The organism is Campylobacter sp. BCW_6460 (assembly GCF_001762705.1).
Classification (GTDB): domain Bacteria; phylum Campylobacterota; class Campylobacteria; order Campylobacterales; family Campylobacteraceae; genus Campylobacter_D; species Campylobacter_D jejuni.
The window spans coordinates 57,738-105,430 of the sequence record NZ_MJXI01000041.1; the positions used below are offsets into that span (position 1 = coordinate 57,738).

The 47,693-nt window shown below is 30.6% G+C and carries 50 protein-coding genes and 1 pseudogene (1 of these 51 only partly in view); 25 read left to right on the forward strand and 26 right to left on the reverse strand.

Annotation, left to right across the window (positions count from 1 at the left end):
* On the reverse strand, positions 1-1,648 hold the 5' portion of the coding sequence (locus tag AJ881_RS08860) for a TonB-dependent receptor (protein WP_070285360.1). Its footprint begins 485 nt before the window's first position; only the first 1,648 of its 2,133 coding nucleotides appear in the window; the start codon lies at positions 1,646-1,648; its stop codon lies beyond the left edge, outside the window.
* A gap of 193 nt (positions 1,649-1,841) precedes the next feature.
* Here AJ881_RS08860 and AJ881_RS08865 point away from each other — a divergent pair, with 193 nt between their 5' ends.
* Entirely contained in the window at positions 1,842-2,597 is a 756-nt protein-coding gene (locus tag AJ881_RS08865) for a HugZ family heme oxygenase (RefSeq protein WP_070283260.1), read from the forward strand.
* 13 nt (positions 2,598-2,610) lie between these two features.
* Here AJ881_RS08865 and prfA read toward each other — a convergent pair whose 3' ends face one another.
* The 6 genes from prfA to AJ881_RS08895 all read right to left on the reverse strand — a co-directional run bounded on the left by prfA (position 2,611) and on the right by AJ881_RS08895 (position 7,681).
* A complete protein-coding gene (gene prfA / locus AJ881_RS08870) occupies positions 2,611-3,678 on the reverse strand; it encodes a peptide chain release factor 1 (RefSeq protein ID WP_002858952.1) in 1,068 nt (355 codons plus the stop codon).
* A gap of 18 nt (positions 3,679-3,696) precedes the next feature.
* Complete coding sequence (gene rpsT, locus AJ881_RS08875) at positions 3,697-3,960, reverse strand: 30S ribosomal protein S20 (protein ID WP_002856547.1); 264 nt, start codon at positions 3,958-3,960, stop codon at positions 3,697-3,699.
* A gap of 78 nt (positions 3,961-4,038) precedes the next feature.
* Entirely contained in the window at positions 4,039-4,539 is a 501-nt protein-coding gene (locus AJ881_RS08880; RefSeq protein ID WP_002858951.1) for a phosphatidylglycerophosphatase A, read from the reverse strand.
* Positions 4,540-4,543: 4 nt separating this feature from the next.
* Positions 4,544-5,704, reverse strand: coding sequence for a sulfate adenylyltransferase (locus tag AJ881_RS08885; RefSeq protein WP_052858807.1), 1,161 nt, complete (start codon positions 5,702-5,704; stop codon positions 4,544-4,546).
* Complete coding sequence (locus AJ881_RS08890; RefSeq protein WP_002866587.1) at positions 5,682-6,569, reverse strand: response regulator; 888 nt, start codon at positions 6,567-6,569, stop codon at positions 5,682-5,684. Before AJ881_RS08890 ends, AJ881_RS08885 begins: the two co-directional genes overlap by 23 nt.
* Positions 6,566-7,681, reverse strand: coding sequence for a bifunctional 2-C-methyl-D-erythritol 4-phosphate cytidylyltransferase/2-C-methyl-D-erythritol 2,4-cyclodiphosphate synthase (locus AJ881_RS08895; protein ID WP_044794390.1), 1,116 nt, complete (start codon positions 7,679-7,681; stop codon positions 6,566-6,568). Before AJ881_RS08895 ends, AJ881_RS08890 begins: the two co-directional genes overlap by 4 nt.
* 122 nt (positions 7,682-7,803) lie before the next feature.
* Here AJ881_RS08895 and AJ881_RS08900 point away from each other — a divergent pair, with 122 nt between their 5' ends.
* A complete protein-coding gene (locus tag AJ881_RS08900; RefSeq protein WP_070283259.1) occupies positions 7,804-8,910 on the forward strand; it encodes an Mrp/NBP35 family ATP-binding protein in 1,107 nt (368 codons plus the stop codon).
* A gap of 25 nt (positions 8,911-8,935) precedes the next feature.
* Positions 8,936-10,096, forward strand: coding sequence for a tetrahydrodipicolinate N-succinyltransferase N-terminal domain-containing protein (locus AJ881_RS08905; protein WP_070209923.1), 1,161 nt, complete (start codon positions 8,936-8,938; stop codon positions 10,094-10,096).
* A 23-nt stretch (positions 10,097-10,119) separates the two neighbouring features.
* Here AJ881_RS08905 and hisIE read toward each other — a convergent pair whose 3' ends face one another.
* From hisIE to AJ881_RS08980, 15 genes are all read right to left on the reverse strand, one after another.
* Positions 10,120-10,743: a bifunctional phosphoribosyl-AMP cyclohydrolase/phosphoribosyl-ATP diphosphatase HisIE gene (gene hisIE / locus AJ881_RS08910; RefSeq protein ID WP_060816468.1), complete on the reverse strand. Its 624-nt coding sequence runs from the start codon at positions 10,741-10,743 to the stop codon at positions 10,120-10,122.
* A gap of 1 nt (position 10,744) precedes the next feature.
* The gene (hisF, locus tag AJ881_RS08915; protein WP_070283258.1) at positions 10,745-11,512 is read right to left on the reverse strand and encodes an imidazole glycerol phosphate synthase subunit HisF; all 768 of its coding nucleotides are present in this window, start codon (positions 11,510-11,512) and stop codon (positions 10,745-10,747) included.
* Complete coding sequence (gene hisA / locus AJ881_RS08920; RefSeq protein WP_070209926.1) at positions 11,494-12,228, reverse strand: 1-(5-phosphoribosyl)-5-[(5-phosphoribosylamino)methylideneamino]imidazole-4-carboxamide isomerase; 735 nt, start codon at positions 12,226-12,228, stop codon at positions 11,494-11,496. Before hisA ends, hisF begins: the two co-directional genes overlap by 19 nt.
* Positions 12,225-12,812, reverse strand: coding sequence for an imidazole glycerol phosphate synthase subunit HisH (hisH, locus tag AJ881_RS08925; protein ID WP_002862245.1), 588 nt, complete (start codon positions 12,810-12,812; stop codon positions 12,225-12,227). Before hisH ends, hisA begins: the two co-directional genes overlap by 4 nt.
* On the reverse strand, positions 12,809-13,867 hold the full coding sequence (gene hisB, locus AJ881_RS08930; RefSeq protein WP_070283257.1) for a bifunctional histidinol-phosphatase/imidazoleglycerol-phosphate dehydratase HisB: 1,059 nt from the start codon (positions 13,865-13,867) through the stop codon (positions 12,809-12,811). Before hisB ends, hisH begins: the two co-directional genes overlap by 4 nt.
* Entirely contained in the window at positions 13,864-15,150 is a 1,287-nt protein-coding gene (gene hisD, locus AJ881_RS08935; protein WP_070283256.1) for a histidinol dehydrogenase, read from the reverse strand. The genes hisB and hisD overlap by 4 nt, the downstream gene beginning before the upstream one ends.
* A 7-nt stretch (positions 15,151-15,157) precedes the next feature.
* The gene (hisG, locus tag AJ881_RS08940; RefSeq protein WP_053872692.1) at positions 15,158-16,057 is read right to left on the reverse strand and encodes an ATP phosphoribosyltransferase; all 900 of its coding nucleotides are present in this window, start codon (positions 16,055-16,057) and stop codon (positions 15,158-15,160) included.
* Between the two features lie 172 nt (positions 16,058-16,229).
* Positions 16,230-16,583, reverse strand: coding sequence for a 50S ribosomal protein L17 (gene rplQ / locus AJ881_RS08945; RefSeq protein ID WP_002851332.1), 354 nt, complete (start codon positions 16,581-16,583; stop codon positions 16,230-16,232).
* Positions 16,584-16,586: 3 nt separating this feature from the next.
* Positions 16,587-17,600 carry a DNA-directed RNA polymerase subunit alpha gene (locus tag AJ881_RS08950; protein ID WP_002932419.1) on the reverse strand — a complete coding sequence of 338 codons (1,014 nt, stop codon included), beginning with the start codon at positions 17,598-17,600 and terminating at the stop codon, positions 16,587-16,589.
* A gap of 12 nt (positions 17,601-17,612) precedes the next feature.
* On the reverse strand, positions 17,613-18,239 hold the full coding sequence (rpsD, locus tag AJ881_RS08955; protein WP_002856574.1) for a 30S ribosomal protein S4: 627 nt from the start codon (positions 18,237-18,239) through the stop codon (positions 17,613-17,615).
* 27 nt (positions 18,240-18,266) lie between these two features.
* Positions 18,267-18,659, reverse strand: coding sequence for a 30S ribosomal protein S11 (gene rpsK / locus AJ881_RS08960; RefSeq protein WP_002779544.1), 393 nt, complete (start codon positions 18,657-18,659; stop codon positions 18,267-18,269).
* A 9-nt stretch (positions 18,660-18,668) separates the two neighbouring features.
* Entirely contained in the window at positions 18,669-19,034 is a 366-nt protein-coding gene (gene rpsM / locus AJ881_RS08965; RefSeq protein ID WP_002800121.1) for a 30S ribosomal protein S13, read from the reverse strand.
* A gap of 2 nt (positions 19,035-19,036) precedes the next feature.
* Positions 19,037-19,150: a 50S ribosomal protein L36 gene (rpmJ, locus tag AJ881_RS08970; RefSeq protein ID WP_002781429.1), complete on the reverse strand. Its 114-nt coding sequence runs from the start codon at positions 19,148-19,150 to the stop codon at positions 19,037-19,039.
* Between the two features lie 171 nt (positions 19,151-19,321).
* Positions 19,322-19,540: a translation initiation factor IF-1 gene (infA, locus tag AJ881_RS08975; protein ID WP_002781436.1), complete on the reverse strand. Its 219-nt coding sequence runs from the start codon at positions 19,538-19,540 to the stop codon at positions 19,322-19,324.
* 87 nt (positions 19,541-19,627) lie between these two features.
* Complete coding sequence (locus AJ881_RS08980) at positions 19,628-20,425, reverse strand: MBL fold metallo-hydrolase (protein WP_002868825.1); 798 nt, start codon at positions 20,423-20,425, stop codon at positions 19,628-19,630.
* Positions 20,426-20,512: 87 nt separating this feature from the next.
* Here AJ881_RS08980 and AJ881_RS08985 point away from each other — a divergent pair, with 87 nt between their 5' ends.
* Both AJ881_RS08985 and AJ881_RS08990 read left to right on the forward strand, forming a co-directional pair.
* A complete protein-coding gene (locus AJ881_RS08985) occupies positions 20,513-21,808 on the forward strand; it encodes an MFS transporter (RefSeq protein WP_002856303.1) in 1,296 nt (431 codons plus the stop codon).
* Between the two features lie 49 nt (positions 21,809-21,857).
* On the forward strand, positions 21,858-23,489 hold the full coding sequence (locus tag AJ881_RS08990) for a multidrug ABC transporter permease/ATP-binding protein (protein WP_002855865.1): 1,632 nt from the start codon (positions 21,858-21,860) through the stop codon (positions 23,487-23,489).
* 19 nt (positions 23,490-23,508) lie between these two features.
* Here AJ881_RS08990 and cgb read toward each other — a convergent pair whose 3' ends face one another.
* The 3 genes and pseudogenes from cgb to AJ881_RS09760 form a co-directional block, all read right to left on the reverse strand.
* Positions 23,509-23,931 (reverse strand): single-domain globin Cgb, encoded by a 423-nt coding sequence (gene cgb / locus AJ881_RS08995; RefSeq protein ID WP_002862237.1) that lies wholly within the window; start codon positions 23,929-23,931, stop codon positions 23,509-23,511.
* 91 nt (positions 23,932-24,022) lie between these two features.
* On the reverse strand, positions 24,023-25,102 hold the full coding sequence (locus AJ881_RS09755) for a methyl-accepting chemotaxis protein (protein WP_407919850.1): 1,080 nt from the start codon (positions 25,100-25,102) through the stop codon (positions 24,023-24,025).
* A gap of 96 nt (positions 25,103-25,198) precedes the next feature.
* Positions 25,199-26,080 (reverse strand): annotated as a pseudogene (locus tag AJ881_RS09760) (Cache 3/Cache 2 fusion domain-containing protein); the annotation flags it as partial.
* Positions 26,081-26,258: 178 nt separating this feature from the next.
* On the opposite strand from AJ881_RS09760, the gene AJ881_RS09005 reads away from it, so the two are divergent.
* The 20 genes from AJ881_RS09005 (at position 26,259) to AJ881_RS09100 (ending at position 46,785) form a co-directional block, all read left to right on the forward strand.
* A complete protein-coding gene (locus AJ881_RS09005; protein WP_070283253.1) occupies positions 26,259-27,794 on the forward strand; it encodes an ABC transporter substrate-binding protein in 1,536 nt (511 codons plus the stop codon).
* Complete coding sequence (locus AJ881_RS09010; RefSeq protein ID WP_070283252.1) at positions 27,794-28,738, forward strand: ABC transporter permease; 945 nt, start codon at positions 27,794-27,796, stop codon at positions 28,736-28,738. Before AJ881_RS09005 ends, AJ881_RS09010 begins: the two co-directional genes overlap by 1 nt.
* Entirely contained in the window at positions 28,725-29,519 is a 795-nt protein-coding gene (locus AJ881_RS09015; RefSeq protein ID WP_074487149.1) for an ABC transporter permease, read from the forward strand. Before AJ881_RS09010 ends, AJ881_RS09015 begins: the two co-directional genes overlap by 14 nt.
* Positions 29,516-30,226: an ATP-binding cassette domain-containing protein gene (locus AJ881_RS09020; RefSeq protein WP_070283251.1), complete on the forward strand. Its 711-nt coding sequence runs from the start codon at positions 29,516-29,518 to the stop codon at positions 30,224-30,226. The genes AJ881_RS09015 and AJ881_RS09020 overlap by 4 nt, the downstream gene beginning before the upstream one ends.
* Positions 30,219-30,884 (forward strand): ATP-binding cassette domain-containing protein, encoded by a 666-nt coding sequence (locus AJ881_RS09025; RefSeq protein WP_070283250.1) that lies wholly within the window; start codon positions 30,219-30,221, stop codon positions 30,882-30,884. The genes AJ881_RS09020 and AJ881_RS09025 overlap by 8 nt, the downstream gene beginning before the upstream one ends.
* A gap of 113 nt (positions 30,885-30,997) precedes the next feature.
* Positions 30,998-31,387, forward strand: coding sequence for an NAD(P)H-quinone oxidoreductase subunit 3 (locus AJ881_RS09030; protein WP_002824972.1), 390 nt, complete (start codon positions 30,998-31,000; stop codon positions 31,385-31,387).
* On the forward strand, positions 31,369-31,872 hold the full coding sequence (locus tag AJ881_RS09035; protein ID WP_002777888.1) for a NuoB/complex I 20 kDa subunit family protein: 504 nt from the start codon (positions 31,369-31,371) through the stop codon (positions 31,870-31,872). Before AJ881_RS09030 ends, AJ881_RS09035 begins: the two co-directional genes overlap by 19 nt.
* On the forward strand, positions 31,869-32,663 hold the full coding sequence (locus tag AJ881_RS09040; RefSeq protein WP_079264246.1) for an NADH-quinone oxidoreductase subunit C: 795 nt from the start codon (positions 31,869-31,871) through the stop codon (positions 32,661-32,663). Before AJ881_RS09035 ends, AJ881_RS09040 begins: the two co-directional genes overlap by 4 nt.
* A gap of 1 nt (position 32,664) precedes the next feature.
* Positions 32,665-33,891: an NADH dehydrogenase (quinone) subunit D gene (gene nuoD, locus AJ881_RS09045; RefSeq protein ID WP_002862216.1), complete on the forward strand. Its 1,227-nt coding sequence runs from the start codon at positions 32,665-32,667 to the stop codon at positions 33,889-33,891.
* Positions 33,888-34,115: an NADH-ubiquinone oxidoreductase subunit E family protein gene (locus AJ881_RS09050; RefSeq protein ID WP_052949807.1), complete on the forward strand. Its 228-nt coding sequence runs from the start codon at positions 33,888-33,890 to the stop codon at positions 34,113-34,115. Before nuoD ends, AJ881_RS09050 begins: the two co-directional genes overlap by 4 nt.
* On the forward strand, positions 34,112-34,804 hold the full coding sequence (locus AJ881_RS09055) for an NADH dehydrogenase (protein WP_070283249.1): 693 nt from the start codon (positions 34,112-34,114) through the stop codon (positions 34,802-34,804). The genes AJ881_RS09050 and AJ881_RS09055 overlap by 4 nt, the downstream gene beginning before the upstream one ends.
* Entirely contained in the window at positions 34,801-37,263 is a 2,463-nt protein-coding gene (locus tag AJ881_RS09060; RefSeq protein WP_070283248.1) for an NADH-quinone oxidoreductase subunit G, read from the forward strand. The genes AJ881_RS09055 and AJ881_RS09060 overlap by 4 nt, the downstream gene beginning before the upstream one ends.
* Positions 37,256-38,254: an NADH-quinone oxidoreductase subunit NuoH gene (gene nuoH, locus AJ881_RS09065; RefSeq protein WP_070283247.1), complete on the forward strand. Its 999-nt coding sequence runs from the start codon at positions 37,256-37,258 to the stop codon at positions 38,252-38,254. Before AJ881_RS09060 ends, nuoH begins: the two co-directional genes overlap by 8 nt.
* 9 nt (positions 38,255-38,263) lie before the next feature.
* Positions 38,264-38,929, forward strand: a complete 666-nt coding sequence (nuoI, locus tag AJ881_RS09070; protein WP_070242979.1) for an NADH-quinone oxidoreductase subunit NuoI — start codon at positions 38,264-38,266, stop codon at positions 38,927-38,929.
* Positions 38,926-39,444 carry an NADH-quinone oxidoreductase subunit J gene (locus AJ881_RS09075; RefSeq protein WP_002856161.1) on the forward strand — a complete coding sequence of 173 codons (519 nt, stop codon included), beginning with the start codon at positions 38,926-38,928 and terminating at the stop codon, positions 39,442-39,444. The genes nuoI and AJ881_RS09075 overlap by 4 nt, the downstream gene beginning before the upstream one ends.
* Positions 39,441-39,737, forward strand: coding sequence for an NADH-quinone oxidoreductase subunit NuoK (nuoK, locus tag AJ881_RS09080; protein WP_002851490.1), 297 nt, complete (start codon positions 39,441-39,443; stop codon positions 39,735-39,737). The genes AJ881_RS09075 and nuoK overlap by 4 nt, the downstream gene beginning before the upstream one ends.
* A 1-nt stretch (position 39,738) precedes the next feature.
* Positions 39,739-41,529 (forward strand): NADH-quinone oxidoreductase subunit L, encoded by a 1,791-nt coding sequence (nuoL, locus tag AJ881_RS09085; protein WP_070252391.1) that lies wholly within the window; start codon positions 39,739-39,741, stop codon positions 41,527-41,529.
* A gap of 1 nt (position 41,530) precedes the next feature.
* Positions 41,531-43,018, forward strand: a complete 1,488-nt coding sequence (locus AJ881_RS09090) for an NADH-quinone oxidoreductase subunit M (protein ID WP_070283246.1) — start codon at positions 41,531-41,533, stop codon at positions 43,016-43,018.
* Positions 43,008-44,396 (forward strand): NADH-quinone oxidoreductase subunit N, encoded by a 1,389-nt coding sequence (locus tag AJ881_RS09095; RefSeq protein WP_070283245.1) that lies wholly within the window; start codon positions 43,008-43,010, stop codon positions 44,394-44,396. The genes AJ881_RS09090 and AJ881_RS09095 overlap by 11 nt, the downstream gene beginning before the upstream one ends.
* Before the next feature lie 22 nt (positions 44,397-44,418).
* Positions 44,419-46,785 (forward strand): tetratricopeptide repeat protein, encoded by a 2,367-nt coding sequence (locus AJ881_RS09100; protein WP_070283244.1) that lies wholly within the window; start codon positions 44,419-44,421, stop codon positions 46,783-46,785.
* Positions 46,786-46,827: 42 nt separating this feature from the next.
* On the opposite strand, the gene AJ881_RS09105 is transcribed toward AJ881_RS09100, so the two are convergent.
* The coding region (locus AJ881_RS09105; RefSeq protein WP_261660185.1) for a methyl-accepting chemotaxis protein at positions 46,828-47,693 on the reverse strand (866 nt) is incomplete at its 5' end.

Genomic DNA, 47,693 nt, shown 5'->3' on the forward strand with positions numbered 1-47,693 from the left:
ATCCACTAGTAGAATGAGGGTTTCCAAGATAAGAAATTTCATCTTTGCTTAGGGTGTAAAATAAAGTTAGATTAAAGCCGTAAAAATCCCACCAAAAATCATCAATTCCTAGTTCAAAGGTGTCAAAGATCTCAGCTTTTAGGTTCGACGAATAATAGGGTGGTATTCCACTACTAGTGTTGTTGTTGCGATTGACAAACTGAGCAGGTGTAGGAGAAACAAAACCTCTTTCGTATTTAAGATAAAGATTGCCTGTGTCAGAGTATTTAAAGTTAGGAGTGATTTCAAAAGCAAAATTATTGGTGTTTTTATTGGTATCAAAAAGGGTTGTTGAGTCTATAATATTAGATGATGGGGGTCGGGGTATGTTCATACTCATTTCATTTCTATAAGATCTATCGGTATTATAAGTGCTAAATTCATATCTAGCTCCACCGGATAAAGTAAAAAATTCATTAAAATTATGAGAATCAAGAGCGAAAATAGAATGGCTTTGTTTAGTCATATCCATTAAAGTTGTCATCCTGTGATAATTTATGACACCTGGAACGCTATAATACACCAAACTCTTTCTTTTTGCATCATGGTTTGTAAATTCATAACCAAAAATAAAATAAGAATTATTTGCATAATTTAGTTTGTTTTTTAAACTTATCCCTGTAAGTGTGTCTTCAAAACCACTTCCATTTTGATAAGCTGTAGTTCCCATCATAGAAATTTCATCTTTTAGATAATTGATCTTTTGATTTTGCCAAAAAGCTTCTAGGTTAAATTCCCATATATCATCAAAATAGTAATGATAATCCAAAGAAATTTCAGGGCGATTGATTTGTGTGATATTGTCACTATTGCCTTTTTGGGTTGGATCGCTTTGAGCTTGTGCTTTTGTTAGATAGCCACTGCTGGTATTTTTGCTTTTAAAATAATTATAACCCAAAGTTAAATCGCTATTATCATTGATATCAATATAGGTTTTTGTGTTGATAAAATAACCTTTTTCATTATAACCTTCTTGATATCCATCAAGGTTAAAACTTTGTATATCAAAGCTAAAAGCTAAATTTTCATTTATTTGTTTGGCGCCATTGATACCTAAATTTCCACCTAGTCCACCATGATCATAAGCACTGCTTTTTAAATTTATAGCAAAAGCATCTGATTTTTGTTTTTTTGTAATGATATTAATCACGCCCCCTCTAGTACCACTTCCATAAAGCACAGAACCACCCCCAGGTATGATTTCTATGCGTTCTACATTATCTAAATTGATACTATCTAGTGGGGTCACACCATGGGAATTATCAAGAACATTAATAGCACGCCCATCGATCATAACTTTTACAGCTATATTGGATTTATCTCCTTGTCCACGCATATCTATATTGCGTCCAAGTCCAAAATTTACAAAACTAATGCCTGAAATTCTTTCTAAGGCTTGTTCTAAGGAAACATAACCTTTATTTTGCAGATCTTTACCTTCTATGCTGATTACATTGCGTAAATTTGAGTCCGCATCTTGCTCAAAACCTGTTGCACTAACAACAACTTTTTGTAGATTGATGGCTTCATTTGATTCTTGCGCATTTAAATTAGTTATTAGCAATAATGCAAATAAAGATAATTTAAAAGCTTTTTTATTTGGGTGCAAATTTTACTCCTTAAATAAAATAAATAATGATAATTTATATCATAATAATTTAGAACGAAATTTATCCTTTATTAACTTAATTTAGTATAAATTTTTGTTAAAATAGATAATTTTTATATTTTAAGTTATTTTTAATTTGATAATTGATACCATTTTTTTTAATATTTTATTTTAAAATCAAGAAAGGATAAAAATGAATTTTGAAAGCATTATTTCTCATATGAATGATCATCATAAATCAAATTTAGTTGATCTTTGTAAAAAATTTGGTGGTATTGAGCAAGTGCAAGATGTTTTTCTAAAAAGTGTTGATTTTAATGGCTTGGATCTTGTTTACAATGATAAAGAAAATTTACGAGTGGAATTTCCTAAAAAAGCCGATGAAAACACGATTAAAGATACTATAATATCCCTTTGCATGAGTGCAAAGAGCGAGCAAAATTTTAGTGGCGTAGAAAAAGAATTAAATGAATTTATGCTAAGTTTTAATTCTGTAGCTTTGGCAACTTTAAATGCAAATGGAGAAGTTGTTTGCTCGTATGCACCTTTTGTAAGCACACAATGGGGAAATTATATTTATATAAGTGAAGTAAGTGAACATTTTAACAACATCAAAGTAAATCCAAACAATATAGAAATAATGTTTTTAGAGGATGAGAGTAAAGCTGCTTCTGTTATACTTCGCAAAAGATTGCGCTATAGAGTAAATGCAAGCTTTTTAGAGAGAGGTGAAAGATTTGATCAAATTTATGATGAGTTTGAAAAACAAACCGGAGGAGAAGGAGGCATTAAAACTATACGCAAGATGCTTGATTTTCATCTAGTAAAGCTTGAATTTAAAAAAGGACGCTTTGTAAAAGGTTTTGGTCAAGCTTATGATATAGAAAATGGAAATGTTTTACATGTAGGTGCTAGTGGAAATCCACATAAATTCCCACATAAGCATTAATTTATATAAAATCTTATAAATTTTGTTCTTGTAAAGCTTGGGCTTGATGATGAGTGATTAAAGGTTCTATGATTTCATCAAAAAGCCCATCTTGCATAATGGCATCTAAGCGATATAAAGTAAGATTTATTCTATGATCACTGATACGATTTTGTGGAAAATTGTAAGTGCGAATGCGTTCGCTTCTATCTCCGCTTCCTACTTGTGATTTTCTTGCTTCGCTTTCTTTTGCTAGTCTTTCACTCTCTTGCATTTCATAAAGCCTTGCTTTTAGGACTTTCATCGCACTTTCTTTATTTTTGTGTTGGCTTTTTCCATCTTGATTGACTACAACTATACCTGTAGGGATATGAGTGATACGAACAGCTGAATCAGTAGTATTTACACTTTGTCCACCATGTCCTGAAGATCGCATCACATCAACTTTAAGATCGTTTGGATTGATTTCAATTTCTATATCATCAACTTCTGGCATTACTGCCACGGTGATAGCAGAAGTATGCACGCGTCCTTGGGATTCTGTTTGAGGAACTCTTTGAACACGGTGCGTTCCACCTTCATATTTAAGTCTTGAATAAGCCCCTGTTCCTTTAACAAGCATGATGATTTCTTTAAATCCACCTACACTTCCTTCGCTAGAACTTACAATCTCAAGTTTATAGCCACGATTTTCAGCATATCTTGCATAAGCTTTTACAAGATCTCCTACAAATAAAGATGCCTCATCTCCACCTGTGCCTGCACGAATTTCAAGAAAAATATTTCTTTCATCATTGGGATCCTTAGGAAGAAGTAAAATTTTAATCTCTTCTTCAAGTTTCGGTTTTAATTCTTCTAAAGTTTTTAGTTCTTCTTTTGCAAGTTCCCCAAGTTCTGGATCGTTTAGCAAAGCTTTATTTTCTTCTATATTGTCTAAAGTTTTTAAATACTCTTTAGCTTTTAAAACGATAGGTTCTAAATTTTTTTGTTCTTTAGAGAGTGTAGTCATTTTACTGATATCGTTGAGTATATCAGAACTGCTAAGAAGAGAATTTAACTCTTCAAAGCGTTTTAAAAAAGGATCTAGTTTGCTAGCTAACATTAAAAATTATATAGAAAATTATGCGATTTTATTTACTAAAAGGGCTAAGCGGCTTACACGGCGAGAAGCAGTTTGTTTTTTAATGAAACCGCGACTTACCATAGCATGAATGCTTTTATTAGCTACTTTTAAAGCTTCATTAGCAGCATTTTTATCTCCATTTGCTGCAGCTTCTCTTACGGCTTTAGTTATATTTTTAAGTCTTGTTCTATAGAATCTATTTCTTTCTGTTTTTTTAATAGTTTGTCTTGCTCTTTTTTCAGCAGATTTATGGTTTGCCATTTATATTTTCCTTTTTTGAAATTAAAGACTAAATTATATAAGAATAAAATTTAAAATTTAATTAATTTAAGCAAAATTTCAAAATAAATCTTTTAAATTTATATCCCAAAAAACTAAATTAAATTTAAGTAAAAATCCATAAATTACCGCACTTAAAAGTCCAGCAAACAATCCTGCTAGCATATCATCAAGCATTACACCTAGTCCGCCTTTGACTTTTTTATCTATCTTGCCAATAATAGAAGGTTTTGTAATGTCAAAGAGTCTAAATAAAACAAAAGCCAAAATAAAATTGACTATTGAGTTTTCGACACTTGCTGCAATAGCACAAGCAAGAAAAACCCCAGCAACTTCATCGATAACTATGTGTTTGTCATCGTGAATTCCTGTTTTTTTTTCATAATCATCTATAACACGAATACTTGCAACAAAAATTAAAATGCTTAGTAAAAACAAAGTATTAATCCCAAGATATTTAAGTATAAAAAAAGCAGGTATTAAAGCAGCGATAGTACCAAAAGTCCCACTTGCCTTTTTTATAGAACCTGAATAAAAAAAAGTTAAAAATAATTTTTGCATTTTGTTACACCATATAAGACATTTGATGAATTTCTAAAAGTTTTTGATAAAATTCTTCATCATTTTTGTATTCTAAAATTCCATCAGTTGGAAAAAGCTCATTATAAATTTTTTGCATATTTTTTAATCTATTTGGAAAAAGAGAAGTTAAGATAACACTAGATACTTCCTTGCGCATGAAAATTGCTGGAGGAATGATACCCGCTCTTAACAAATCTTTTAAAGACTGAGAATTATAGTGCAAATGGTGATGACAACCATGAGGGCAAGATCTTGTGCTAACAATCATGCGACATTGATCGCAAAATACAAATTCAGGCAAAACAATCACTTCTATGCCATAATCCTTGGAAAAATCATCAAGTATGGTTTTTGGTTGATTATCATCATAAAACATTCCAAGTCCTGTATGATTTTGTCCTACTACTAGTTTGGTACAACCTAGACTTTTTGCGATAATGCTTTCTAAGCCAGGATTTAAATGGGCGTGAAAAATATTAATATTTTTTAATGGAAAAATGAAAATTCTATCCGGTGGAAGATAGTTTTGAATAAATTTTTTCAAATAAGCTTCTTTAAGTTCGAATTCAAACCCATTTGCATCAAAAGATTCTACAAGAAAAACTACAACTAAATCTGCTTTATCAATAGTCCAACGAAACATTCTTTCATGGGCACGATGCAAAGGATCAAAACTTGAAACTATAGCGGTAATTTTTTGTGCATTAAGATTGTTTTTGATTTGTTGAAAATTTTCTTTTATTTTTTTAATTTGAGAATTATAAATTTCTATTTTTCCACTTATGCAAGTTGTCCCCATATCTTCTAAAGAGCAAGTGTTAGGACTGAAAATATCAGAAAAATTTTTATTATTTTTAAATTGGCTTTTAAAATCTATATGTCCTACTACTTTTTCATCTAGTATTAGATCGATTCTATCGCCAGATTTTATATCATTTACTGCTTCTTCAGCATTTTTTGGTGCAAAGCTTAAGGGATAGGGAAAACTTTCTCCTTTAAATTTTCTTGATTTAATGATTTCATTGACTTCTTTTTCATTCATTAAATGAGTGCAAGTACCTAATAAACCTTCTTTAATAAGTGATAAGATGCCAAATTGATTTTGATCTATGGTAATGTTTTTATTTTTTCTTGCTGATTTCATATTTCTTCCTTTTTTCCCATAAAGATTTACGTGAAATGCCTAATTTTTTTGAAAGATCAGTATCAGGAAATATATTTTGGTAGTTTATAATAACATATTTTACATACTCATCTATGGTTAAAATTTCATTGCTATCGATATTTTTTTCATTATCATTTAAATTAATACAGTTTATTTTTAAATCATCTGTATTTGAATTGGTATGCAAAATAACATTTTTGTTTTGTATAAAATCTAGGAGTTTTTCCTTTTCTGTTGCTTTTAATGCTTGAAAATTACTTAAAAATAAAAGATTGTTTTCTGTGGGAAGTTTCATAACTTTTTCAACTGAATTTGTAGATGTTAAATCAATAAAAGAAAGAGTAATGTCACATTCATTTGCATAATTAAAAACAAAAGCATCAGCACTGCTTTGCTTGTTGGATTTTAATATCAATGGAAGTTTTAATTTTTTATAATTATACTCTGGAATTTTGATTGTTTCTAATCTTGATTTGATGTAGCTTTGATAAGCTTTATTAAGGATTGAAAGTTTTCTAAAATCTTGATAATGCTTTATTTTTCTAATCAGCTCTTCTATCATAAAGGGTTTTTGAATGTAATCACTAGCACCTAATTTCAAAGGATTTGAAACTGTATCTGTACTTATATAAGAAATAAGCAAAATAATAATACTATGTTTAAACTGACCTACGGCTTTTAGAAAATTATTAGTATTTGTAGAAAGCAGTACAATATCATAGTATTTTTCACCATTATATTCATCAAACGAGTTGATAATTTCACAGCTATATCCAGCATCACTTAGTTTAATGCTAATGCTTTGTGCTAGATAAATTTCATTTTCAATAATTAAAACTTTCATAATCTTGTCCAATCAAAATATTTTAAATTTACACTACTAAGCACCGCCATACCTTCTTTTCTTCCAATAAAACCCAATTTTTCCGTTGTTGTGGCTTTAACATTGATTCTAAATTCATCCAAGTCTAAAGTATGAGCTATATTGCTTTGCATAGCTTGTTTAAAGTCTTTAAGTTTAGGGCTTTGTGCCATGACGCAAATGTCTATATTAATGAGTTCAAAACCTATTTCTCTGACTTTATCATAAGCCTGTTTTAAAAGCTCCATGGAGTTGGCATTTTTAAATTTCATATCAGTATCAGGATAAAGCTCTCCTATATCTCCAAGTCCTGCAGCACCTAAAATCGCATCGGTTAAAGAGTGAGCTAAAACATCTCCATCGCTGTGTGCTTTAAGCCCCATAGTAGGATGAATTTGCACTCCTGCTAAAAGCAAAGGGCGATTCTCTCCAAATTCATGCACATCAAAACCATTGCCAGTAAAAATTTCAAAGCTAGGTGTAGGCAAATCAAGCTTTTTAAGATCTTCTTTAAAGGTTAGTTTTCTTGCATTTTCTTCACCTTCAACAAACCAAATTTTTCCACCCATTGCAGCTATAGCTGTGCTATCATCTGTAAATTCTAGGTTTTGATCCAAGGCTTTTTTAAGTAATTTGGTTTTAGAAATTTGCGGGGTTTGAATGAGTTTGATTTTTTCTCTTTGTAAGGCTTCATTGTTAAAAAGCGTTGTATCTGCAACTTTTAAAGCAGGGGTAATACAATCTGCTTTATCTAAATTTTCAATCAAACGCTCAAACAAATTTTTACTCACCAATACCCTTGCTACATCGCTTACCATAACAAATTCACTATCTATGAGCTCTAAGGCTTTTTTTAAGGATTCTGCTCTGGTATCACCACCTTCTATGAATTCATAGTTTTTAGTAAATTTTTTCATATAAGCGATATTACTAGAAGTAACAACTATTTTTTTAAAAGGATAAAAAGAGCTTAAATTTTTTGTTGCATAAAGCCAAAGAGGGTCATTTCCAAGTCGTAAAAATTGTTTTTTTACCTTTGCGTCAAAACGAGTAGAATTTCCAGCTGCTAACATAATGAGGCTCATTTCACTCATTTTTTCATTCCTCTTTTTAATATTGTTGGTTTTTATAATGTTACCATATTATACACTTATAAAAAGCTAAATTTTATCATTTTATTAGTAAAATTGATTTTTTTAAAAAACAAGGAAAAGACATGAAAGAACAAATTTTAGAGAAATTAAAAACTGTAAAATATCCTGGCTTTGAAAAGGATATAGTGAGTTTTAATTTTGTAAAAGATATTAAAATTCAAGATGATGGTGTATTTATTGATATAGAAATCGTTTCAGCAAATCCTGAAGTAGCTAATGAAATTCGTAAAAATGTTACTGAAGCTTTATCGAGTTTGGCTTTAAAAAGTATTGAACTTAATATCATTACTCCAAAAATTCCTGAAGAAAAAAGTAATTCAAGAAGTGGAAAAAATATCGCTCCACAAGTAAAAAATTTCATCATGGTTTCAAGTGGAAAAGGTGGTGTGGGCAAATCTACAACTACAGTAAATTTAGCAATTTCTATGGCTAAAATGGGAAAAAGAGTAGGTATTTTAGACGCGGATATTTATGGGCCAAATATTCCAAGAATGCTAGGTGAAACCAAAACTCAGCCTGAAGTAGTAGGGCAGAGATTAAAGCCTATTTTAACTCATGGTGTTTATATGATGAGTATGGGGGTTTTGATTGAAGAGGGTCAAGGTCTTATGTGGCGTGGAGCTATGATTATGAAAGCAATCGAGCAACTTTTAGCTGATGTGATTTGGCCTGAACTTGATGTATTGTTTTTAGATATGCCTCCAGGAACAGGCGATGCACAAATTACTTCTGCACAAAGTATTCCTATTACTGCAGGAGTTTGTGTAAGCACACCTCAAACCGTATCTTTAGACGATAGCAAAAGAGCTTTAGATATGTTTAATAAGCTTCACATTCCTATAGCGGGTGTGATTGAAAATATGAGTGGATTTTTATGTCCTGATAATGGTAAAGAGTATGATATTTTTGGCAAAGGAACGGCTGAGGATATGGCAAAAGCTTATAAAAGTGAAGTTTTAGCGCAAATTCCTATAGAAATGATAGTAAGAGAAGGTGGAGATGAAGGCAAGCCTGTGAGTTTTTATCACCCTGAAAGTGTGAGTTCAAAGCGTTATTTAATGGCGGCTGAAAAAATTTGGAGCTTTATAGAAAAGATTAACAATGAAGGTGGTGCGGATAATTCTGCTATACAACCTGTGATGAATGGAAAAAGTGCGTGTTCGCATTAAAAATTAAGTGGATAAGGAAAAGAAAATGATTAATACTAAAGAAGATTTTTTACTTTTAATCAAACAAATTGAGCAAAAAAGTGGTTATAAAAAACCTAAAGCTTTTGGTATAGCAAGGCTTGATAGAGGACAGCTAAATAAAAATAAAATCTTGCAAGCAAGTTTTGCTTTAATTAATTACGAGCAAAATTTTGGCTCAGCGGCAATCATGCTTGAAGCTTTTATGCAAAGGGGTGCGGAGATTGATTTTAATGCGAGTGAGTTTGTGCAAACTTTGAAATTAGAAGATATTGATTTTGCACTTTCTTGTTTTAAACCTTTTTTAGAAGAAGAGGGGCATCAAAATATTGATTTATTAAAGATTATCAAAGATAAATTTAAAGATGGTGAGTTTGCTTTTGTTTGTCTTTTTGAGGATAAAGAACCTTTAAGTGTAGAAAGTGTTTATCTAAAACTTTATTTGCTTTCTACTAAAAAAGTGCCTTTAAGAAGTATCAATCTAAATGGAGCTTTTGGACTTTTAAGCAATGTAGCTTGGAGCGATGATAAACCTATCGAGCTTGAGTATTTAAGAGCAAATGAAATGCGTTTAAAAATGAGCAATCAATATCCAAAAATCGATTTTGTTGATAAATTTCCAAGATTTTTAGCACATATTATCCCTGAGGATAATACAAGAATTTTAGAAAGTTCTAAAGTAAGAATGGGTGCATCTTTAGCAGCAGGAACAACCATCATGCCAGGGGCAAGTTATGTGAATTTTAATGCAGGTACAACAGGAGCTTGTATGGTTGAAGGGCGTATTAGTTCAAGTGCTATAGTAGGAGAAGGTTCTGATGTAGGTGGCGGAGCTTCGATTTTAGGTGTTTTAAGTGGAACAAGTGGTAATGCTATAAGCGTAGGCAAGGCTTGTCTTTTAGGGGCTAATTCAGTGACAGGAATTCCTTTAGGGGATAATTGTATAGTTGATGCAGGTATTGCGGTGCTAGAAGGAACGAAATTTTTACTCAAAGATGCCGAAGAACTTGCTAAACTTAATCCTTATTTTAATTTTGATAAAGAAATTTACAAAGGCTTAGAGCTTAAAGGTTTAAATGGACTACATTTCCGTCAAGATTCTATAAGTGGTGCTATGATAGTAGCTTTAAATAAAAAAGCAGTCAAACTTAACGAAGCCTTGCATTGATATAAATTCATTTACATAAAGCTTTAAGCTTTATGCCTTTCTTTCAACTTTGAAATCACATCTGAGAAACTAAGATTTGCATCTGCAAGTAAAACACTTAAATGATACATTAAATCCGCTGCTTCACAAATAAGCTCTTCTTTATCTTTTACTGTCGCTGCTAAAGCTGTTTCTACGCCTTCTTCACCAACTTTTTGTGCGATGCGTTTTGTGCCACTTTTGAAAAGTTTTGCTGTATAAGAAGTATGTTCATCGGCATTTTTGCGTGCATTGATAAGCTTTTCAAGTCTGGCTAGAAAAACAAAATCCGCATTTTTAGAAATTTTTTCAAAACAAGAAATATCGCCCGTATGACAAGTAGGTCCTACAGGATTTGCTAAAATTAAAAGCGTGTCATTATCACAATCTAAGCTTAAATCTACGATATTTAAGAAATTTCCACTTTCTTCACCCTTCATCCAAAGACGCTGTTTTGTGCGTGAAAAAAAGACTACTTTGCCACTTTCTAAGCTTTTTTCTAAGGCTTCATTATTCATAAAGCCTAGCATTAAAACTTCACAAGTTTTTGCATCTTGGATGATGACAGGTAAAAGATGATCCACTTTTTGCCAAGCAATTTTTTCATTAAGTTCTTTGAAATTTTGCATATTATATCCTTATACTTAAACCTTGATTTTTAAGATAAATTTTTAATTCTTTAATGTCTATAAGTTTTTGATGAAAAACAGAAGCAGCTAAAGCCCCATCTATACCCAGTTTAAAAGCTTCTAAAAAATGCTCCATTTTTCCCGCTCCCCCACTTGCGATCAAAGGTACTTTACAAATTTTATATACAGCTTCTAATTGTTCTAAATCATAGCCATTTTTAACGCCATCTTGATTCATCATATTTAAAACAATTTCGCCTGCACCTAGATCTTGCACTTCTTTAACCCATTCTAAAGTGCTTTTTCCACTATACTTGCTTGTTTTTTCATCGCCTGTGTATTGAAATATTTTTAAATTTCCATTTTCATCTTTGAAGCTATCAATCCCTACTACTACGCATTGCACGCCAAAGCTTTTAGCAAGGCGTGTGATTAGGCTTGGATCATTTAAAGCAGGAGAATTGATAGAAATTTTATCTGCCCCATTAGCTAAAAGTTCAGCTGCATCTTCTTCGCTTTTAATACCCCCTGCAACACAAAAAGGAATATTGATATTTTTTGCTACTTCACTTACCCATTCTCTTGATATGCGTTCTTTTCTAGCACTTGCAGCAATATCATAAAAAACAAGCTCATCAATGCCATTTTGAGAATAATACCTAGCAAGTTCTATGATATCTCCCATATCTTTATGGTTTTTAAATTGTGTTCCTTTTACTACTCTGCCATCTTTGACATCTAAACATGCAATTATGCGTTTTGTAAGCATCTTATCCCTTCTTCTACGCTAAAAACTCCGTCTAATAAAGCTTTTCCTACGATAACCCCACTACAAATTCCTTTTAAGTTTTCAAGGTCTTTTAAGCTTGCTACTCCACCACTTGCCTGAATGCAAATATTAGGAAAAATTTCATGGATAAGTTTGTAAAGTCTTATATTTACTCCTTGCATGGTGCCATCTTTTGAAATATCTGTGCAAAGTATGTGTTTTAAGCCTTTATTGCTATAAAAATCTAAAACTTCCATAAGCTTCTTATCGCTTGCTTCTTGCCAAGCATTTACAGCCACAACATAATCCTCTTTCAAAATCGTATCTAAGGCTAAAACTATAACTTCATTACCAAATTCTTTTAAAATTTCAAGACATAAAGTCGCATCTTTAATCGCCATAGATCCTATCACTACTCTTTTTACTCCACAATCAAGCAAAGCTTTAACTTCTTCTTTAGAGCGTATGCCTCCACCTACTTGTAGATTGACACTGACTTCTTTAGCTAATTTTTCTATCAAAACAAGCTGTCTTTTGCTAGGATCTTTTGCGCCTGTAAGATCTACAAGATGAAGTTCTTTCGCTCCTGCTTTTTCGTATTCTTTAAATTTCTTTAAGGGATTGTATTTATATACTTTTTTTTGTTCGTAATCCCCTTTTACAAGACGCACCACTTCGCCATCTATAAGATCGAGTGCGGGTATGATTTGAGTCATCCTATATCCTTAATAAAATTTGAAATTAAAATTTCTCCCGCTTCACTGCTTCTTTCAGGGTGAAATTGCACCCCGTAAAAATTATCTTTCATTACACTTGCGCTAAATTTTTGCGAATACTCACAATCTGCTATAGTGTATTCTCCAAGTCCTACACAATAACTATGCACAAAATAAAAATAAGCCCCTTCTAAACCTTTAAACAAAGCATGAGAGCTATGAACTTGATTCCATCCCATATGTGGAAAAGTAAAGCCTTCTTTAGCTTTAAATTTTTGAGTTGTAAAATCTATGAGTTTTAAGGTTTCTTGATTTAATTCTTCGGAAAAATTTCCTAAAATTTGCATACCTAAACAAATACCAAGTAAAGGTTTTTTGGTATTTTTAATAAAATCAATAAGATTAAATTGTTCTAAATTTTTCATCGCTTCTTTTGCAGTACCCACTCCAGGTAAAAAAAGCTTATCCGCACTTTCAAGTTCTTTTAAATCCCTACTGATAGTTGCATTAAAACCTAATCTATCCAAACAAAATTTCAAAGATGCTAAATTCGCACAGGCTGTATCGATGATGATAATTTTCATATCACTCCTTTAGAGCTGGCTAAATTTTCACTTTCTATTTTTACTGCCATTTTCAAAGCTTTTGCAAAGGCTTTAAAAAGCCCTTCAGCTTTATGATGATCGTTTTTGCCTTTAACTTTTAAATGCAAACTTATACCCATAGCATAGCTTAAAGAATAAAAAAAGTGCTCGATCATTTCTGTGCTTAAAGCTCCTAAATGAGATTTTTTAAATTTGGCTTTATAGACTAAATGAGGGCGATTGCAAAAATCCATCGCACAACTTGCCAAACACTCATCCATAGGTAAAGCAAAACCATATCTTGCAATGCCGATTTTATCCCCTAAGGCTTTTTTGATGCAAGCTCCAAGTGCTAAGGCTACATCTTCAACGCTATGATGCTCATCGATTTCTAAATCCCCTTTGCAAGAAATTTCAAGCCCTATACCTCCATGTACAGCGATTTGCTCTAACATGTGATCAAAAAAATCAATACCTGTTTTAATGCTAACCTTGCCCCCATTTAAGCACACTTTTACTTTTATATCTGTTTCTTTGGTAGTTCTTTGATAACTCGCACTTCTAAAAGAACTTAAAATTTCATTTTCTATTTCTTTCCAAGAAAGTTCGCCGTATCTTAAACCACGCACACCTAAATTTGAAGCTAAAATCATATCACTCTCACGATCTCCTATAACAAAACTTTGCTCCTTGTCATAAAGTTCGTGTTTGATATACTCTTCTAACATAGCGGTTTTAGGTTTTCTACAAGCACAATTTTCATTTTCAAAATGCGGACAAATAAAAATATCTTGAAATTCTATACCGCAACTTTTTAAAATATCAAGCATTTTTTCATGAGCAATTTCAAAATTTTCCTTTGGAAAACTCGGCGTTCCAAGACCATCTTGATTGCTTACCATGATAAATTTAAATCCAAAATTTTTTAGTTTTAAAAGAGTAGGAATAGCATCTTTTTCAAAACGCAATTTTTCAAGAGTATCGATTTGAAAATCGCTTTTTGGCTCCTCTATTAAAGTGCCATCTCTATCTATAAAAAGGATTTTTTGACTCATTTTAAGCTCTCTAAACGAAAAGTTACAGCGTTTTTGTGTGCGTCTAAATGCTCATTTTGTGCTAAAATTTCAACACTTTTACCTAAAGCTAGAAAGCCTTCTTTGCTTAGCTCTTGAACGGTCATTCTTTTACTAAAATCTGCCAAACCTAAACTAGAATGCGTTTTAGTAAGTCCATAAGTAGGTAAAACATGATTAGTCCCACTTGCATAATCACCCATAGACTCTGGGGAATAAGCTCCTAAAAATACTGATCCTGCGTGTTTTACACCTTTTAAAAGTTCACGTGGATTTTGAGTTTGTATGATCAAATGTTCAGGGGCATAAAGATTTGAAATTTCCAAGGCTTGATTTAAATCTTTAGCTATGATAATGCGTGAATTAGCAATGCTTTTGCTTGCAAGTTCTTTACGAGGTAAAAGTTCTAATTGACTTTGGACTTCATCGCTTGTTTTTTTAGCAAAATCTTGACTTAAACACACTAAAATCACTTGAGAATCTGCACCATGTTCAGCTTGTGAAAGTAAATCACTAGCTACAAATTTTTCATTAGCTAAATCATCAGCTATTACTAAAACTTCACTAGGTCCTGCTTGCATATCAATAGCTGCTCCATTTATATCGCTACTTACTTGGCGTTTTGCTTCGGTTACAAAGGCATTTCCTGGGCCAAAAATTTTATCCACCTTTAAAACACTTTGTGTACCATAAGCCAAAGCTGCTATAGCTCCTGCACCGCCCATTTGATAAATTTCATCCACACCACAAAGCTTGGCACAAAAAAGCACGGCATCATTGATTTTTGCAGGACTTGCTAAAACGATTTTTTCACAACCTGCAATTTTTGCAGGGATAGCTAACATTAAAACCGTTGAAAACAAAGGTGCTAAACCCCCTGGTATGTAAAGTCCTACTTTTTCTATAGGGCGTGTTAAAACCTCACATTTAACGCCTTTTGTAGTTTCAAGAGCGATTTCATGTGGGATTTGGGCTTCGTGAAATTTTTTGATATTTTCATAAGCCACTAAAATAGCTTCTTGTAAATCTTTATCTAAACGATTGCTTGCTTGAGTGATTTCTTTTTGAGTGATTTTAATCTTTGAAATTTCAGCCTTATCAAATTTCAAAGCTTGTTCTATCAAAGCTTCATCGCCTTTTTCTTGCACTTCTTTAATGATAGAACTTACTATTTTTGAAATTTCATCTTTCGCACTTATAGCAGGGCGTTTTAACGCTTCTTCTTTTTGTTTTTCATCTAAATTATCATATACTAAAATTTGCATTTTTTACTCACTTTAACATTTTTTCTATAGGCAGAACCAAAATCGAACTCGCACCTTCTTCTTTTAAAGCCTCCATGGTTTCCCAAAAAAGATTTTCTTTACTTACCATATGTAAAGCTACATTTTTTTCATCGTGTGCTAAAGGTAAGATAGTCGGTCTTTCAACTCCTGGAAGTAGGACTTGAATTTTATCAAGCTTTTCTTTTGGAGCATGAAGCATAATGTATTTAGATTCTCTTGCTTGCATTACTCCTGCTACACGCAACATAATTTTATCCACTAAGGCTTGTTTTTCTTTACTTAAAGCATTTTCTTTTTGAATCAAACAAGCACGAGATTCATAAATGACTTTAACTTCTTTAAGATTGTTTGCTTGTAAAGTTGCCCCGCTTGAAACAAGATCGCAAATCGCATCGGCTAAATTTGCCCTAGGGGCTACTTCAACAGAACCTGTAAGCATACAATTTTTATAATTAATCCCATTTTCTTTCATAAAACGCTTTAAAAGTTGTGGATAAGAAGTAGCTATCCTTAAGCCTTCAAAATCTTTCAAATTTTGAAATTTATTTTCTTGAGGTAAGGCAAGAGAAAGACGGCAATATCCAAAATCTAGCTTTTTTAAAAGCTTATAGCTTGGATTTTCTCCTAAAGACTGGCGTTCAAGTTCATTTTCTTCTAAAACATTTTCCCCTATAATGCCTAAATCTACAACCCCATCAAAAATAAGCCCAGGGATATCATCATCTCTAACGCGTAAAATATCTATGGGTAAATTTGTAGAAAAAGCGATCAAACTTTGTTCATGGATATGCATTTTAACACCACATTCTGAAAGAAGCTCTATGGATTCTTTTGAAAGTCTACCTGATTTTTGTATCGCAATGCGTAAACGAGTGTTTTCTTGCATAACATATCCTTGAAATTAAAAATTAAAAACTTATATTAGCATAAGTAGTTGAATTTTTAGCAAGGGTTTTAGAAAATAAATAAATTTAATTTTATTTAAAATAATTATTTAAAACTTTTTATTTTTAGGATATTTAATTGAAGTATTAATCCTAGCAAAAGCTAGGATTTGATTAAGCTACAAATTCGATGAAAGCCATTTCAGCGGCATCACCACGGCGAATTCTTGTTTTGATGATTCTTGTATATCCGCCATTGCGATCTTTGAATTTTGGAGCAATTTCAGTTACTAATTTATTAGTAGCGTTTTTATCTTGTAATGAAGCAAAAACTGCTCTATGAGCGTTAAAATCTCCAAGTCTTGCTCTAGTAATCAATCTTTCTACATAACCTCTTAATTCTTTAGCTTTTGGTAGAGTAGTTTCAATTTTTCCGCTATTTACTAAAGCTATAGTTAAATTTTTTAATAAGGCAGCACGATGAGATGAAGTTCTGCCAAGTTTTCTATATCCATGTTTATGTCTCATTCTTTATCCTTCGTTTTGTGCTTTTAATTCTGCGATTTTATTTTTAAGTATTTCTTTATTATCGCTAAGCTTAGAAGTTCCCACAGGAAAACCTATGCTTTCCATGATGTTTTTAATTTCATCAAGAGATTTTTTACCTAAATTTTTAAGCCCTGCAAGTTCACTTACACTCATCAAAGCAAGCTCGCCTATGTAAACCACTCCTGCTTTTTCAAGACAATTATAACTTCTAGCACTTAAATTTAAATCTGTAATGTTTTGCAATAATTTAGTATTTTCTAGTTCATTGCTTGTTGCTTGATTTTTAATTACACTTCTAACATTGGTAATTTTGTCAAATACTGATAATTGTTTATACATAGCTTCTAGAGCATTTTGAAAAGCTTCATTTGGAGTGATTTGTCCATCAGTTGTTACGGTTAAAACCACTTTTTCATAATCAGGATTATCTTCAAATAAAACTTTTTCAATATCATAGGTTGCTTCTCTTACAGGTGTAAAGAAAGCATCTAAAGCTATAAATTTAGGATCATTTAAAAGCTCTTTAATTTCTTCGCTTGGTACATAGCCAATACCTTTTTCAACAATCAATGTGAATTTGAGTTCAGCATCTTCGTTGATTGTTGCTAGATAGGCGTCTTTATTTACTACTTCTACTTGATCATTATTTAGATCTTTGCCGTAAATTTCTTTTGAGCCTTTAAAGCTAAATTCTACTATTTCTTTATTTGATTCGCCTTTAATTTTAAAGCGTAGTTTTTTTAGATTAATGATAAAAAGTGCTACATCTTCAAGCATACCACGCATGCTATCAAATTCATGAGCTACGCCATCAATATGAATTGCAGTTGGAGCATATCCTATGGTGCTAGTGTAAAGCAAACGGCGTAAAGGATGGGCTAGGGTGATTCCATAGCCGATCTCAAAAGGCCAAGCACTGATTTTAGCCACAGTATCACTAATGTTTTCTATTGTAAATTCTGTTGGCGTATAAGCAGATGTTGTAATGTTTCTCATATTTAGCCCCTATTACTTAGAGTAAAGCTCAACGATAAATCTTTCCTCAACCGGAATGACAACTTCTTCTCTTTCAGGTTTTCTTGTGAAAATTCCAAATCTCTTATCTTTTTCAACATCAACCCAAGCAACGATTCCAGTTTGTGCTGTAAGTTCGATAGCTCTTGTTATTTGTGGATTGTTTTTGCTTTTTTCGATAATTTCGATTTTAGCACCTGCTTCTACTCTAAAGCTAGGAATATCCACTCTTTTACCATTTACTAAAACATGTCCATGTGTTACAAGTTGTCTTGCAAAACGACGTGTTGTAGCAAAACCCATTCTATATACCACATTGTCTAATCTTTGTTCTAAAAGTTGGATAAGTAATACCCCTGTATTTCCTTCTCTTCTTGCTGCTTCAGCAAATAAACGACGGAATTGCTTTTCGCTTACTCCATACATAAATTTAGCTTTTTGTTTTTCTCTTAATTGAAGTCCATACTCACTAATTTTACCTTTTCTTGCTCCGTGTTGTCCTGGTGCATAAGGGCGTTTATCTAGTGCACTTTTGCCAGCTAGTCTTCTTTCTCCTTTTAATGCTAAGCTAACACCAAAGCGTCTTTCTAATTTTTCTACTGGTCCTCTATATCTTGCCATAATATTCTCCTAAATTTTTCTTATATCTTAGACACGACGACGCTTAGGCGGTCTGCAACCATTGTGAGCTAATGGAGTGATATCTTTTAAGAAAGTTACTTTGATTCCTTCCATAGCACCTACACTCTTAACAGCAGTTTCTCTACCGCTTCCTGGTCCTTGTACTTTAATGCCTACTTCTTTAATTCCGTGTTCTTTTGCTTTATTTAAAGCGTCTTCTACTGCTTGTTGTGCCGCATAAGGAGTTGATTTTTTAGAACCTTTAAATCCTAAACCACCTGCACTACTCCAAGCGATAGCATTTCCCATTTCATCAGTCACTGTAACCATAGTATTGTTAAAAGTCGCACTGATATAAACAATACCTTTTGCTATATTTTTTTTAACTACTTTTTTCTTTACGATTTTTCTTTTTGCCATGATTTATCCTTATGATTTTGCACCAACAGTTTTTCTCTTACCTTTTCTAGTTCTTGCGTTTGTCTTTGTTTTTTGTCCGCGAACTGGTAAGCCTTTTCTGTGTCTTAAGCCTCTAAAGCTTCCTAAATCCATAAGTGCTTTAATATCCATAGCAACTTGTTTTCTCAAGTCCCCTTCAACCATATAGTTTTCTTGAATTTCTTTACGGATAGCTGCTGCTTCATCTTCACTTAACTCATGAACTCTTTTATCATAAGAAATTCCTACTTTATCTAGAATTTTTCTTGAAGTGAAAAGTCCTATACCATAAATATAGGTTAGTCCATACTCAATTCTTTTTTTCTTTGGTAAATCCACACCTGCAATACGAGCCATGTTTATCCTTGTCTTTGTTTATGTTTTGGATTTTCGCAAATAATGCGAACCACGCCTTTACGGCGAACTACTTTGCACTTGTCGCACATCTTTTTAACCGATGGTCTCACTTTCATGAGCGTCTCCTTGAATGAATTCCACTTGATTTACGACTACATCAGGTTTTATGAATAACCAACTATTTTCAAAATAAGTGGTGGATTTTAAAAATACTTCTTCATATAGTTCGATGTAATTTGTCGCAAAAACTCTAATTTTATCTAAAATTAGCTTTTAAATAACTTAGATTATTTATATCTAAAAGTTATACGCCCTTTATCAAGGCTATAAGGTGTAAGTTCTACTTTTACTTTATCACCTGGCATTATTCTTATATAATGCATACGCATTTTTCCTGCAATATGACATAAAATTACATGTTTGTTGTCAAGTTCAACCTTGAAATTTGCATTAGGCAATGCTTCAAGTACGGTGCCATCAATTTCGATTACATCATCTTTTGCCAAAATTTTCTCCTTTCATGAAATAAAAAGGCTATAATTTTAGCAAAAATTATTAAAATTTTTACTTAATTTTTAGTAATTTTTAAGTAATTAATCTAAAAATTTAGGCTCAATAAAAGGCACATGAGTCCCTATAACTTTGAGTTTTCTTTCTTTAAATTGTTTAAGTAGTTTTTCCCTTGTTTGTATAGCCTCATTTTGATCTATATCAAATTTTATAGCGATTTTAGGTTTTGGGATTTGTATATCATAAAGATGAAGTAAATCTCCCCAAAAGACTATTTTATCATCAATTATGATAGCATTTTGACCTGGGGTATGTCCATAAGCAGGTATGGCTTTAATGCCTGAATTTTGAAAGATCAAATCTTTAGAGTGGTTAATAAATTCTATATTTTTAAGTTTAAGCAAGGTGTTTTTAATTTCTTGTCTATCGCTTTTGATCCAAAAATCATATTCTTTTTTATCGATTAAAATTTGAGCTTTTGGAAAAAGATTTTCTTCGCTCATTAAAGCTCCTATATGATCAGGATGCGCGTGTGTTAAGATAATATGAGTGATATCTTTAAAATCGGTTTTGTGGATATGTAATTTTTCTTTTAATGTATCAATAGTATCTAAAAACCCTGTGTCTATTAAAGCATTAAAATTTGGATTTTTTATCAGAGCAATATTATGCTCATTTCTTTTGATTTTTGTGCGAGTTTTTCCTATAAAATTCTTATCTTCATCGCTTTGTGGCACTAAAAAAGAAAATAATAAATTTAAAAATTCATCATCAGATTGTTTAAGTGAGATTATATGGGTTTGATTTGAACTTTTGCTTGTGGTTTTTTCTTCTAAAAAATAAAGATTGGTTTTTAAAAGAGTGGTTATAAAATTAAACATATTTATCCTTAAATTTTTTAGATAATATTTTGGAAATGATTATAGTATAATAAAAACAATGTTTTTAAAATTTAAGGTAATTAATCAATGAGAAAATCAAAATTTGGAACAAAGGAAATTAAGATCTTAGGACTTTCTTCACTAGGAGGAACTTTAGAATTTTATGATTTTATTATTTTTGTCTTTTTTGCTGAATATATAGCTAATGTATTTTTTCCTAAAGATATGAGTGAATTTTGGGCTTTATTAAATACTTATGGAGCATTTGCAGCTGGATATTTAGCACGTCCTTTAGGTGGTATAGTTATGGCACATTTTGGAGATAAATTTGGGCGTAAAAATATGTTTATGCTAAGTATTTTACTAATGGTTCTTCCTACCTTTGTCTTAGCTTTTATTCCAGGTTATGAAACTCTTGGGTTTTTAGCTCCTGTTTTATTGATACTTATAAGAATTTTTCAAGGCATAGCTATAGGTGGAGAATTGCCTGGAGCTTGGGTTTTTGTAAGAGAACATTGTCAAGAAAAACAAAAAGCTTTCTTTTTAAGCTGTTTAAATTCAGCTATGGCTTTAGGAATTTTGTTAGGAAGTATAGTATTTTTAATCATTAATGCTTTTTTTAGTATAGAAGAAATTGCTGCTTATGCATGGCGTATTGCTTTTTTTGTAGGTGGAATTTTTGGGATTATTTCTATTTATTTGCGTAGATTTTTGCAAGAAACTCCTGTTTTTAAACAAATGAAAAAAGAATCATCACTTAGTTCTTTTCCACTTAGAGATTTATTTAAAGAAAAGGATATTGTAAAAAATTTATTTTCATCAATGATGATGACTTGGGTTTTAACAGGTTGTGTTATTGTGCTTGTTTTATTAATGCCTAAATTTATGCCTAGTATTTTAAATTTAAGTGGGGTTGAAGGAAGTTATTTACAGGTATTAGGAATTTTGGGAATAGCTTTAGGCGGGGCTTTTATGGGTTATCTTGTAGATAAATTTGGTTTATTTAAAATTTGCATTTTCTTTTCTTTAACTTTTGTATTTTTTTCTTTTTTATATTTTTATGCTTTATACGAGCTTAAAAATTTGGTTTTGGTGTGTATTTTGTATTCGATTGTTTGTTTTTTAGGTGGGATTAATGTGTTTGCACCTATTTTAATGAGTGAAGTTTTTAGAGCTAAAATAAGATTTTCAGGAATTTCTTTTTCTTATAATATTGCTTATGCAATTTCAGGCGGTATTACTCCGCAACTCGTTTTTTGGCTTAATACACTCGCGAGTAAAAATGAAAATCCATTTTTATATGGTATGAGTATATATATGATTTTTTTAGCATTATTGGCTATTTGTGCTGTTTTTATAGTAAAAGATAAAATAAAATTTTGATAATCACTCTTAAAATGTTATAATTAAAATTATATTTTGGAGTTTATAAATGCCTTTTATTATCGAATTACTTAAGCAAAATAAATTAAAGTTGATTTCTTTTTTGCTTTTTTCTTTTATTACAAGTGCTGTTGGAGTTTTAACTCTTGTTTTTATCAATGATTATTTGCTTAAAAATGCACAAAACATTCCTATTTTTTATTTTATTGTTTTGCTTTTGATATTTTTTATAAGTTCTACCATAGTTGAACTTGGACTTAGTATTTTTGGACAAAATTTTATTTTTAAAATGCAAAGACGCGTAGTAAAGCAGATCTTAGACACCCCTTTATTAAGAGTAGCTAAAGTAGGTAAGGCTAGAATTTTAGCTTCTTTGGGAAGTGATGTGAGAAATATATCTTTTGGGCTTTTAAGATTGCCTGATTTTTTACAATCAAGTATATTGATTTTATGCACTAGTGTTTATTTATGTTATCTTTCACCACAAATTTTTGCTTTGTGTGTGGTATGGATTATGGTTATTTTTATTACTAATAATTTTTTGATGATGAAAGTATATCAGTATTTTCGAAAGGCAAGGGAAAATGACGATGCTTTGCAAAATAATTACCAAAATATACTAGATGGACATAAAGAACTTTTGATCAATCGTGATAGAGCCAAGCTTTACTATGAAGATGAATTTGAAAATAATGCAAGATTGAAAAAGAAAAATAGTACTTTAGGCAATCTTTTTAACAATCTCTCAAACAACTGGACAAATGTAACTCTTTTGGCTTTAGTGGGTGTAGAGTTTTACTTAGCTTTAAAATTTGAATGGGCAAGTGTTGCAGATGCTACAACTATAGCTCTTTCTATTTTGTTTTTACGAACCCCTTTAGTATCTATGATAGGATCTTTTCCTACTTTGCTTTTGGCAAAAATCGCTTTGGATAAGATCGCAAAATTGGAATTAGATGATTATATAGAAGGTTTTAAAAAAACACATTATATTAGTGAATGGAAAAAAATTTCTTTTAGAAATACTCAATTTGCTTATGAAGAAAATTTTCACTTAAATCCTGTAAATATAGAACTTAAAAAAGGTGAATTGGTATTTTTAATAGGTAAAAATGGAAGTGGTAAATCCACTTTTTGTATGCTTTTGACAGGACTTTTTAAGCCAAGCAAAGGCGGAATTTATGTTGATGATACGCTTATAGATGATAAAAATTTAGATGAGTATAGATCTCTTATTTCTGCTGTTTTTAGCGATTTTCATCTTTTTACTAAAACCTTAAATAAAGAAAATTTTGCAAGCGAAGAAAAAATTGCTTTTTGGTTGGAGTTTTTAGAACTTAAAGATAAAACAAGTGTCAAAGATAATGAACTGACCTTAACCAAACTTTCTACAGGGCAAAAAAAGCGTTTAGCTATGCTTATAGCCTTGCTTGAAGAAAGGGATATTTTAGTGCTTGATGAATGGGCGGCTGATCAAGATCCTGTTTTTAGAAGATTTTTTTATAAAAAACTTTTACCTTTGTTAAAAGAGCAAGGTAAAACAATCTTTGCTATCACACATGATGATGCATATTTTGATAGTGCTGATAGAATTTTCTTGGCTCAAAATGGTGAAATCAGCGAATTAAAGGGTGAGAATATAAAGGAATTAGCTAAAAATTTAGTAGAAAAATTTGATTAAAGCCCAAAATGGGCTTGTATTATTTATCATAGAGCTTTTTTTCTATATCGATATAAAATTCAGCAATTTTTCCATAAGCAACTTCCCAAGCTTTAAGAGTAGCTTCGTCAGGATTTAAAAGATTTTTAATAGCCTTTAAAAGGCAAGCTCCAACTATAGGATAATGCTCTTCTTTAACCCCTAAATTAACATGAGTTATGGCAACTTTATCAACAAAGCTTCTCATATTTTCTAAATTTTCTATATTTTTGGCTGCCATTAAAATCGCCATCGCTAAAGCTTTTGGTTGTTCTCCTGAAATTTGTTTTTCCATATTAAACATAGGTTTTACCTCAGGATAATCATTAAACATTATTTTATAAAACTCATTGGTTAAATCCTCTCCATTTTTTTGCAAAATAGGCACACAATCTTTGATGATTTGAATTTGTTCTTTTGTCATAATTTCTCCTTTTTATTGTAAAAGAGATATTTTATATTTTAAAAAGGAGAAAAAAATTAATTTAAGTTAATTTCACACTAAAAGTATGAAATTAGAATTGTTTTTTATATACATCTTCAAGTATGTTTGAAGAAATACCACTTATTTTTTTAGCTATACTATCAGTATTATTGGCTATTTTAAGATTATCATCCGTAACATCTCCTATTTTTTCTACTGCTATATTGATTTGAGAAATATTTTCTGATTGTTCTTTTATATTTGTAGCTACATCAGTTATGGTTTGAACGAGTAAATTAATATTAGTTTCTATTTCAGATAAAGATATTTTAGTCCTTTCAGCTAGTTTTCTAACTTCATCAGCCACAACCGCAAAACCTCTACCATGTTCTCCAGCACGTGCTGCTTCAATAGCAGCATTTAAAGCTAGAAGATTAGTTTGTTCTGCTATATCTGATATAATACCTATAATATTTTTTATATCTTGAGTTTGAGAAATCATTGTTTCAGTTTTATTTGTGACATTACCCATAGATTTAGTGATTTGTTCTATAGCACTAGAAGATTTTTGTAAGGAACAAGCTTGTTCGTTTACTCCTTTTTGAAGTTTGCTAATCGTATCTTCTAATAAAATGCTTTGATTTGAAAGTTCATTAGCAAATTCTTTTGAAGTTGTAAGCATAGATTTAATTTCAGCTCCTAAAGCATTAGTAACAATTTCAATTTTCCCATAAGCGTGTTTAATTTTGCTTCTAAAATCAAGATTGGTATAATCATCAAAAACTTTTATAATTTCATTAATATCTCCACCTATATTTTTCTTTAAAGTATTAAGCATTTGATTTAAAACTATTTTTAATTCCTTAAGTTGAGGACTAGCAGGATCTATATCAAGTTTAACATTTAAATTTCCATTTTCGATTTGTTTGGCAATTTTAGTGGAACTATCTATAGCTTGAAAATCCAAACTTAAACTTTTTTGAGCTTTAATTATAGCTTGATTAATGGCTGTTGATAATTTTCCTATTTCATCGTTATTTTTTTCTTTTTTAAGCAAAGGAATATAATCTATCTCGTGGCTAATATAAGCTAAAAAATTAAAAATAGTTTGGGACACATTATGTAATCTTTCTAGTACAAGTTTTTTTAATATAATAAGAGTAGATATCATAATAACTATAAATAAAATGATTATACTTGCAATAATAATTTTAGTTAAGATTGAATCATTTTTGGTGAAATCTTTGGTAAAAGCTTCGCTAATGATATATAAATCTAAAGCATTATTATAGCTAGAATAAGATTCAAAATTTTCACTATTTTTTTCAAATTTTATAACACTGTTGTTTTTCTGAAGTTGTTTATAATATTCAACTTGACTTGGTTTTCGATCTTTATAACCTGTTATAAAAATATCTGTTTTAGGATCTATAATTACATTGCTTCCATTTTTTCCTATTTTAATATCCTTTAAACTATTTTGTATAAGTTTATAAACTTGATCCATTGCACTAGCTACGAAAATTACACCTATAATTTCATTTTTGGAATTTTTTATAGGTTTATAAATTGAGTTGTAGTCTTTTCCAAATAAAGAAGTTCTACCATAAAAATCATTTCCTTTTGAAACAGACACATAAGCAGGAGAATTATGATCCAAAGCTGTACCTATAACACTTTTTTCATCTTTGTTTTTTAATGATGAGGCAATTCTTATAAAATCGTTATTATATTTTACAAATAATGTCGCTTCAGCATTAGTTGAATGTTTAAAGGTCAAAATATAATCAAGTTCGTTGGTTAATTTACCTCCATTATAGGTTAAATTAGGAATATTTATGATTTTATTATTCGTAAAAAGTTGAGTTGTGCCATTTATAGCGAAAGTTTCTTCTGAAAATCCAAAATGTCTTGTTAGGGTATTGTTGAATAATTGTAATAAATTTTCTCCATCTTTTTGAACAATTTGATTTAAGAAATTATTTATAATTTCATTTTCTTGTTTTAATCTATCGTGTAAAGTTTTTTCTGTAAAATTTGACATAATAATTGTAAAACCTAATAAAAATATAATAGTTAATATAAAAATTAGAATAATATTCAAGAATAAAAATTTTTTACCTAATGAAGCATTTTTTAAATTAAACATGAATTATCCTTTCAATTATAAATTCTATTAAATTATTAATAATTAAGATATATTTAATCCTATTAAAGATTAATTTTTTATTAATTATTATATTTTTTGATTATAAATCCCCCACAGGGGCTTGTTATTAAAACATTTTTTAACATATAATTCTCTAATTATTTTAAAAAGGTTTTTTATGTTGAGATTTTTAATTTTTGTATTGTTACTTTTTGTAAATTTAGAAGCAAAAATCCCAAAAGATACACTTATTGTAGCGGTTGAAAATGAAATCACAAGGATAAATCCTGCTTATAGTGAGGATCATGATGCAGTGATTAATCTTGTATTTTCAGGGCTTACGCGTTTTGATGAATATATGAGTTTAAAACCTGATTTGGCTAAGTCTTGGGATGTTAGTAAAGATGGGCTTGTTTATGATATTTTTTTAAGAGATGATGTTTTATGGCATGATGGAGTCAAATTTAGTGCTGATGATGTGAAATTTAGTATAGAAGCCTTTAAAAATCCTAAAAACAATTCTTCTGTTTATGTCAATTTTGAAGACATTAAAAGTGTGGAAATTTTAAATCCTTCTCATGTAAAAATCACACTTTTTAAACCTTATCCTGCATTTTTAGATGCTTTAAGCATAGGAATGCTTCCTAAGCATTTGCTTGAAAATGAGAATTTAAACATAAGCTCTTTTAATCAAAATCCTATAGGTACAGGTCCTTATAAATTTGTAAAATGGAAAAAAGGTGAATATGTTGAATTTAAAGCTAATGAACATTTTTATCTTGATAAGGTAAAAACTCCAAGACTTATTATAAAACACATTTTTGATCCTTCTATAGCTAGCGTCCAGCTTAAAAATGGCAAGATAGACGCAGCTTTAATCGATGTTTCTTTGCTAAATATTTTTAAAAATGATGAAAATTTTGGAATTTTACGTGAAAAATCGGCTGATTATCGGGCTTTAATGTTTAATTTTGATAATGAATTTTTAAAAGATTTAAAAGTAAGACAAGCTTTAAATTACGCAGTTGATAAAGAAAGTATAGTAAAAAATCTTTTGCATGATTATGCTTTTGTAGCCAATCACCCTTTAGAGCGTTCTTGGGCAAATCCTAAGAATTTTAAAATTTACAAATATGATCCTAAAAAAGCCGAGAATTTACTTGTAAGTGCAGGTTTTAAGAAAAATAAAGATGGAAATTTTGAAAAAGATGGGAAAATTTTAGAATTTGAAATTTGGGCGATGAGTAATGATCCTTTAAGGGTAAGTTTAGCTGGAATTTTGCAAAGCGAATTTAGAAAAATAGGAGTTGTAAGCAAGGTGGTGGCTAAACCTGCTGGAAGTTTTGATTATTCTAAAGTAGATAGTTTTTTAATAGGCTGGGGAAGTCCTTTAGATCCTGATTTTCACACTTTTAGGGTATTTGAAAGTTCGCAAGATAGTGCTTTAAATGATGAGGGTTGGAATTTTGGACATTATCATGATAAAAAAGTGGATATAGCCTTGCAAAAAGCAAGAAATACTTCAAATTTAGAAGAGAGAAAAAAATATTATAAAGATTTTATAGATGCTTTGTATGAAAATCCTCCTTTTATTTTTTTAGCCTATCTTGATTTTGCTTTAGTTTATAATAAAGATTTAAAAGGTATCAAAGCAAGGACTTTAGGTCATCACGGAGTGGGTTTTACTTGGAATGTTTATGAGTGGAGTAAATAGTGCTAAAGCGCTTAGTTTTTAGTATTGTCGTAGCATTTTTTAGCACTTTTTTATGTTTTGTTTTGCTTTATTTTAGTAAAGGCAGTATAGCTTATGCTAATGGAGTTAATTCACAAAGTAAAGAATTTGTTCAAAGAATAGAACAAAATTTAGGGCTTGATAAGCCTTTGCTAGAGCAGTATAAAATTTGGCTTTTTAAGGCTTTAAAAGGAGATTTAGGGGTTTCTTTTTTAAGTGGAGAAAGTGTTTTAAAGCTTATAAAAGAAAGAATTTTTAATACTTTTATTTTGGGTTTTAGTGCCTTAATGCTTTTATTTTTACTCAGTGTTTTTTTGGCACTTTTAGGATATTACTATAAAGAAAGTTTTATAGATAAAATCATCACTTTTTTAGCTTTTAATTTTTTTGCTTTACCTCCTTTTGTTTTAGCTTTATTGTTTGTTTTAATTTTTGGAATTTTTTGGAAAATTTTGCCTGTTATGGGAAGTAGTGATATAGGCTTTGAAGATGATTTTTTAAATCATTTAGAGCATTTGATTTTGCCTGTTTTGGTGCTTGTTTTATCACATTTGGCGTTATTTTTAAGGATTGCTAGAAATTTTATCAATGAAAGTTTTTCTCAAATTTTTATTCAAAATTTATACGCTAGGGCTTTGAGAGAAAAAGATATTTATTTTTTAGTTTTGAAATATTCTTTAAGTCCTATTGTGGCTTATTTTGGGGGAAATGCTTTAAGTTTTATGATGGGAACTTATGTGGTAGAAAGTGTCTTTGCTTACGAGGGGCTTGGATCTTTACTTTTTAAAAGTATTATTTTTAAAGATTATCCTGTTTTGCTTGCGCTTATATTTTTTAGTGTTTTGCTTGCAGCATTTTTTACATTTTTAAGTGATATTGTAGCTAGGATTTTAAATCCTAGATTAAGAAGGCTTGATTTTGTTTAAATTTCTTATCATACTTGCGCCTTTAATTTTTTTGTTTTTATGTGCCTTGTTCGCACCTTTTTTGACTCCTTTTGATATTTTAAGCACTCATTTAGAAAATTTGCATCAAGCTCCTAATTTTACTTATATTTTAGGGACTGATTTTTTAGGCAGAGATTTGTTTTCTCGTTTGCTTTTTGCTTTGAGAAATTCTTTGATTATAGGTGTTGGTGGATCTTTATTGTCTATTATCTTTGCTTTGTGTTATTTGTTTTTAGCACGATGTTTTTTTTATATTTTTTGGATGCGTATTTTAGAGTTTTTTTTAGCCTTGCCTGCTTTTTTACTTATGATGTTTTTTCAAAGTATGATAACTTCTGATGTGTTTTTGATGATTTTTTTAATCGCTTTAATTCATTGGTGTTTTATAGCAAGAATTATAGAAAGTGAATTAAAAAGACTTGAAAATTTAGATTTTTACAAAGCAAATATAGTGCTTGGAAGAACTAAATTTAGAGCTTTTTTTAAAGATTTAATACCCGCTTTAAAAACACTGATTTTTACACTTTTTATATTTAATATCGTTCATGCTATAGCCACAGAAGCTACTTTGAGTTTTTTTGGACTGGGCTTAGGATTTGAAATTCCAACTTTAGGTACTCTTTTGAGTGAGTCTTCAAAAGCAGTTTTTATAGGTGCTTGGTGGATGATACTTTTTCCACTTTTAAGCTTGCTTTTGTTGTTTTTACCTCTTTTATGGTTGGGTAATTTTTTACAAAAAATTTGGGGTATAAGATCTTGAAGGTAAGAAATTTAAATATCAGTTTGAAGAATAATTTATTGCTTAAGGATATTAATTTAGATATAAAAACAGGCAAAACTTTAATGATACTAGGACAAAGTGGAGTGGGTAAAAGCTTGTTAGGAAAAGCTTTGGTAAGATTTTTAGATTCTAATTTCACAATAAGTTTTGATGAATTAAGTTTTCATAATTCTTGTATTTTTAATTTTAACAAAGAAGAACTTAGAAATTTCCGTTCTAAGGTGGCACTTGTTTTGCAAGATGCAGAGCTTAGTCTTTATCCTTATTTGGATATTGGAAATTTATGTCATCTTGTTTTAAAAACTCATACAAAATTAAAACAAAAAGAAAGAAAAGATTATGCTTTTTCTTATTTTAAAAAATTAGGATTTGAAAATCTTGATCGTTTGTGGCATTCTTATGCTAATGAATTAAGTTTGGGTATGGCAAGAAGGGTGAGCCTAGCTTTGGCATTATTAAATCAACCCCAAATTTTAATTTGTGATGAAATCACAGCTTCTTTGGATAAAGAAAACGCTTCTAAGATTATATCGATTTTAGAAGAATTAAAAAATAACACAGCCTTAGTTTGCATCACTCATGATTTAAATTTGGTAAATTCTTTAGCAGATGAAATTCTTATGCTAGAAAAAAATAGTTCAAATTTATATAGCTTAGATGAGTTTTTAAGGTATTATAATGCTTAAAGTTTGTAATTTAAGTAAGTTTTATGAGCTTAAAAAGCATTGGTATTTAAAAAAAGAAAGACATATTATTTTTGATAATATCAATTTTTCTTTAAATGAAAATGACAATTTAATAATTTTAGGTAAAAGTGGTGCAGGTAAAAGTACATTAGCTAGAATTCTTTGTTTTTTAGAAGATCCAAGCGAGGGTGAGGTATGGTATGAAAATCTTAACTTACACAAGCTTGATAAAAACAAACAGAGACTTTTAAGAAAGCAAATTCAGTATTGCTTTCAAGATCAAAAAATGACTTTAAACCCTTATAAAAAAATCAAAAATCTTATACAAGATGGTTTGGAAAATTTTAATTTACAAAAGAATGATGACTTGATTTTAGAATTTTTTGATTTTTTTAGTCTAAAAAAACAAATTTTAGAACAAAAACCCTATGAATTAAGCGGAGGAGAAGCCACGCGTGTAGGTCTTATCCGTGCTTTGGTTTTAAATCCTAAATTGTTGATTTTAGATGAAATTACTTCAGCGCTTGATATTAAAACTTCTAAAGAAATTTTAACTTTTTTATATGACTATCAGCAAAAAAATAATATTTCTTATATATTTATAACCCATCAAAGTGATCTTTTTTATAAATTTAATCATAAAAAATTAAAACTTTAAAAAAATATTTTTTAATATAAGTTTCAATATAGAAAGTTTAGAGTAAAATAAAGAAAAGTGTAAATTTAATTTTTGTTGTGGAGTGATTAAAGTGCTTTAAAAAAGGAGAATAAATGTCTCATATAGATGCTTCGCATCCTTATTTTGGTATTTTTTTAATGCTAGTACTTGCTAGTGTTATTTTTTTTGGACTGGTTTTTTTAGCTTCAAAAATTGGTAATAATTTTGCCGCAAAAAATCGCAAAAAATTAGGACTTGGAATTTATGAATGTGGTCCTATTCCTGTTAAACAAGCTAACAAGATTAACTCTCAATTTTTCATCATCGCCTTAATCTTCATACTTTTGGATATAGAAGTTGTGTTTTTATTTCCTTGGGCTTTGATTTTTAAAGATTTAGGTTGGTTTGGGCTTTTAGAAGTTTTTGTTTTTATCGTACTTTTAGGAGTTGGATTTTTATATGCTTATAAAAAAGGAGCGTTTGCATGGCAGAGCATCAAGTAAATTATGCAAGTGGTTTGCCCGTCGTTTTAACTAGCGTTGATAAACTAGTTCAATGGGGTAGGAGTAATTCTTTATGGGCTTTATCTTATGGACTTGCCTGTTGTGCGATTGAGATGATGGCGGCTGGGGGTTCAAGATATGATTTTGATAGATTTGGAACGATTTTTAGAGCTTCACCACGCCATAGTGAGGTGATGATTATCGCAGGAACTTTATGTAAAAAACACGCTGAATTTACAAGAAGACTTTATGATCAAATGCCTGATCCTAAATGGGTGATTTCTATGGGAAGTTGTGCCAATACAGGTGGTATGTTTAATACTTATTCTACTGTTCAAGGAGTGGATAGAATTATACCTGTAGATATTTATGTACCAGGCTGTGCTCCACGCCCCGAAAGTTTTCAGTTTGCTTTGATGATTTTGCAAAAAAAGATTCGCAAAGAAAAAGCAAGTCGCAAGATCGCACCTAAAAGGTTGGTATGATGAGAAAGTATAGCGATAAAAAAAATGCTCAAACTCAAAATTATTACAAAGATAGATTTTATCACGCACCACACACTGTAAAATCTGATGTTAATGAAAGTGTTTTTAAAGATGATTTTGAAGTTTTAAAAACTCAAGTAGAAATTTTAAATTCCTTTGTAGAGCTTGATTTTTGGGTAATAGAAATTAAAAAAGAAGACAATGTTAAAACCTTGCAAATGCTTAAAACTTTAGGGTATTTAAGTTTTACAGAGGCAAGTGCTATTGATTTTATAGCAGATAGAAATGGTTTTGAAGTGTTTTATCAGCTTTTAAATTTAGAAAAAAAATTAAGAGTGAGAATAAAAACTTTTGTAGGTGTAAAAGAGCGTTTGCAAAGCGTGGCTCATGTTTTTAAAGGGGCAAATTGGAGTGAGAGAGAAATTTATGACATGTTTGGAATTTTCATCATAAATCATCCCAATTTAAAACGCATTTTAATGCCTGATGATTGGTTTGGACATCCGCTTTTAAAAACTTATCCTTTAAAGGGTGATGAGTTTGCAAGATGGTATGAGATTGATAAAATTTTTGGTAAAGAATATCGTGAAGTAGTGGGTGAAGAACAAAGAGATTCTGGTTTTGTTGATGATAAAGATACGCTAAATTTTGCAAGACTTTATCATGAAGTGCCAAAAGGTGGTCAAAAGAAGGAAATTTCCTTTAAACAAGAATATCAAGAAGATGAAGGCGTAGCTTTTGTAAAAAAAGTAAAACGTGATGAAGCAAAAATTTTAGAGAAAAGGCGTTAAAATGCAAATTCCTAGCAAGTTAAAACCTTATTATGAAAATATAGCTTTTGAGCAAGAAGACTCAAAAATGATTATCAATTTAGGCCCTCAACACCCTTCAGCACATGGAAATTTACGTCTTATTTTAGAACTTGATGGAGAGCAAGTTGTAAAAGCACGTCCTTGTATAGGTTATATGCATCGTGGTATGGAAAAAATGGCTGAAAATATGATTTATCAAGAATTTATTCCTACTACTGATAGAATGGATTATATCGCCGCTTCAGCGAATAATTATGCTTATTGTGCAGCGGTTGAAAAGCTTTGTGGTTTAGAGATTCCACGCCGTGCAGCAGTCATACGCATGATACTTTTAGAATTAAACCGTATCGCATCGCATTTACTTTGGCTTGCCACTCATGCGCTTGATATTGGTGCGATGAGTGTGTTTTTATACTGCTTTAGAGAACGTGAATATGTTTTGGATTTGATAGAAAAGTATTGCGGTGCAAGGCTTACGCATTCTTCTATGAGAATAGGTGGGGTTATGCTTGATTTACCTGAGAATTATTTAGAAGAAATGCTTGCATTTTGCGATAAATTTCCAAATGATTTAAAAGATTATGAAGATCTTTTAGATGATAATAGAATTTGGCGTTTAAGAACTGAAAATGTAGGTGTGGTTACCAAAGAACAAGCCTTAAATTGGGGTTGTACAGGTGTGATGTTAAGAGGAAGCGGTATAAAATACGATATACGCAAAGAAGAGCCTTATTTGCTTTATAATGAAGTTGAATTTGGTGTGCCTTATGCTACGCAAGGGGATTCTTATGCAAGATATAAAGTTTATATGCAAGAATTTCGTGAAAGTTTAAAAATCCTTAGACAATGTGCCACGCTTTATAAAGATACTCCGCCTGAAATTTTAGCTACGCATCCTGAGTATGTAAGTGCTTCAAAGGAACAAATTTTAACGCAGAATTATTCCTTAATGCAGCATTTTGTTTTAATTACTCAAGGTTTAAAACCTCCTAAAGGCGAAGTTTATGTGCCTACTGAAAGTCCAAAAGGTGAGCTTGGCTTTTTTATCCATAGTGATGGTACAGGAAGACCTTATCGTTTAAAGGCTAGAACGCCTAGTTATTGGCATTGTGCGTTTTTTGAAGAAATGCTTGTAGGTACTTATTTGGCTGATGTTGTAGCCATTATGGGTAATGTAAATATAGTTTTAGGTGAGATAGATCGATGAAAAGAGTAGATTTAAGAAAAAGCAAAGAGCTTTTTGAAGATTTAGCACAAATCATAAAAGAAGCAAAACAAGGTGAGGTTTTAGTGGTGCTTTTTGAAATCGGCGATTTTTCTCCTGTTGAAAAAAGTTTTTCTTTTGTAAAAGAACAAGGTTGCGAGCTTTTAAATTCTTTGAAATTTAATCAAGTGGATTGGACTATTGTTATAAAAAAGGAGAGGGTATGATTTATGATAATGCTCTTTGTTTTTTAGATATGCCAAGCCTTAAAAACAAAAATTTATGTGAAAAAATAGGTGTAAATAGCATTAATATTTCTTGTTTGGAAGATAAAAATTTAAAAGCTAAATTTTACAAATGCGAAATTGCAAGTTTGAGTTTTGTTTTGGCCTTGCTTTGTAAATTAAGTGATGAAGGGCATTTTTGCGATTTAGATGAGGGATATTTAAGTGCTGAATCTTGTTTTGGAGAGGAAGAAGCAGGTGAAGTGCTTGCTTTTTTAAAAGAGGCTAAGTATTTAATTATAGATAAAAATATCCATTTTTATAAAGATAGCGAAAATATCAAATATTTTTTGAATTTCTTAAGCGTAAAATATGAATTAAAGATTTTAGATAGCGATGAAGAAGAATGCGATTTTAAAAAGGCAAAATTAAACACCTTAAAAGAACTAGATAATTATGATGGTTTAGTGCTTTTTAGAGCAAATTTGCAAGATAAAAATTTACATTGTTCAAGGCAATTTTTACAAATTGCAAAATGTAAAGATCAAAGTGAAGTTGAAATTTTGGCTAAAGATTTTAGTCTTAAAGCCAAGCTTTGTTTAGATGAAAATTTACAAGGCACCATAGCTTTTTTAAATTATGAAAACAATGGTTTTGATTTTACTCCAATTCGCATAAAGGAAGCAAAATGACAGTTAAGATTAATGGTATCGATTGCGCCTTTGAAGAAGGCGAATATATTTTAAATATAGCAAGAAGAAATGATATTTTTATCCCAGCGATTTGCTATCTTTCGGGCTGTAGTCCTACTTTGGCTTGTCGTATGTGTATGGTTGAAGCTGATGGTAAAAAGGTATATTCTTGCAATACTAAAGCAAAAGAGGGTATGGTTGTAGAAAGTGATTTGCAAAATCTTTGGGATGAAAGAAATGAGATCATGCAAGCTTATTGTATTAATCATCCTTTAGAATGTGGGGTTTGCGATAAATCAGGCGAGTGTGAATTGCAAAATTTCACTCATAAAAGTCGTGTAAATGTTCAAAAACATTGGATTAAAGACACGCATAAACCACATAAACATTGGGGAATGATTAATTATGATCCCGCGCTTTGCATAGTATGTGAGCGTTGTATTACAGTTTGTAAGGATAAAATCGGCGAAAGTGCTTTAAAGACTGTTCCTCGTGGCGGAGATAGTGTGGATAATAGCTTTAAAGAGAGCATGGGAAAAGATGCTTATGCGATTTGGACTAAATTTCAAAAAAGTTTGATAGGCCCTGCAAATGGCGATACGCTTGATTGTTCATTTTGTGGAGAATGTACAAGCGTGTGTCCAACAGGAGCTTTGATAGGTTCGAAATTTCAATACACTTCAAATATTTGGGAACTTAAAAGAATCCCTGCTTCAAATCCGCATTCAAGCGATTGTGAGTTGATGTATTATGATATTAAGCAAAGTGGTATTAGCAATCAAAAAGAAAAAATTTATCGTGTGAGTAATGATTTTGCCTTTGCGAGTTTAAATAAGGCTGCAAGATTTGCTTTTGATACGCAAAATGAATCAGATAAAGATGAAAAAGCCTTTGAAGAACTTGTGGAGCTTTTTGAGAAAAATGAAATTAAAAACATTAAATTTAATAGTTTTATTACCAATGAAGAAGCTTTGATTTTACAAAATTTAAAAAAGAAATTTAATCTTTCTTTGATCAATGAAGAAGCTTTGAAATTTAAAGAATTTTTACAAGAATTTATCGCTAATTCTGGCGAGTTTTATAGTGCTAATACTCAAGATATAACAAAAAGTGATTTTTTAGTTGTAGCTGGAATGCTTTTAAGATATGATGCTCCAACGCTTAGTTATAAAATCAATAATGCTTTAGTGATGAATAAAGGTTCAGGGCTTTATTTTCATCCTATGGAAGATGTGGGTATAGCAAAATATTCTAAAAATTTTATCCCGCACATTCATAAAAGTGGCGATGAAGAGCAAATTTTATATTTTTTACTTCAAAAATTTAGCCAAGATGAAGGTATTAAAACTCATTTAGCAGAGTTTTTTGTTAGCGAAAATAAAGAAATAGAAGAAAGTATCAACGAAGAAGTTGTAGAACAAGTCATAGAAAAAGATGAAGAAGGTAATGAAATCCAAAAAGAAGTAAAAAAAGTCGTACCTAAAAAAGTAAAAAAAATCATAGAAGTACAACGCTCTGTTTTTGCTAAAAATTTAGGCATAGATGAAGATAAATTAGAAGATTTATTGCTCAAAAAAGTAAATTTTACTCTTGTTATAGGGAGTGATTTTTATTTTCATAAAAATGCCAAAAAACTTGCTAAATTACTTGCTTTGATCCAAAATACCACTCCTTTTAAAGTCTTTTTAAATCCTACGCATACTAATACCTTAGGTGTGGCTATGATTTGTGATTTGGATAAAAACACACAAGAAGGCAAGACTTTAGGCTACAATGAAAAAGGTGATTTTAGTTTTTCTTATGAAGAGCATGCAAATTTAGCTAGTGCGAGTTTAAATCAGCAAGAAGGAACTTTTTTAAATTATGATAAAAGAGTGGTGCCAACTAACGCTGCTTTAGAATTTAAGGGATATTTTTTAAATGATTTAGCTAATGCTTTAGGTTTTGATGAGGAATATACTATAAATTATACTAAGAGACTCCCTATAAATAAAGGTTTTTCTCCGATTGATTTTGATCATTTAGACAATTTTTATACCAATGCAGGCGATTGTAAAAGGGGATATGAGCTTAATTTAGAATGTTTTAAACAAGTTGCTAAAAAAGAATTCGTCTCTCCAAATTTTGAAAATTTAAACCCAAAAGAAGATGAAATTTTGCTTTATAGTGCTAATCCTAGCTATCAATTTGGTAGATTTTCAAATCGTGCTAGTGCGATTAATGAAGCGATTTTTTTAGGTGTAAGTGAAAATTTAGCCAAAGAGAAAAATTTAAAAGATAAAGATCTTGTAAAACTTAAAATAAAAGATAAAGAGTTAAGCCTTAGTGTGCGTGTGGATAAGGATATAAAAAATGGAGCTTTCTTGCCGTATTTTGATGAAAAACTTGACACGCTAAGCTTTTTTGACGAAAGATTTGTTGTGGCGAATTTAGAAAAATTAGGAGCAAGCCATGAGTGATTTTGCTTTTTTTGCTTTAGAGGTTTTAATTAAATGTATTATTGTCATTGCAATATTTGCGAGTTTGGCAGGTCTTGCAACTTATGCTGAAAGAAAAGTTTTAGCTTATTTTCAAAGACGCATAGGGCCTGATATGGTAGGGCCTTTTGGGCTTATTCAACTTGTAGCTGATATGATAAAACTTTTTACCAAAGAAGATATAATCCCTTCAAATTCGCAAAAATTTATTTTTGCTATAGCACCTTTGATTTCTGCTATTTGTGCTTTTGTTTCTTTAGCAGTTATTCCTATGCTACCTGAATTTACTTTATTTGGAAGGGTGATTCAGCCTATAGTGGCAGATATCAATGTAGCTTTGCTTTTTGTCATCGGTACTTCAGGACTTTGCTTTTATGCGGTGTTTTTGGGTGGACTTGCAAGTAATAATAAATGGTCGATTTTAGGGGCTGCAAGAGGGCTTGTAGCGATTATTTCCTATGAAAGCGTAGGAGCTTTGGCTTTGATTGCTGTTGTAATGCTTGTAGGTTCTTTTTCTTTGGTGGATATTAACAATTATCAAAGCGATGGATTTTTTTCTTGGCTTATTTTTAAACAGCCCTTGGCTTTTGTACTTTTTATAATTGCTTTATTTATAGAGACTAATAGAACTCCGCTTTGTTTGACAGAAAATGATGCTGAAATTGTAGCGGGTTATGGAACGGAGTATTCGGGTTTAAGATGGGGCATGTTTTTCATAGGTGAATATACTTCTATGATAGCTGGAGCTATTTTGGTAACTCTTTTGTTTTTAGGAGGTTTTAATAGCTTTTGGATTATTCCTGGTTGGATTATGATGATAGTAAAATCAAGTTTTATTTTCTTTTGGTATTTTTGGGCAAGAGCTGCTTTTCCGCAATTGCGCCCAGATCAAGTGATGAAAATGTGCTATTTGATCTTAATCCCTTTAGCGGTTTTAAACCTTTTAATCACTGCTTTGGCAGTTCTTTTATAGGAGTTTAATATGAAAAATTATTATTTAGTGGATGAGAAAAGAAAAACTCCTGTTAGCGCTTGGGAGAAAATTTCACAAGCTTTGCATAGAAGCGTTAAGCTAGAGCTTTTTGTAGGACTTTTTGTGATGATGAGAGAATTACTTAAGAGAAATAATAGCGCTACGATTAAATATCCTTTTGAAAAGGTAAAGCTTGACAATCGTTACCGTGCTGTCCATCGTTTGATGCGTTTTATAGAAAGCGAAAACGAAAGATGTATAGGTTGTGGGCTTTGCGAAAAAATTTGCATTAGCAATTGTATTAGAATGGAAACTTCTTTAGATGAAAATGGGCGTAAAAAAGTAGGAAATTATAGTATTAATTTAGGGCGTTGTATTTATTGTGGTTTTTGTGCTGAGGTTTGCCCTGAACTTGCTATAGTACATGGAACAGAGTATGAAAATGCAGCTGAGCAAAGGTCTTATTTTGGCTATAAGCAAGATTTTTTAACTCCTATTGATAAGCTTAAAAATCAAGTTGAATTTGAAGGAGCAGGAAGTCTTAGAAAGGATGCAAATTTGTGGGTTAAAAAAACGCCAAATTATTATGATGTAATGCAAGAAAGAGAGAAAAATTTATGCACAGATGAACAATGCGTTTTGCCAAATTTAGCTTCACAAGGAGAAAATAAATGATAGAAAATTTGGCTTTTGTATTTTTTAGTGTAGTGGTTTTAGGCTTTTTTGGCATTGCGGTTTTAAGTAAAAATATGCTTTATTCTCTTTCGGCTTTAGCGGGTGGAATGGTGTTTTTATCGGGATTTTATTTTTTACTTGATGCAGAGTTTTTAGGCGTGATACAAATTATTGTTTATAGTGGAGCTGTACTTGGACTTTATAGTTTTGCGATGATGTTTTTTGATGCTTCTAAAGAATTTAAAGAACAACTTAAAGCTAAAAAAAGTTTTTTTACTTTGGTAGTTTTAAGTGCAATTTTACTTTTGGCCATGCTTATAGGTTTTAAATACCAAAATATCAGCACGGATTTGCCTTTAAATGATCCTGCTTTGTTTGATTTTAATAAACAACTGGCTTTAGCGATTTTTTCAAAATATCTTTTAGCTTTTGAATTTATAGCTATTTTGCTTTTGATTGCTTTAGTTTGTGCTATCACTCTTACTCATAAAGAGCTTACAAAGGAAAAACAATGATAGAAAAGTATTTTTTTGTCGCTATTTTAATGTTTGTTATAGGGCTTGTAGGGATTTTAAAAAGACAAAATCTCATTATGCTTTTTATTTCGAGTGAAATTTTATTAAATAGTGCTAATTTAGCCTTGGTAGCAGCTTCTAAAATGCACAATGATTTAAATGGACAGGTTTTTGCACTTTTTATCATGGGTGTAGCGGCTTGTGAAGTAGCTGTTGGTGTAGCTTTGTGTGTGCTTTGGTATAGAAGAAAAGGCACTTTAGAGTTAAAAAGTTTAAAAGAAGTGGAGGCTTAGTATGCAAAATTTGGCTTTGATTTCTCTTTTTAGTCCTTTTATAGCTTTTTTGTTTGCAAGTTGTTTTGCTTTGAGTGAGAAAAAACAATTTGTAGGGATAATTTGCTCACTTCTAATAGCTTTGAGTGCTTTTTGTTCTTTGTATTTGCTTTTTTGCAATGAAGCTTTTAATGTGAGTTTGTTTGAATGGTTTGCTGGAGTAAATTTTGGATTTGATATAGATGCTATTTCGCTTACTATGATGAGTGTTGTAGGTATTGTAGCTACTTGTGTGCATTTTTATAGTATTTTTTATATGGCTCATGATGAAGGTTTTAATAAATTTTTTGCTTATTTGGGGCTTTTTGTCTTTTCTATGCTTTTTTTAGTTATGAGTGATAATTTCTTAGGACTTTTTGTAGGTTGGGAAGGTGTTGGGCTTTGCTCTTGGTTGCTCATAGGTTTTTGGTATAAAAATAATACTTATTCTTTTGCGGCTAATGAAGCCTTTATTATGAATCGTATTGCGGATTTGGGTATGCTTTTAGGAATTTTTTGGCTTTATTTACAAGCAGGAACTTTAAAATATGATGAAGTTTTTTCCATGGCACAAAGCCTAGATCACAACGCTTTGATCTTAATCGCAACTTGTTTATTTATAGGGGCTATGGGAAAATCTGCACAATTTCCTTTTCACACTTGGCTTGCTGATGCTATGGCAGGGCCAACCCCTGTTTCTGCATTAATCCATGCAGCAACCATGGTAACAGCGGGGGTTTATTTGGTAATTCGTGCGAGTACGCTTTATGATTTAGTTCCTGAGGTTTCTTATATTATTGCCTTACTTGGAGCTTTTGTAGCGATTTTTGCAGCCTCTATGGCTTTGGTGGCTAGGGATTTAAAACGCATTATTGCTTATTCTACCTTATCGCAACTTGGATATATGTTTGTAGCTGCAGGACTTGGGGCTTATGGTATAGCTTTATTTCACTTAGCTACACATGCTTTTTTTAAATCTTTACTTTTTTTAGGTGCTGGAAATGTAATGCATGCTATGAATGATAAATTAGACATTAAAAAAATGGGTGGACTTTTTAAACCTTTAAAATTTACAGCTATTTTGATGTGTATAGGATCTTTAGCTTTAGCAGGAATTTATCCTTTTGCAGGATTTTTCTCTAAAGATTTGATTTTAGGATATTCTTTCATTTCTTTTCACCATGGTATTTTTTTGGTGCTTTTAATCGCAGCTTTTTTAACAGCATTTTATAGCTTTAGACTTTTAATGTTGGTATTTTTTACCCCTGCAAGACATGATGAACATCCACATGAAGCAAGTAAAATCGCACTTTTGGCTATGAGTCCTTTGATGGTTTTAGCTATTGTTGCAGGATTTTTTGAACATAGTTTTTTTGAATATTTAAGCACAAAATTAGTTTTTATCGATGCACAAAATCAAATTGTAATGATTAGTGCGAGTGTAGTAGCTATTTTGGGTGTAATTTTGGCTATTTTTGCTTATAAAAATTCTTGGTTTAAAGAAAGTATTGAAGAAAATAAAATTCACAAACTTTTAAGTAATGATTATTTTATTCCTAAATTCTATCATCAATTTATTGTTTCAAAATATGAAAGTTTATGTGCGATTTTAAAGCATTGTGATCTTTATATTTTTGATAGAATAGTTGAAAAAATTGCTTTGTATTCCCAAATTATTTCACAAAAAATGATTATGCCAAACAGCTTAAACTTAATGCTTAGATTTTTGGTGGCAGCTTTTGTGATTTTGTTGATTTTGGTATGGATGGTGTAAAATGCTAAATTATTTGATATTTTTTCCTTTAATTTCTGCTTTTGTGGTTTTGCTTTTAAATCGCGGAGGCGTTAAGGTTTTTAGCGTTGTTGTAAGTTTTATGATTTTGGCTTTAAGTTTGGATATTTTTGCGGATTTTTTACAAGGGGCAAGTTTTGATTATAATCTCTCTTTTAAAATTTTGAAATTTTTTAGCTTTCATGTAGGAGTAGACAGTATCGCACTTATATTGATGCTTTTAAGTTCTTTGATGATATTTTTAAGCTTTTTATTTTTAAAGCTGGAACAAAAAGCACTTGTATCTTGTATATTCTTTTTAGAATTTGCCATTATGGGACTTTTTAGTGCAAAAGATGGTTTGTTGTTTTATGTTTTTTGGGAATTTTCTCTTTTGCCTTTGCTTTATATTATGGGAGTTTATGGTAAAGATTTTAGAGCAGGGGTGAAATTTTTTATCTATGCTTTTGCGGGTTCAATTTTAATGCTTGTAGCATTGATTTATCAAGCTTATTTAAATTATCAACTTTTAAATATCTTCACTTTTGACTTGGAAATTTGGAAAAATAATGCCTCAGCAGTAAATTTCACAGAGCAACTTTTACTTTTTGGAGCATTTTTTATCGCTTTTGCTATCAAAGCTCCTTTATTTCCACTTCATACTTGGGCACCTAAGGTTTATGCAAATTCGCCTGTGCTTGTTTCTGTAATACTTGTAGTTTTTAAAATGGCTCCTTTTGGATTTTTACTTTTTTGTTTACCACTTTTTCCAGATGCGAGTGTGTATTTTATGCCTTTAATTGTAGCTTTATGCATAGTGAGTATCGTTTATAATGCTTTAATTGCTTATAGAGCAGAAAATATTAAAGAATTGATCGCTTATAGTTCTATTTCACATCTTGGTGTGATGATTTTGGGAATTTTTTCTTTAAATGCTTTGGGTATTAGTGGTGCGGTTTTTTATATGTTTGCACACGGTATTGTAACGGGAGCTTTATTTTTAATGGTTGAACTTTTACACCAAAGATATCATACTTATGATATTTCTTTTTACCATTCTTTGGCCAAAAAAGCACCTTTATTTTCAATTTTCTTTATGCTAATTTTACTTGCGAGTGTTTCTTTGCCTTTAACTGTTTCTTTTGTGGGAGAGTTTTTAATTCTTTTAGGTATAGCAAAGATTAATTTATTTTACGCTTTGTTGGCAGGTTTGGTGATTATTTTAGGAGCGATTTATATGTTTGCAGTATTTAGAAAAATATTTTTCATGCAAAAACAAAGCTTTATAGAGAGTTTTTCTTTACGCTTTAGAGAAATAGTAGCGCTTGTGTGTATTGTAGTAATGATTTTTGGACTAGGGCTTATGCCAAATATACTTTTAAAGCCGATACAAAAAGATGTGGATAATCTTATAAAAACAATGAATATTAGAGCTGTGGAGCAAAATACTTTAGATTTTTTATCTAAAATAGGAGAGGCAAATGTTAAATAATTTTTTAAATTTAGAACTTTTAAATATAAGCTTATCTTATCCATTTTTATTTTTAATTACAACTGCAATAGTTCTTTTGCTTTGCTCTGGTTTTTGGAAATTTCATCGATCGTTTTATATTGGCATAAGTTCTTTATCTTTAATTGTAAGTGCTTTTTTGATTTTAAATAATGCAAATGCTCAAGGTTTAGAAGCAAAAGCTTTTTTGGCTACTTTAAATAATGATATTGTTTCATTTTATGCTTCTTTGGTGATTTTGTGTTTTTCATTTTTATATCTTTTAATGCAAAAAGAAGAAAATCAAGGTGAATTTTATGCTTTATTTTTATTTATGATTGCATCTTTGCTTTTGATGGTTTCAAGCTCAAATTTAGTACTTATTTTTATAGGACTTGAAAGTTCTTCTTTGGCACTTTATACTTTAATAGCAATGCGTGGAAGTAATAATGCTATTTCAAGTGCGATAAAATACTTTAGTGTAGCGGCTGTAGGAGCTGGGTTTTTTGTTATGGCTGTAGCTTTTATTTATTTAAAAACAGGAACTTTAGATTTATCTGCTAATTTAGCGTTAAAAAATGAGTTTCAAAAAGATCCCATGCTTTTGGGTGCTGGAGTGATGATTTTCATTCTTTGTGCAATTAAGCTTTCTTTGGCGCCTTTTCATTTTTGGCTTAAAGACGTGTATTATGCAGCACATACAAATTTGGTTGCTTTTATTTCAGTTGTGCCAAAAGTTGCCATGTTGGTTGTGGTTATTCGTTTGTTTGATTTTTTAAATAATACAGGTTTTGAATATATCATAATAGTTCTAGCGATTTTTTCTATGCTTATAGGTGCTTTTGCGGCTCTAAGTCAAAACAATATCAAAAAAATGTTTGCTTATAGTTCTGTAGTGCATTCTTCTTTGGTTTTGGTAGCTTGTATTCCTTTATTAAAAGAACAAAATTTTGATGGAATTTTGCTTGCTATTTTTGGATATTGGACTTTATTTGCTTTTGCAAATTATGCTGTATTTATGATTTTAAGCAATTATGAGAATAATTCTTATGAGAGTTTAAATGGGCTTTTGGTTAAAAAACCTTTAATTGCTTTTTGCTTAAGCATTAGTGTGCTTTCTTTAGCAGGTATCCCGCCTTTTGGAGTGTTTTGGGGTAAATTTATGATTTTAAATACAGCAATTTTAAATGGATATTGGTATTTGGCGCTTTTTGTGGCTTTATCTTCTGTTATTATGCTTTATGCGTATTTAAAGATTTTAATTCATGCTTTATTTATGAAAAATGATAGGGTTCATAATATTAAGTTTAGTTTTATACAAAATTTTATTTTAGCTTTTTGTGTTTGTGTAAGCACTTTTGCTATATTGTTAATGTTATAAGAGTTTTGCTATAATTATTTTTATGAGAATATTATTTTTAATTTTATTAAGTTTTTTAAATGCTTTTGCTTTTGAGCTTGTTTTAAACACGGGTCGCGAAAATAATCAAGCTTTTGCAGTTTTACATGCGAGTAATGATTTAGAATTTACATGTCAAAAATTTATTACCGAAGCAAAAGTTCATTTTGAATGTGATATTGCAGGTATGGTTGATAATAAATTAAAAGATCAGAGTTTTTCTGCTTTTGATTTAAAATTTATACAAGAAGCTCAAAAAATTAAAATGATCATTTTGCCAAAAATGCAAGCAAGAATGTTTGACACTTCTCAAAATATTTATATAGATAAAGAACTCAGTTCATCAAGTTCGCATAAAAGTAAGGCTTTTACTTTTATTTTTACACCAGAACTAGTACGCGTTAAAGACTATGATGGACTTGATTTTAATATCAATTTTCCACATGAGAGTTTACCTTATGTTGGAGCTTTGGATTTAAATTCTGATCCTGTTGTCATCCCTCAAAGTGCAGATATTAATACTTATTTACGCATCAAAAAAGAATACGATAAGGCTAATTACAATCAAGTGGCGATTGATGCTCAAAATGCTATCAATAGATATCGTGGCAGTATTTTTACTAGTGAATTTATACTATATAAATTAAGAGCTCAAAATAAACTTTACACCCAAGATCCGAGCATGCGTGATCAACAAATTTTAGAAAAGATGATTGATGATGCTAAAAATTGGACGCGTACTTTTACAAGTGATAAAAATTTTTCAGAAGTTTTACATATAATGTTAAGAACTTATATCGCTTTAGCTCAGCGTGCTGATGTAGAGTATACAATGTCGATTTTGGATAATGAACAACCTAATAATTATTTTACTCAGTTATCAAAACTTGATTATGCAGACTATATTTATAATTTAAATGAAAAAGAAAAAGCTGTAAATATTTATGAAAATACTTATTTTAATACAAAAAATTTAGATTTAGCTGCAAGAGCAGCTATGAGTTTGGCAAAGAATTTGCTTTCAAATGGGCAAGTAAATAAAGCTATAGAGTATATTAATACTATTTTAAAAGCCAATCCTGAATATTTTGGAAAAGATATTCCAAGATCTTTAGAACTTGCTAAATTATTTAATCAAAAAGGACAATTTGATATAAGTGCAAGTATTTATGAAGACGCCTTTGCTAAAATGTCCAAGCTTGATCCAAGTTATGAAGAAACTTTAAAAGATTTAGCCTTAGTTTTATCACATACTAACAGATCTAGTGATGCTAAAAAATACCTTGATTTGTATATGGATGATTATATAGATGGCAGGTATTTAGATGAAATCAAAAAAGCAAGTGATGAGGTATTCTTTGCTTTAGGTGATAATAATGCAAGCTTTTTGCATCAGCGTTATACAGATTTAATGAAGCAATATGCAAATAAAGATGAGAATATTGCAAATAAGGCTTTAGATGAAGATGTTGCACTTTATTATAAAGAGGGAAATTTCAGTGCGATTTTAGCTTATAAAGATCTTATAGAAAGTAAAAAAATTCCAAATGCTACTCAATTTTTAGAGAAAGCAGCTGTTAATGATTTAAAAAATGCGATAAAAGCTGATAATTGTATCAATGCTGCAAATATTTTTATGCGTTTTAGCGCTTATGATATAGGTCAGAAAATTGAGAATAAAAAACAAATGTTAGCTTGTCTTATCAGAACTTCTAATGTTGAACAAGCACTTGATTATATAGATAAAAATTATAATGAAGATTCTATATTTTATAGTCTTCAAAAAGCATCTATTCTTTTTGATAATAAACAATATTCTCAGGTGATCAAAATTTCTAAAGATATAGCTAATTCTAGAATTTTAAAAAGCGATGATGAGAATTTTAAGGCTTATTATTTGCAATTTTTGTCTTTGTTGCGTTTAAATGACTACAATCAAGCCATTAAAATTTTGCAAATTTTAGAAAGTTTTCCAATGAATTTTAGTATGGTAGAAGCTTATGATGCTTTACTTTCTTATGCTAATGATCATAATATGCAAACAACTATTTTAACTTACGCACCTAAGGCCATTGACTATCAAAATTTTAAAGGTATAAACCTTTTTAGTCCTAATTTAGAATTTATGTATCTTGATGCTTTGGCTAAAATCAATAAAAATGAAGAAAGTTTAGCTGTTTTAACAGATTTGCTTAAATTAAAACTTTCAGATGAGGATAAGGCAAGAGCTTTATATATCCAAGCTTTAACTTATGAAAGAATGCAAAATATCCAAGCTGAAAAAGAAAGTTTAAAACAATGTCTTGAAATCAAAGGTGTTTCAAATTGGCAGAATTTATGTAAGAGTAAAAATCAAATTTTAAATCAATAAGTAAATTTAGAGATGACTAGCTTTTTAGCTAGTTATCTAAGATTAAAACCTCTTCTTCTTAACATCTTCTAAGATATTATTAGCTATATCACTTACTGTACTAGAAATAATAGCTGATTCATTAGCAATTTCAACATTATCTTTAGTAGTTTGATCAATTTGTGCTACGCTATCATTGATTTGAGTAATACCTGCAGTTTGTTCTTTAATACTTTCTGCCATATCATTGATAGATTGAACAAGTAAATTAGTATTAGCTTCTATTTCAGATAAAGACTTTTGAGTTCTCTCAGCTAGTTTTCTAACTTCATCAGCTACCACTGCAAAGCCTCTACCATGTTCTCCAGCACGAGCTGCTTCAATAGCTGCATTTAAAGCTAGAAGATTGATTTGATCTGCAATATCACCTATGATACCTGTAACATTTTTAATCTCTTCAGATTGAGTGATAACATCACTAGTTTTAACTGAAACATTTTGCATAGAAGAAGTGATCTCTTCTAAAGCTGCTGCAGTTTCTTCTAAAGATTGAGCTTGAGAATTTGAAGAAGTGGTTAAGCTTTGAACAGCAGTTTGTAATTTTCCACTTTCATTAGCTAAAGCATTAGCAAAGTCTGAACTTTGTTTTAGCATTTTAACTATTTCATCACCTAAAGCATTAGTAGTTAATTCAACACTTCCTGAAGCATTAGAGATTTTATTTCTAAAATCTAAGTTTTTATATTCTTCAAATATTTTATGAATAACATTCATATCAGAACCTACTCTAGCTTGTAAAACATCAAGAAGTTTATTTAGAACATTTTTAAGTTCAATAAGTTGTGGGTTTCTTGGATTAGCAGTAATTCTTGCTGTTAGATTACCACCTTCTACAACTGATACGGTTTGAACTGATTCTTTAACGGCTT

Bases quoted from the DNA above. Each gene is read 5' to 3' on its own strand.
- hisB (WP_070283257.1), bottom strand. From the start codon at position 13,867: ATGAGTCAAAAAATCCTTTTTATAGATAGAGATGGCACTTTAATAGAG.
- cgb (WP_002862237.1), bottom strand. From the start codon at position 23,931: ATGACAAAAGAACAAATTCAAATCATCAAAGATTGTGTGCCTATTTTG.
- AJ881_RS08890 (WP_002866587.1), bottom strand. From the start codon at position 6,569: ATGAAAGTTTTAATTATTGAAAATGAAATTTATCTAGCACAAAGCATT.
- rpsK (WP_002779544.1), bottom strand. From the start codon at position 18,659: ATGGCAAAAAGAAAAATCGTAAAGAAAAAAGTAGTTAAAAAAAATATA.
- AJ881_RS09025 (WP_070283250.1), top strand. From the start codon at position 30,219: ATGCTTAAAGTTTGTAATTTAAGTAAGTTTTATGAGCTTAAAAAGCAT.
- hisIE (WP_060816468.1), bottom strand. From the start codon at position 10,743: ATGCAAAATTTCAAAGAACTTAATGAAAAAATTGCTTGGCAAAAAGTG.
- AJ881_RS09050 (WP_052949807.1), top strand. From the start codon at position 33,888: ATGAAAAGAGTAGATTTAAGAAAAAGCAAAGAGCTTTTTGAAGATTTA.
- AJ881_RS09040 (WP_079264246.1), top strand. From the start codon at position 31,869: ATGATGAGAAAGTATAGCGATAAAAAAAATGCTCAAACTCAAAATTAT.
- rplQ (WP_002851332.1), bottom strand. From the start codon at position 16,583: ATGAGACATAAACATGGATATAGAAAACTTGGCAGAACTTCATCTCAT.
- hisG (WP_053872692.1), bottom strand. From the start codon at position 16,057: ATGCAAGAAAACACTCGTTTACGCATTGCGATACAAAAATCAGGTAGA.
- rpsM (WP_002800121.1), bottom strand. From the start codon at position 19,034: ATGGCTCGTATTGCAGGTGTGGATTTACCAAAGAAAAAAAGAATTGAG.
- rpsT (WP_002856547.1), bottom strand. From the start codon at position 3,960: ATGGCAAACCATAAATCTGCTGAAAAAAGAGCAAGACAAACTATTAAA.
- AJ881_RS08880 (WP_002858951.1), bottom strand. From the start codon at position 4,539: ATGCAAAAATTATTTTTAACTTTTTTTTATTCAGGTTCTATAAAAAAG.
- nuoK (WP_002851490.1), top strand. From the start codon at position 39,441: ATGATAGAAAAGTATTTTTTTGTCGCTATTTTAATGTTTGTTATAGGG.
- hisF (WP_070283258.1), bottom strand. From the start codon at position 11,512: ATGCTTACAAAACGCATAATTGCATGTTTAGATGTCAAAGATGGCAGA.
- AJ881_RS08900 (WP_070283259.1), top strand. From the start codon at position 7,804: ATGAAAGAACAAATTTTAGAGAAATTAAAAACTGTAAAATATCCTGGC.
- nuoL (WP_070252391.1), top strand. From the start codon at position 39,739: ATGCAAAATTTGGCTTTGATTTCTCTTTTTAGTCCTTTTATAGCTTTT.
- AJ881_RS08905 (WP_070209923.1), top strand. From the start codon at position 8,936: ATGATTAATACTAAAGAAGATTTTTTACTTTTAATCAAACAAATTGAG.
- AJ881_RS09095 (WP_070283245.1), top strand. From the start codon at position 43,008: ATGTTAAATAATTTTTTAAATTTAGAACTTTTAAATATAAGCTTATCT.
- AJ881_RS08985 (WP_002856303.1), top strand. From the start codon at position 20,513: ATGAGAAAATCAAAATTTGGAACAAAGGAAATTAAGATCTTAGGACTT.
- hisA (WP_070209926.1), bottom strand. From the start codon at position 12,228: ATGACTCAAATCATACCCGCACTCGATCTTATAGATGGCGAAGTGGTG.
- AJ881_RS08895 (WP_044794390.1), bottom strand. From the start codon at position 7,681: ATGAGTGAAATGAGCCTCATTATGTTAGCAGCTGGAAATTCTACTCGT.
- hisH (WP_002862245.1), bottom strand. From the start codon at position 12,812: ATGAAAATTATCATCATCGATACAGCCTGTGCGAATTTAGCATCTTTG.
- AJ881_RS08950 (WP_002932419.1), bottom strand. From the start codon at position 17,600: ATGAGAAACATTACAACATCTGCTTATACGCCAACAGAATTTACAATA.
- prfA (WP_002858952.1), bottom strand. From the start codon at position 3,678: ATGTTAGCTAGCAAACTAGATCCTTTTTTAAAACGCTTTGAAGAGTTA.
- rpmJ (WP_002781429.1), bottom strand. From the start codon at position 19,150: ATGAAAGTGAGACCATCGGTTAAAAAGATGTGCGACAAGTGCAAAGTA.
- AJ881_RS09055 (WP_070283249.1), top strand. From the start codon at position 34,112: ATGATTTATGATAATGCTCTTTGTTTTTTAGATATGCCAAGCCTTAAA.
- AJ881_RS08980 (WP_002868825.1), bottom strand. From the start codon at position 20,425: ATGTTTAATTTTATAACCACTCTTTTAAAAACCAATCTTTATTTTTTA.
- AJ881_RS09005 (WP_070283253.1), top strand. From the start codon at position 26,259: ATGTTGAGATTTTTAATTTTTGTATTGTTACTTTTTGTAAATTTAGAA.
- AJ881_RS09090 (WP_070283246.1), top strand. From the start codon at position 41,531: ATGCTAAATTATTTGATATTTTTTCCTTTAATTTCTGCTTTTGTGGTT.
- AJ881_RS09075 (WP_002856161.1), top strand. From the start codon at position 38,926: ATGATAGAAAATTTGGCTTTTGTATTTTTTAGTGTAGTGGTTTTAGGC.
- AJ881_RS09100 (WP_070283244.1), top strand. From the start codon at position 44,419: ATGAGAATATTATTTTTAATTTTATTAAGTTTTTTAAATGCTTTTGCT.
- AJ881_RS08885 (WP_052858807.1), bottom strand. From the start codon at position 5,704: ATGAAATCAGCAAGAAAAAATAAAAACATTACCATAGATCAAAATCAA.
- hisD (WP_070283256.1), bottom strand. From the start codon at position 15,150: ATGCAAATTTTAGTATATGATAATTTAGATGAAAAACAAAAAGAAGAA.
- AJ881_RS09030 (WP_002824972.1), top strand. From the start codon at position 30,998: ATGTCTCATATAGATGCTTCGCATCCTTATTTTGGTATTTTTTTAATG.
- AJ881_RS09060 (WP_070283248.1), top strand. From the start codon at position 34,801: ATGACAGTTAAGATTAATGGTATCGATTGCGCCTTTGAAGAAGGCGAA.
- nuoD (WP_002862216.1), top strand. From the start codon at position 32,665: ATGCAAATTCCTAGCAAGTTAAAACCTTATTATGAAAATATAGCTTTT.
- AJ881_RS09755 (WP_407919850.1), bottom strand. From the start codon at position 25,102: ATGATATCTACTCTTATTATATTAAAAAAACTTGTACTAGAAAGATTA.
- AJ881_RS08865 (WP_070283260.1), top strand. From the start codon at position 1,842: ATGAATTTTGAAAGCATTATTTCTCATATGAATGATCATCATAAATCA.
- AJ881_RS08990 (WP_002855865.1), top strand. From the start codon at position 21,858: ATGCCTTTTATTATCGAATTACTTAAGCAAAATAAATTAAAGTTGATT.
- rpsD (WP_002856574.1), bottom strand. From the start codon at position 18,239: ATGGCAAGATATAGAGGACCAGTAGAAAAATTAGAAAGACGCTTTGGT.
- AJ881_RS09035 (WP_002777888.1), top strand. From the start codon at position 31,369: ATGGCAGAGCATCAAGTAAATTATGCAAGTGGTTTGCCCGTCGTTTTA.
- nuoH (WP_070283247.1), top strand. From the start codon at position 37,256: ATGAGTGATTTTGCTTTTTTTGCTTTAGAGGTTTTAATTAAATGTATT.
- nuoI (WP_070242979.1), top strand. From the start codon at position 38,264: ATGAAAAATTATTATTTAGTGGATGAGAAAAGAAAAACTCCTGTTAGC.